Origin of the sequence: Streptosporangium sp. 'caverna', from assembly GCF_003203775.1 — a bacterium.
Taxonomy (GTDB): domain Bacteria; phylum Actinomycetota; class Actinomycetes; order Streptosporangiales; family Streptosporangiaceae; genus Streptosporangium; species Streptosporangium subroseum.
On record NZ_CP029711.1, the window covers coordinates 2,006,873 to 2,063,743 of the forward strand.

51 protein-coding genes (1 of these 51 running past the window's edge) are annotated in these 56,871 nt (G+C 69.3%); 24 read left to right on the forward strand and 27 right to left on the reverse strand.

Annotated features, from left to right (window positions below; genetic code table 11):
• Positions 1-10: 10 nt before the first annotated feature.
• The 4 genes from DKM19_RS08930 to DKM19_RS08945 form a co-directional block, all read right to left on the reverse strand.
• Complete coding sequence (locus DKM19_RS08930; protein ID WP_110695292.1) at positions 11-904, reverse strand: amino acid ABC transporter permease; 894 nt, start codon at positions 902-904, stop codon at positions 11-13.
• Positions 901-1,569, reverse strand: a complete 669-nt coding sequence (locus DKM19_RS08935; protein ID WP_110695293.1) for an amino acid ABC transporter permease — start codon at positions 1,567-1,569, stop codon at positions 901-903. The genes DKM19_RS08930 and DKM19_RS08935 overlap by 4 nt, the downstream gene beginning before the upstream one ends.
• A gap of 74 nt (positions 1,570-1,643) precedes the next feature.
• Complete coding sequence (locus tag DKM19_RS08940; protein WP_369988380.1) at positions 1,644-2,492, reverse strand: glutamate ABC transporter substrate-binding protein; 849 nt, start codon at positions 2,490-2,492, stop codon at positions 1,644-1,646.
• 70 nt (positions 2,493-2,562) lie between these two features.
• Positions 2,563-3,318: an amino acid ABC transporter ATP-binding protein gene (locus DKM19_RS08945; RefSeq protein WP_305000300.1), complete on the reverse strand. Its 756-nt coding sequence runs from the start codon at positions 3,316-3,318 to the stop codon at positions 2,563-2,565.
• Positions 3,319-3,668: 350 nt separating this feature from the next.
• Between DKM19_RS08945 and miaB the strand changes: the two genes are divergently transcribed.
• From miaB to DKM19_RS08990, 9 genes are all read left to right on the forward strand, one after another.
• A complete protein-coding gene (gene miaB / locus DKM19_RS08950; RefSeq protein ID WP_110695295.1) occupies positions 3,669-5,186 on the forward strand; it encodes a tRNA (N6-isopentenyl adenosine(37)-C2)-methylthiotransferase MiaB in 1,518 nt (505 codons plus the stop codon).
• Between the two features lie 301 nt (positions 5,187-5,487).
• Positions 5,488-6,126, forward strand: a complete 639-nt coding sequence (locus DKM19_RS49335) for a hypothetical protein (RefSeq protein WP_162641371.1) — start codon at positions 5,488-5,490, stop codon at positions 6,124-6,126.
• Positions 6,127-6,305: 179 nt separating this feature from the next.
• On the forward strand, positions 6,306-6,974 hold the full coding sequence (locus tag DKM19_RS08960; protein WP_110695297.1) for a class III extradiol dioxygenase subunit B-like domain-containing protein: 669 nt from the start codon (positions 6,306-6,308) through the stop codon (positions 6,972-6,974).
• 170 nt (positions 6,975-7,144) lie between these two features.
• Positions 7,145-7,690 carry a methylated-DNA--[protein]-cysteine S-methyltransferase gene (locus tag DKM19_RS08965; RefSeq protein ID WP_110695298.1) on the forward strand — a complete coding sequence of 182 codons (546 nt, stop codon included), beginning with the start codon at positions 7,145-7,147 and terminating at the stop codon, positions 7,688-7,690.
• Positions 7,691-7,863: 173 nt separating this feature from the next.
• On the forward strand, positions 7,864-8,769 hold the full coding sequence (miaA, locus tag DKM19_RS08970) for a tRNA (adenosine(37)-N6)-dimethylallyltransferase MiaA (protein ID WP_110695299.1): 906 nt from the start codon (positions 7,864-7,866) through the stop codon (positions 8,767-8,769).
• A 275-nt stretch (positions 8,770-9,044) separates the two neighbouring features.
• Positions 9,045-9,851, forward strand: coding sequence for a diaminopimelate epimerase (dapF, locus tag DKM19_RS08975; RefSeq protein ID WP_110695300.1), 807 nt, complete (start codon positions 9,045-9,047; stop codon positions 9,849-9,851).
• Positions 9,852-10,070: 219 nt separating this feature from the next.
• Positions 10,071-12,347 (forward strand): tetratricopeptide repeat protein, encoded by a 2,277-nt coding sequence (locus tag DKM19_RS08980; RefSeq protein WP_110695301.1) that lies wholly within the window; start codon positions 10,071-10,073, stop codon positions 12,345-12,347.
• A 172-nt stretch (positions 12,348-12,519) separates the two neighbouring features.
• Positions 12,520-13,278 carry an SDR family NAD(P)-dependent oxidoreductase gene (locus DKM19_RS08985; RefSeq protein WP_110695302.1) on the forward strand — a complete coding sequence of 253 codons (759 nt, stop codon included), beginning with the start codon at positions 12,520-12,522 and terminating at the stop codon, positions 13,276-13,278.
• Positions 13,279-13,606: 328 nt separating this feature from the next.
• On the forward strand, positions 13,607-14,284 hold the full coding sequence (locus DKM19_RS08990; RefSeq protein ID WP_239514157.1) for an HNH endonuclease family protein: 678 nt from the start codon (positions 13,607-13,609) through the stop codon (positions 14,282-14,284).
• Positions 14,285-14,492: 208 nt separating this feature from the next.
• On the opposite strand, the gene DKM19_RS08995 is transcribed toward DKM19_RS08990, so the two are convergent.
• Genes DKM19_RS08995 through DKM19_RS09005 form a run of 3 tightly spaced genes read right to left on the reverse strand, consistent with a single transcriptional unit; the run spans position 14,493 to position 16,875 of the window.
• Positions 14,493-14,891, reverse strand: coding sequence for a PepSY domain-containing protein (locus DKM19_RS08995; protein WP_239514158.1), 399 nt, complete (start codon positions 14,889-14,891; stop codon positions 14,493-14,495).
• Between the two features lie 53 nt (positions 14,892-14,944).
• Positions 14,945-16,198, reverse strand: a complete 1,254-nt coding sequence (locus DKM19_RS09000; protein WP_110695304.1) for a HAMP domain-containing sensor histidine kinase — start codon at positions 16,196-16,198, stop codon at positions 14,945-14,947.
• A complete protein-coding gene (locus tag DKM19_RS09005; protein ID WP_110695305.1) occupies positions 16,195-16,875 on the reverse strand; it encodes a response regulator transcription factor in 681 nt (226 codons plus the stop codon). Before DKM19_RS09005 ends, DKM19_RS09000 begins: the two co-directional genes overlap by 4 nt.
• 93 nt (positions 16,876-16,968) lie before the next feature.
• Between DKM19_RS09005 and DKM19_RS49340 the strand changes: the two genes are divergently transcribed.
• Complete coding sequence (locus tag DKM19_RS49340; protein WP_162641373.1) at positions 16,969-17,520, forward strand: hypothetical protein; 552 nt, start codon at positions 16,969-16,971, stop codon at positions 17,518-17,520.
• A 105-nt stretch (positions 17,521-17,625) separates the two neighbouring features.
• Positions 17,626-18,783, forward strand: a complete 1,158-nt coding sequence (locus DKM19_RS09015) for a DUF418 domain-containing protein (RefSeq protein ID WP_110695307.1) — start codon at positions 17,626-17,628, stop codon at positions 18,781-18,783.
• An 83-nt stretch (positions 18,784-18,866) separates the two neighbouring features.
• Here the strand turns inward: DKM19_RS09015 and DKM19_RS09020 are convergent, their stop codons facing one another.
• A complete protein-coding gene (locus DKM19_RS09020; protein WP_110695308.1) occupies positions 18,867-19,952 on the reverse strand; it encodes a CU044_5270 family protein in 1,086 nt (361 codons plus the stop codon).
• Positions 19,949-20,539, reverse strand: a complete 591-nt coding sequence (locus tag DKM19_RS09025) for an RNA polymerase sigma factor (RefSeq protein WP_239514159.1) — start codon at positions 20,537-20,539, stop codon at positions 19,949-19,951. Before DKM19_RS09025 ends, DKM19_RS09020 begins: the two co-directional genes overlap by 4 nt.
• A gap of 492 nt (positions 20,540-21,031) precedes the next feature.
• On the opposite strand from DKM19_RS09025, the gene DKM19_RS09030 reads away from it, so the two are divergent.
• Both DKM19_RS09030 and DKM19_RS09035 read left to right on the forward strand, forming a co-directional pair.
• Positions 21,032-21,346: a hypothetical protein gene (locus tag DKM19_RS09030; protein ID WP_162641374.1), complete on the forward strand. Its 315-nt coding sequence runs from the start codon at positions 21,032-21,034 to the stop codon at positions 21,344-21,346.
• A 399-nt stretch (positions 21,347-21,745) separates the two neighbouring features.
• The gene (locus DKM19_RS09035; RefSeq protein WP_239514160.1) at positions 21,746-22,621 is read left to right on the forward strand and encodes an SPFH domain-containing protein; all 876 of its coding nucleotides are present in this window, start codon (positions 21,746-21,748) and stop codon (positions 22,619-22,621) included.
• A gap of 42 nt (positions 22,622-22,663) precedes the next feature.
• Here DKM19_RS09035 and DKM19_RS09040 read toward each other — a convergent pair whose 3' ends face one another.
• The 6 genes from DKM19_RS09040 to aceB all read right to left on the reverse strand — a co-directional run bounded on the left by DKM19_RS09040 (position 22,664) and on the right by aceB (position 30,074).
• Positions 22,664-23,602, reverse strand: coding sequence for an IclR family transcriptional regulator (locus DKM19_RS09040; RefSeq protein WP_239514161.1), 939 nt, complete (start codon positions 23,600-23,602; stop codon positions 22,664-22,666).
• 82 nt (positions 23,603-23,684) lie between these two features.
• Positions 23,685-24,935: a (Fe-S)-binding protein gene (locus tag DKM19_RS09045; RefSeq protein WP_110695311.1), complete on the reverse strand. Its 1,251-nt coding sequence runs from the start codon at positions 24,933-24,935 to the stop codon at positions 23,685-23,687.
• Between the two features lies 1 nt (position 24,936).
• Positions 24,937-26,214: an FAD-binding oxidoreductase gene (locus DKM19_RS09050; RefSeq protein ID WP_110695312.1), complete on the reverse strand. Its 1,278-nt coding sequence runs from the start codon at positions 26,212-26,214 to the stop codon at positions 24,937-24,939.
• Positions 26,214-27,662: an FAD-binding oxidoreductase gene (locus DKM19_RS09055; RefSeq protein ID WP_110705578.1), complete on the reverse strand. Its 1,449-nt coding sequence runs from the start codon at positions 27,660-27,662 to the stop codon at positions 26,214-26,216. The genes DKM19_RS09050 and DKM19_RS09055 overlap by 1 nt, the downstream gene beginning before the upstream one ends.
• A gap of 110 nt (positions 27,663-27,772) precedes the next feature.
• The gene (locus DKM19_RS09060; protein WP_162641376.1) at positions 27,773-28,378 is read right to left on the reverse strand and encodes a DUF1016 N-terminal domain-containing protein; all 606 of its coding nucleotides are present in this window, start codon (positions 28,376-28,378) and stop codon (positions 27,773-27,775) included.
• Positions 28,379-28,487: 109 nt separating this feature from the next.
• Positions 28,488-30,074 (reverse strand): malate synthase A, encoded by a 1,587-nt coding sequence (gene aceB / locus DKM19_RS09065; RefSeq protein WP_110695314.1) that lies wholly within the window; start codon positions 30,072-30,074, stop codon positions 28,488-28,490.
• A 268-nt stretch (positions 30,075-30,342) separates the two neighbouring features.
• On the opposite strand from aceB, the gene DKM19_RS09070 reads away from it, so the two are divergent.
• Together DKM19_RS09070 and hflX are read left to right on the forward strand one after the other, a co-directional pair.
• Complete coding sequence (locus DKM19_RS09070; RefSeq protein ID WP_162641377.1) at positions 30,343-31,038, forward strand: DUF4097 family beta strand repeat-containing protein; 696 nt, start codon at positions 30,343-30,345, stop codon at positions 31,036-31,038.
• A 329-nt stretch (positions 31,039-31,367) separates the two neighbouring features.
• Positions 31,368-32,744 (forward strand): GTPase HflX, encoded by a 1,377-nt coding sequence (gene hflX / locus DKM19_RS09075; RefSeq protein WP_110705579.1) that lies wholly within the window; start codon positions 31,368-31,370, stop codon positions 32,742-32,744.
• A 213-nt stretch (positions 32,745-32,957) separates the two neighbouring features.
• Here hflX and DKM19_RS09080 read toward each other — a convergent pair whose 3' ends face one another.
• Genes DKM19_RS09080 through DKM19_RS09105 form a run of 6 tightly spaced genes read right to left on the reverse strand, consistent with a single transcriptional unit; the run spans position 32,958 to position 38,931 of the window.
• Entirely contained in the window at positions 32,958-34,553 is a 1,596-nt protein-coding gene (locus DKM19_RS09080; RefSeq protein WP_110695316.1) for a SpoIIE family protein phosphatase, read from the reverse strand.
• Positions 34,550-36,280, reverse strand: coding sequence for an ATP-binding protein (locus tag DKM19_RS09085; RefSeq protein WP_239514162.1), 1,731 nt, complete (start codon positions 36,278-36,280; stop codon positions 34,550-34,552). Before DKM19_RS09085 ends, DKM19_RS09080 begins: the two co-directional genes overlap by 4 nt.
• Positions 36,277-37,290: a SpoIIE family protein phosphatase gene (locus DKM19_RS09090; protein WP_110695317.1), complete on the reverse strand. Its 1,014-nt coding sequence runs from the start codon at positions 37,288-37,290 to the stop codon at positions 36,277-36,279. Before DKM19_RS09090 ends, DKM19_RS09085 begins: the two co-directional genes overlap by 4 nt.
• A complete protein-coding gene (locus DKM19_RS09095) occupies positions 37,278-37,631 on the reverse strand; it encodes an anti-sigma regulatory factor (RefSeq protein ID WP_110705581.1) in 354 nt (117 codons plus the stop codon). Before DKM19_RS09095 ends, DKM19_RS09090 begins: the two co-directional genes overlap by 13 nt.
• A 44-nt stretch (positions 37,632-37,675) precedes the next feature.
• Positions 37,676-38,056 (reverse strand): STAS domain-containing protein, encoded by a 381-nt coding sequence (locus DKM19_RS09100; protein ID WP_204358716.1) that lies wholly within the window; start codon positions 38,054-38,056, stop codon positions 37,676-37,678.
• Positions 38,056-38,931 carry an STAS domain-containing protein gene (locus tag DKM19_RS09105; RefSeq protein ID WP_204358717.1) on the reverse strand — a complete coding sequence of 292 codons (876 nt, stop codon included), beginning with the start codon at positions 38,929-38,931 and terminating at the stop codon, positions 38,056-38,058. The genes DKM19_RS09100 and DKM19_RS09105 overlap by 1 nt, the downstream gene beginning before the upstream one ends.
• Before the next feature lie 964 nt (positions 38,932-39,895).
• Here DKM19_RS09105 and hutI point away from each other — a divergent pair.
• The 4 genes from hutI to DKM19_RS09130 all read left to right on the forward strand — a co-directional run bounded on the left by hutI (position 39,896) and on the right by DKM19_RS09130 (position 43,333).
• Positions 39,896-41,104 (forward strand): imidazolonepropionase, encoded by a 1,209-nt coding sequence (gene hutI / locus DKM19_RS09115; RefSeq protein ID WP_089209464.1) that lies wholly within the window; start codon positions 39,896-39,898, stop codon positions 41,102-41,104.
• 199 nt (positions 41,105-41,303) lie between these two features.
• Positions 41,304-42,158, forward strand: coding sequence for a DegV family protein (locus tag DKM19_RS09120; RefSeq protein ID WP_110695319.1), 855 nt, complete (start codon positions 41,304-41,306; stop codon positions 42,156-42,158).
• Between the two features lie 205 nt (positions 42,159-42,363).
• On the forward strand, positions 42,364-42,783 hold the full coding sequence (locus tag DKM19_RS09125; protein WP_110695320.1) for a polynucleotide kinase: 420 nt from the start codon (positions 42,364-42,366) through the stop codon (positions 42,781-42,783).
• 118 nt (positions 42,784-42,901) lie between these two features.
• Complete coding sequence (locus DKM19_RS09130; protein ID WP_110695321.1) at positions 42,902-43,333, forward strand: hypothetical protein; 432 nt, start codon at positions 42,902-42,904, stop codon at positions 43,331-43,333.
• Positions 43,334-43,350: 17 nt separating this feature from the next.
• Here DKM19_RS09130 and DKM19_RS49345 read toward each other — a convergent pair whose 3' ends face one another.
• Entirely contained in the window at positions 43,351-43,851 is a 501-nt protein-coding gene (locus DKM19_RS49345) for a GNAT family N-acetyltransferase (protein ID WP_162641378.1), read from the reverse strand.
• Positions 43,852-44,555: 704 nt separating this feature from the next.
• On the opposite strand from DKM19_RS49345, the gene DKM19_RS09140 reads away from it, so the two are divergent.
• Together DKM19_RS09140 and DKM19_RS09145 are read left to right on the forward strand one after the other, a co-directional pair.
• Positions 44,556-45,131: a ComEA family DNA-binding protein gene (locus DKM19_RS09140; RefSeq protein WP_239514163.1), complete on the forward strand. Its 576-nt coding sequence runs from the start codon at positions 44,556-44,558 to the stop codon at positions 45,129-45,131.
• A gap of 112 nt (positions 45,132-45,243) precedes the next feature.
• Entirely contained in the window at positions 45,244-47,625 is a 2,382-nt protein-coding gene (locus tag DKM19_RS09145; RefSeq protein WP_110695324.1) for a ComEC/Rec2 family competence protein, read from the forward strand.
• Between the two features lie 262 nt (positions 47,626-47,887).
• Here DKM19_RS09145 and DKM19_RS09150 read toward each other — a convergent pair whose 3' ends face one another.
• Complete coding sequence (locus DKM19_RS09150) at positions 47,888-49,405, reverse strand: MFS transporter (protein WP_110695325.1); 1,518 nt, start codon at positions 49,403-49,405, stop codon at positions 47,888-47,890.
• A 430-nt stretch (positions 49,406-49,835) separates the two neighbouring features.
• A complete protein-coding gene (locus tag DKM19_RS50560; RefSeq protein WP_204358718.1) occupies positions 49,836-49,991 on the reverse strand; it encodes a hypothetical protein in 156 nt (51 codons plus the stop codon).
• A 108-nt stretch (positions 49,992-50,099) separates the two neighbouring features.
• Between DKM19_RS50560 and holA the strand changes: the two genes are divergently transcribed.
• Both holA and DKM19_RS09160 read left to right on the forward strand, forming a co-directional pair.
• Positions 50,100-51,071 (forward strand): DNA polymerase III subunit delta, encoded by a 972-nt coding sequence (gene holA / locus DKM19_RS09155; RefSeq protein ID WP_110695326.1) that lies wholly within the window; start codon positions 50,100-50,102, stop codon positions 51,069-51,071.
• A 124-nt stretch (positions 51,072-51,195) separates the two neighbouring features.
• On the forward strand, positions 51,196-51,816 hold the full coding sequence (locus DKM19_RS09160; RefSeq protein ID WP_204358719.1) for a GNAT family N-acetyltransferase: 621 nt from the start codon (positions 51,196-51,198) through the stop codon (positions 51,814-51,816).
• 170 nt (positions 51,817-51,986) lie between these two features.
• Here DKM19_RS09160 and rpsT read toward each other — a convergent pair whose 3' ends face one another.
• Both rpsT and DKM19_RS09170 read right to left on the reverse strand, forming a co-directional pair.
• The gene (rpsT, locus tag DKM19_RS09165) at positions 51,987-52,259 is read right to left on the reverse strand and encodes a 30S ribosomal protein S20 (RefSeq protein ID WP_089209456.1); all 273 of its coding nucleotides are present in this window, start codon (positions 52,257-52,259) and stop codon (positions 51,987-51,989) included.
• Positions 52,260-52,406: 147 nt separating this feature from the next.
• Complete coding sequence (locus DKM19_RS09170) at positions 52,407-53,123, reverse strand: hypothetical protein (protein WP_239514164.1); 717 nt, start codon at positions 53,121-53,123, stop codon at positions 52,407-52,409.
• 359 nt (positions 53,124-53,482) lie between these two features.
• Between DKM19_RS09170 and lepA the strand changes: the two genes are divergently transcribed.
• Complete coding sequence (gene lepA / locus DKM19_RS09175; RefSeq protein WP_110695328.1) at positions 53,483-55,321, forward strand: translation elongation factor 4; 1,839 nt, start codon at positions 53,483-53,485, stop codon at positions 55,319-55,321.
• Positions 55,322-55,605: 284 nt separating this feature from the next.
• Here the strand turns inward: lepA and DKM19_RS09180 are convergent, their stop codons facing one another.
• On the reverse strand, positions 55,606-56,871 hold the 3' portion of the coding sequence (locus DKM19_RS09180; protein WP_204358720.1) for a glycoside hydrolase family 18 protein. Its footprint extends 30 nt past the window's final position; only the last 1,266 of its 1,296 coding nucleotides appear in the window; its start codon lies off the right edge, out of view; its stop codon occupies positions 55,606-55,608.

A 56,871-nucleotide genomic window follows, 5' to 3' on the forward strand; every position in this document is an offset into this window, starting at 1 on the left:
GGAGCAGACCTCAGTCGACCGCTATGGCGGCACCGCCGCCGGCGCCGACGACCGCCCCGGGCGGGACGATGGGCCGGGCCGAGGTCTTCCGGCTGCGGCGGCTGCGCTTCTCCAGCGCGGTGGCCAGGGCGCTGAGCGTCATGTTGAGGCCGACGTAGATGATCCCGATGACGATCGCGGCGGGGATGAGAGACCCGAAGTTGATAGCAGGGATGATCTTGAAGCCCATGTTCAGCAGATCGACGTAGGCGATGATGTAGCCGAGCGCCGTGTCCTTGAGCAGCACGACGAACTGGCTCACGATCGCCGGCATCATCGCCGTGACGGCCTGCGGGAGCAGGACCAGACGCATCACGCCGCCCTTGCGCAGCCCGATCGCGTAGGCCGCCTCCGCCTGCCCCTGGGGCACGGAGCGGATGCCGGCGCGGACGATCTCGGCCAGCACCGAACCGTTGTAGAGCGTCAGACCGGCCACGAGCGCGATCAGGGTGTAGTCGCCGCCCCCGAGCAGGCTGGGCAGGAGATAGAAGATGAAGAAGATCAGCAGCAGGAGCGGGATCGCGCGGAAGATCTCGACGATCGCGCCCGCGGGCACCCGGACCCACTTGTGATCGGAGAGCCTGGCAATGCCGAAGACCACGCCGAAGACGAGCGCGAACACCGCGGCGAGCCCCGCGGCCTTCAGGGTCCCGAGAAGGCCGGGAATGATCTGTTCCACCCAGGTGGAGGGTTCGAGGAACGGCTGCCAGATCCTGCCCTCCCACTGGCCCTTCGCGTCGAACCTGGCATAGACGAAGTAGGCGATCGCCACCAGCGCGACGGTTGCGAGCAGGGTCAGGACGTTGTTGCGCAACCGCGCTCGCGGCCCCGGCGCGTCGAACAGGACACTCGCCTGGGAGCTCATCGGACCACCGCCAGTCGGTTGGCCAGCCAGCCGGTGAAGAAGCCGATCGGCAGGGTCACCACCATGAAGGCGACGATGATCCCCAGGAAGATGGGGATCGAGGCGCCGGTCGTGTCGAAGGTTTCCTTCATTTTGAACGCCGAGTCCGCCAGATAGCCGCCCGCCATCGCGACGGTGGTGTTCTTGATCATGGCGATGATCACGCTGCCCAGCGGGGCGACGACCACACGGAAGGCCTGCGGAAGGATGATCATCCGCAGGGACTGGAAGAAGGTGAGCCCGATCGCGCGGGCCGCCTCTGCCTGTCCCAGCGAGACCGTGTTGATGCCCGAGCGCAGCGCCTCGCAGACGAAACTCGCCGTGTAGGCCGACAGCCCCAGCGTCACCAGCCAGAAGGCGTTGCTGCTCGGCTCGTCGGAGAAGGCCAGGCCGAGGGTGTCGCTGAGACCGAGCGCGGAGAAGGCCAGGACCAGGGTCAGCGGCGTGTTCCGCAGGATGTTGACGTAGGCCGTTCCCGCAGCCCGCAGGACCGGCGTCGGCGAGACCCGCATGGACACCAGAATCGTGCCGAGGATCAGCGACAGGATCGCGCAGACGACGGCGATCTGCACGTTGTGCAGAAAACCTTCCAGCAGGGCTGGCGCGTATTTGATCAGTTCATCCATCGTGCTCCACCAGAGGACGGCAAGCGGCCGGTGCCCGGAAGGCCGGGCCACCGGCCGCTAGGTGAGGGATCGGACTAGGCGCAGGGCTCGAAGGTGGGAGGCGCGGTGGGCAGCGTGAGGCCCTCGGTCGTGCCGAACCACTTGTCCAGCAGCTGCTTGGCAGTGCCGTCCTGGTACATCTTGGTGATCGCCGCGTTGACGGCCTCGCAGGTCTTGGTGTCGCCCTTCTTCAGGCCGACGCCGTACTTCTCGTCGGTGAAGGGGTCGCCGAGGACCTTGAACTTTCCGCCGGACGCGGCTGCCTGGGTGGCGAAACCGGCGAGGATGAGGTCGTCGGTGGTGACGGCGTCGAGGTTGCTGCCGCTCAGCTTGGCGACGCACTCCGAGTAGTTGGCCGCGCCGACGAGCTGGGCGTCGAGGTCGAGCTTGCCGTCCGGCGGCGGGTCGGTGATCCGCTTGTAGGAGTTGGAGCCGGCGGCCTGGCAGATCCGCTTGCCCGCCAGGTCGGTGGCCTTGGTGATGGTGGTGTCGTCGGCGCGGACCATGGTGTCCTGGTGGGCCACGATGTACGGCCCGCCGAACGTCACCTTCGTCTTGCGCTCGTCGGTGATGGAGTAGCTCGCGACGATGAGGTCCACGGTGCCGTTGGCGAGGAAGGGCTCACGGTTGGAGGAGGCGGACTCCTTCCATTCGATCTTGACATCCTCGCCGCCGCCAAGCTGCTTGACGATGTATTTGGCGACGTCGACGTCGAAGCCCTCGGGCTCGGCACCCTTCTTCAGGCCGAGACCCGGCTGGTCCCACTTGGTGCCGACGACAATGGTCTTGGCGCCCTTGACCTTGTCGGCGACGTTGGCGTAGGTCTCGTCGCCGCCACACGCCGCAAGGCCCATGGTGAGCGCGCTCGCGGCTGCAATCGCCACACCAATACGTAGTACTCGCATATTTCCGTTACCTCTTCTTCTCTGGAGGGTGCAGCCGGCTGAGAGAGCTTCAGTGAGTGAGGATCTTGGAAAGAAAGTCCTTGGCCCGATCCGTCTGGGCGTTGGTGAAGAACTCCTCGGGGGTGTTCTCCTCCACGATCTGGCCTTCGGCCATGAACACCACGCGGTTCGCCGCACGGCGGGCGAAGCCCATCTCGTGGGTGACGACCATCATCGTCATCCCCTCCTGGGCGAGGCCGATCATGACGTCGAGGACCTCCTGGACCATCTCCGGGTCCAGCGCGGAGGTCGGCTCGTCGAACAGGATCATCTTGGGATCCATGGCCAGGGCGCGAGCGATGGCCACGCGCTGCTGCTGGCCTCCCGAAAGCTGCGCGGGGTACTTCGACGCCTGGGCGCCGATTCCGACCCGCTCCAGCAGCTCCATGCCCCGCTTTTCGGCCTCGGCCTTGGCGATGCCACGGACCTTGATCGGTCCGAGCGTGACATTCTCAAGGATCGTCTTGTGCGCGAACAGATTGAAGGACTGGAACACCATCCCGACCTCGGACCTGAGTTTGGCCAGGGTCTTGCCCTCCACCGCCAGCGGCTGCCCGTCGAAGGTGATCGTCCCCTGATCGATCGTCTCCAGCCGGTTGATCGTCCGGCACAGGGTCGACTTGCCGCCACCGGAAGGGCCGATGACAACGAGGACCTCCCCCCGGGAGATCGTCAGGTTGATATCGCGAAGGACGTGCAGGCTGCCGAAATGCTTGTTGACATCCTCGAGCACGACCAGAGGAGTCTTGTCCCCGTTCTCCGTCATGAAGTACAACGTAATTCTGTAAGGCCACCTGGGGCTAACCCTGGGATACCGATCGGATCACAGCCTGCTCACATCCCGGCAATTTGGTCCTGACCGATATCCCCGGGGCCGGTCAAGGTGATTGATCCGTCCGTGATGGACAAGGCCGACCGGAGCGGGTTTCGAGACACCTGGTCGCGCCGATTCCCTTTAATACCCTTCTTCGGGAGAAGACCACCGATCTCTCGGGCGAGGCTCCGGAGTTCCGGCGCGGCGAAACCTCTGACGTACGGTGCCTGATCCGTTGCTCCAGGTGTGGGGAGTGCCGGGCCGTACCCGAAGGTCGGCGGAGCGCCTACCCTTGTCTTGAGATGACTGTCACCGTGGAGAGCACCCGCACGTACGAGGTTCGTACCTATGGGTGCCAGATGAACGTGCATGACTCCGAGCGCCTGTCAGGCCTGCTGGAAGACGCCGGATACGTTCCGGCCGCCCAGGGTGAGACGGCCGACGTGGTCGTGTTCAACACCTGTGCCGTGCGGGAGAACGCCGACAACAAGCTCTACGGCAATCTCGGGCACCTGCGTCCCTCGAAGATGAGCAACCCGGACATGCAGATCGCCGTCGGCGGCTGTCTGGCGCAGAAAGACCAGGGGGAGATCGTCCGCAAGGCGCCCTGGGTGGACGTGGTGTTCGGCACCCACAACATCGGCTCGCTGCCGGTGCTGCTGGAGCGGGCGCGCGTCCAGCAGGAGGCCCAGGTCGAGATCAAGGACTTCCTGGAGACCTTCCCGAGCACGCTGCCGACCAAGCGCGAGTCCGCCTACGCCGCGTGGGTGTCGGTCTCGGTCGGATGCAACAACACCTGCACGTTCTGCATCGTGCCGGCGCTGCGCGGCAAGGAGAAGGACCGCCGGCCCGGCGACGTTCTCAACGAGGTGCGGACCCTGGTCGACCAGGGCGTGCTGGAGATCACCCTCCTGGGCCAGAACGTCAACACCTACGGGGTGGAGTTCGGCGACAAGCTCGCCTTCGGCAAGCTGCTGCGGGCCTGCGGCACCATCGAGGGCCTGGAGCGGGTCCGTTTCACCAGCCCTCACCCGGCCGCGTTCACCGACGACGTCATCGCGGCCATGGCCGAGACGCCCAACGTGATGCACCAGCTCCACATGCCGTTGCAGTCCGGCTCCGACCGGGTCCTCAAGGCGATGCGCCGCTCCTACCGGGCCGAGCGCTACCTGGGCATCATCGAGCGGGTCCGCGCGGCCATGCCCGACGCGGCCATCTCCACCGACATCATCGTGGGCTTCCCCGGCGAGACCGAGGAGGATTTCCAGGGCACCCTCGACGTGGTGCGCGAGTCGCGGTTCGCCAACGCCTTCACGTTCCAGTACTCCATCCGTCCGGGCACCCCCGCCGCCACCATGGACGACCAGATCCCCAAGGAGGTCGTGCAGGAGCGTTACGAGCGGCTCGTCGCCCTGCAGACCGAGATCGCCTGGTCGGAGAACAAGAAGCAGGTCGGCCGGACGCTCGAGGTGCTGGTGGCCGAGGGGGAGGGCCGGAAGGACGGGGCGACCCACCGCATGTCCGGTCGTGCCCCCGACAACCGCCTGGTCCACTTCGCACCGAACCTGCGGGACGGTGCCTCCCAGACCGAGATCCCGCGTCCCGGCGACGTGGTGAGCGCCGAGGTCACCTATGCGGCGCCTCACCACCTGGTGGCCGACGGCCCCGCCCTGAAGCTTCGCCGTACGCGTGCGGGCGACGCCTGGGAGGCCAGGCAGGGCGTCTCGGCGACCGCGGGCCCCGGGATCATGCTCGGCATGCCCTCGGTCGGCCGTCCCGCCCCGCTCCCCGAGGCCTCCGGCTGCTCCGTTCCCTCCTGAGCGGTCCACATTTTCCGAGCGATTCGGATCTTGAGTAATCCGGGTGAGGGAGTGGGCCCGGGACGAGATGAGGTCGGGGGGCGCCCGCGTCGAATGTCCCGGTGAAATCGGTGATACGGGTGATCGTCCCCGCTCCTGCCAGGGCGGATGTCCACGAAGATCATGTGGATTTCCCCATGGATGACAACCCGTGATCCGCCCGTGATTGCTGCGCGAGCATTTCCCTGCTGTGGCTAATGTGGTTCAGCACCCTCGGAAGCCGTGGAGGTTTCCCCCCGAGAACCGCAGGGAGTCTGTCCCCATGCACGTCCCTCCATCTCCGGGCCATCCCGGAGAACCCGAAGCATTCACCGCCCCCATCGGACAACCAGAAATCCTCACCGGCCCCACCGATGAGCCCCGTTCACGTCGGAAGAGCCGCAAGAGCGGGAGAAGCGGCCTGGCCATAGCCGCCTTCTCCTTCCTCGGCGCCGTCATCCTGGGCGGAGGCATCGTCTACTTCGTGCTCAGCGGCGCCGATGACACGCCGGCCGGTCCCGGCGCCGTCTCGGTGTCGCAGCCACCCCAGAACTCTTCGGAGGCCCAGCCGAATCCCGAACCGGGCGAGAGCTCGGAGGGGGAGGCCGACGCCCCGCCGGACCAGGAAGGCACCTCACGTGCAGACGCCGGCGCGGATGCCGGTGCGGACACTGGCGTCGGCACCGGCACCGGCACCGGCACCGGCACCGGCACGGGTGCCGGTGCGGACACCGGAGCCAACGCCGGAGAGACGGGCAAGAGCGACTCCGGCCCCAAGTCCACCGCCGATGCGCCCGCGGCCGACAAACCGGTGAAGGAGCCGCAGAGCAACCCCCAACTGGTCACGGACGGGCAGACCGACCCCCGCTCCGACGGCGGCACCGGTTACGTCGCGCCTCAGGGTCCCGTCGCCGGTTACTGATCCCGCCTCGGCCCGTTGACGCCGGGGCACGGGCTTCTCCGTCGTGCCCCGGCGTTCTCGCGCTCTCGGAGTGAGCGGCCACCGCCCTGCCCCGGCGTTCCGTGCTCCGGGGTGAGCGGTCTCTCCCGTGCCCCGATGCTCGCGCTCCCGGGGCGAGCGGCCTCCGTTAGTCTGACGAGGTGCTTGTCGCCGCGGCCGTGTGCCCGCACCCTCCGCTGCTGATCCCCGAGCTGGCCGGCGCCGCCGCCGTGGAGCTCGATGAGCTCCGGGCAGCCTGTGCATCGGCGGTGAGCGCCCTGCGCGCCGCCGAACCCGACGTGATCGTGGTGGTCGGCGGAGCCGACCTGGCCGGGACCTACGGCGCCGATGCCGCGGGGACCCTGGCGCCCTGGGGCGTCGACGTCCGGATCGGCGAGGGCGAGCCCGTCCTGCCCCTCTCCCTGTCGATCGGCCGCTGGCTCCTCGAAAGGGAGCACCTGGCCGCCGCCGAGTTCCACGCGGTCCCCTCCGACGCCACCTCGCAGAACTGCGCCGCGCTCGGCAGGCGGCTGGCGGACATGGCCGGACGCGTGGCGATGCTTGTGATGGCCGACGGCTCCGCCTGCCTCACCGAGAAGTCTCCGGGGTCGCTGGATCCTCGCGCGCTGCCCTTCAACGAGGCGGTCGTCGAGGCACTCGCGTGCGGCGAGGTTCCGGAGCTCGACCCTGCCCGGGCAGCCGAGCTGTGGTTCGCGGGCCGCGCGGCCCTCCAGGTCCTCGCCGGAACCGGAAGCTCCCTCAACGGTGACGTTCTCTACGACGACGCCCCCTACGGGGTCGGCTACTTCGCCGTCCGCTGGACGGAGTGATCCGGACTGCTCGCCGGGGCCCGGCGGCAGTCGCGTGCCGCGGGACAGGAAGAATCCGGATCTACGAGGAGTTCTTCCTCTGAAGAGGTGTTCGCCCGTGGTCACGGCGACGGCTGGAGATCACGCTTGAGGCATCGGAAACGACCCGCTCTCGAAGGGACATATCCCACATGGCAGGAACAGTGGCGTTCGGGAGCGTCCCGACGCGGCAGGGGGACCTGTTCGTCGCCGTCACGGAGGACGGTGTGGCGTGCGTCGGCTGGGGCGACCGGGGCGGCTGGGGCGAGGGCGGCAGGGCCAAGGCCCGCGTGCTGGAAGGGCTCAACCTGCCCGAGGTGGACGATCCCGGCAGGACGGCAGCGGTGCTCGGCGAGCTCGGCGACTACTACGCGGGCAGGCTGCGGGTCTTCAGTGTTCCGGTGGACTGGCGGCTGACCTCGCCCGTGCAGCGCAAGGTGCTGGGCACGCTGTACGAGACGGTCCCCTACGGCAAGGCCGTGACCTACGGCGAGCTGGCCACTCGCAGCCAGACGGGTGTGCCCGCGCGGGCCATCGGATCGATCATGGGCGCCAACCCCATCCCCATCATCGTGCCGTGTCATCGGGTGGTCGCGGAGAACGGGCTCGGCGGGTTCAGCGGGGGCGAGGGCGTGGAGTCCAAGCGGTGGTTGCTGACCATGGAGGGCTACCTGCAGCCGACACTCGACTGGGACTGAACCTCCGCACATCGGATCGACCGTGAACGTCGGATCCGCCGCCCGTCGCGGCCGACCGTGAACGGCGGTCCCGCTGCCGCCCGTCGTGATCGACCTTGAACGTCGCGCGTCGGGATCGGCCCCGGGCGTCGGACCGACCTCCGCACCCCCGGCGAGTTGGCACACTTGTCCCCGTGCGTCAACTACCAGTCATCGCCGTCATCGGACCCACCGCGGCCGGAAAGTCCGACCTCGCCGTGGATCTCGCCCTCCAACTGGGGGGCGAGGTCATCAACGCCGACTCCATGCAGCTCTACCGGGGAATGGACATCGGGACGGCGAAACTGTCGGTGGCGGAGCGGCGCGGGGTTCCGCATCACCTGCTCGACATCTGGGACGTGACCAAGGCCGCGAGCGTGGCCGAGTACCAGGCGCTGGTCCGGCCGTTGATGGACGACATGCTGGCCAAGGAGATCGTGCCCATCCTGGTCGGCGGATCCGGGCTGTACGTACGGGCCGCACTCGACGATCTGGAGTTTCCCGGTACAGACCCGGAGATCCGTGCCCGGCTGGAGGCGGAGCTGGAGCGCGAGGGCCCGGCCGCCCTGTACGAACGGCTCAGGGAACGCGATCCGAAGGCGGCCGAGACGATCCTGCCGAGCAACGGCCGCAAGATCGTCCGTGCGCTGGAGGTCATCGAGTTCTCCGGCCGGCCGTTCTCGGCCACGATGCCGTCCTACGACGCCCTCTACGAGAGCGTGCAACTGGGGGTGGAGGTGCCGAGGGAGGTGCTGGACGCCCGGGTCGAGGCGCGGGTGGAACGCATGTGGGAGGCCGGGCTGGTGGACGAGGTCCGGTGGCTCTCCGCGCAGGGACTCGCCGGAAGCCGTACGGCCAGCCGCGCCCTCGGCTACGCCCAGGTCCTGCGGTTCCTCGACGGCGAGTGGAGCGAGCAGGAGGCCAGAGAGGAGACGATCCGCGCGACGCGCAGGTTCGTCCGCCGCCAGGAGTCGTGGTTCCGCCGCGATCCCCGGGTGATCTGGCTTCCCCAGCAGGCTCCGGATCTCCTCGACCGGGCACTCGCCGCGGTGCGCCGGTGATCCACGCTACGGCGTCGAGAGTCCCGGCCGGCGATCGGTGGTTCCGCCGGCGCCCGGCAGCCCCGGTGAGTCCTGGGCAACCCGGGCAGCCCGACGGCTCTGGTGATCTCGGTGGTTTCGTTGACGTCCGGCAGCCTCGGTGACTCCCGGGAACTCCGGCGGTCCGGCGGCTCCGGCAACCCCGGCGGCTCCGTCGACATCCGGTGGTCGCCGGCGGCTCCCGGGGGCCCCGGTGGCGCGTATGGCGCCGGGAGCAGCGTGGATAGAGTTGAGGGATGCGATTCGTAAAGGGACATGGCACCGAGAACGACTTTGTGATCCTTCCCGACCCCGAAGGTGAGCTGGAGTTGCCCACGACGCTCGTGGCGGCGATGTGCGACCGGCGCGCGGGGATCGGCGCGGACGGCGTGCTGCACGTGGTGCGGACGAAGCACAGTCCGGAGGTGGCCGATCTGGCGGATGACGCCGAGTGGTTCATGGACTATCGCAACGCCGACGGCAGCCTCGGGGAGATGTGCGGGAACGGCACCCGGGTCTTCGCCCGCTACCTGGTCGACATGGGGCTGGCCCTCCCGGGTGAGTTCGGCGTGGCCACCCGCGCGGGGGTCAAGCGTGTACGGCTGGCCGAGACCGGCGACGTGAGCGTGGAGATGGGCCGGCCCCAGGTGCTGGGCCGCAGCCATACGAGCGTGTCCGGCCATGAGTACGAAGGACTCCACGTCGACATGGGAAACCCCCATCTGGCCTGCGTCATCGGTGATCCGGTGACCCAGCTCGACCTGGGCCGCCAGCCCGCGTTCGATCCCGAGAGATTCCCCTCGGGGGTCAACATCGAGCTGCTCAACCCGGTGGGTCCGCGCCGGGTCGTGATGCGGGTATTCGAGCGAGGCTCGGGCGAGACGCGGTCGTGCGGCACCGGCGCGGTCGCCTCGGCCGTGGCGGCGGCACACCAGGCCGGGGAGAGCACCGGCACCTGGGCGGTCGAGGTGCGGGGCGGCACCGTCACCGTCACCCTCGACGAGCACACCAGCCACCTCGCGGGCCCGGCGGTCCTGGTCGCCTCGGGGGAGCTCAATCTGTGAGAGGGGTCCGGCGGCCTGGTTCTCTCCACCGGACAGTCGGTACCGTACCAAACACTGTGTGTCACCGTTGCGCGTTCCCTTCACAAGGCGGAGCCCGGGGTTCGCACGCGGAGAAAACCGATGAAATGGACTCGGCTGAACCGGTCGAATTGCTCATCCGGCCCGGATAGCCGAGTAGTCGTTTGGGGCATGCTCGCCGACCTGGCAGACTGACGTCTCATGGACGTGGACATCTGGGCCTGGGTTGGCGACACCCAGCGGCAACTGCACGAAGCAGGAAACACCGGTCTGGCTATGGCGATCGGAGATGTGCCCGCGCAGGCGCTGGAGGGCCGATACTCACAGCTCGACGTGCTCGCGCCCGCCATCGCACAGCAGGCGGAGAACCTCGAACTGCCTTGGCTTGAGTTCTACGCCCGCTACTGGCACCTGATCGGCCGCATCGGCGATCGTGCTCAGGGAGCGGTGGCGATCGCCGACGCGGAGACGCTGGTCGAGTTCGCGAAGCGCGACGATGTCCGTGAATGCCCGGCGGCGCCCGGCGCCGTCGTGGCGCTGACCGTCGCCCAGACGAACGCCGACGGCGCCGGCTACGCGGCCGAGCGGCTCGCGCTCCTCGCCGCGGTCGACATCGAGCCCGAGGCGCTGGCCTTTTCCGCGATCGCCGAGCAGTACGTCGCGGCGCTGGTGGACGCGGGCCGCGTCAACGAGGCCGTCATCCACGCCGAGGCGGCAGTGGCGGAGCTGGGCGGCGCGGGCCGTGAGGCGAGCTGGGAGCTGGGGGCCGCCTCGGCCCGCGCGCTGCTCGCCGCCGGTCGCGCGGAGGACGCGCTCGTCGCGCTCGACGCCGCGGCCGGATTCAAGCCCGACGACCCGGTGGCCAAGGAGCACAGGGAGGGCGTGCTCCGTGCGCTCGTGCTCGCGACCCTGGGCAGGGTGCAGGAGTCCGTCGACGCCCTGCCCGACCTCGACGTGGTCGGCGATCACCCGCGCGACTGGGTCGAGTGGGCGCACGCCATCCGCCGGCTCACGGGGGCCGCGCAGATCACCAACACCTGGCAGCTCGGCCGGGTGCTCAAGCAGTGGATCGACTACTTCGCCATGATGGGCGGCTACCGCGCGCGGGTCGAGCTCGCGCTCGTCGCCGGCCACCTGGCCATCGCCCGCCAGGGTGCCTGGCAGGCCCGGCTGCTGGCCGACATCGCCGAGTCGGCGGCCGGTGAGCTCAGGGAGCCCGGCGACATCGCCGAGCGGATCGCGGCCCTGCGCACCGCCGCGGACGAGGTCGAGCTGCCCAAGGCTCCCGGCCCCCAGGCCGAGCTGGTCGGCTACTTCGACGCCTCCGACGGGTTCAACGCCGACCCCGAGCGGTGGGTGGAATGGCTGACCCCCGTGTCCGGCAAGGACCTGGAGGCCACCCGCAGGCACACCACCACGCTGGGCTTCCTCGGTTATCCGGCCAAGGGCGCCGACATCTACTGGACCATGCTGGTCGAGTCCGGCACCATCGAGACCGCCGACCCGCAGGACGCCTCCTACCTCACGGGCCTGCTGATCGAGGCCCGCCAGGACGAGCGCCTGGAGCAGATGGCCGAGCGGCTCCCCGACGCCCAGCGTCACCTGGCCCTCGGGCGCCTGCACCGCGCGCGGGAGCGCTGGGAGCAGGCCGCGGCCGAGGGTGAGGCGGCGGTCGCCGCCGGTGCGGGCATCGAGGCGCGCCGTCTGTGGTCCGCGGCGGTGCAGCAGACCGACGACAACGCCAAGGGCGCCACCATCCTGCGTGAGGTCCTCGACTCCGCGGAGATCGAGGGCGAGGACATCTGGCGGATGATCACGATGGCGACGGCCGCCGAGGACTGGGAGACCGTCCGCCTGGGCGCCGCCAAGGTCGGCATGCCGCTGAAGTCCACCGAGGGGCCGATCGAGGAGGAGATGGGCCTGGTGCGCCTCATCCTCCCCGCCCCCGACGGCACCCAGCGTCAGGTCATCAGCCTGCGCACCGGTCCCGCCACGGCACGGCTGGCCATTCCGCAGCCTCCCGGCATGGACTACAACGCGGGCGACCTGGTCGTCTTCGAACCGCAGCTGCTGGAGCCGATCCCGGAGAGCGCCGAGGAGCAGGAGAACTTCGTCCCGCCCTTCGCCGCGGTCAGCATGCTCCGCCCCGGCGGCTACACCAGCTGGTTCTTCGACGGCGCCGCTCCCAGCGAGTCCGACTGGACCGAGTTCAACGAGGTCCTGGCCGAGCGCGGCTGGCCGATGTGGGTCTACAGCGACGACAACTACACCGTGACCCACCCGACCTCGGGCGAGCCGCTGCCCGGCGTGTTCGGCTGGATCGCGGTTCCGCCGGACGCCAGCCCGGTCGAGGTGGACGCGCTCCTGGACGACGCCACCGAGCGCTGGGTGCACCCGCTGGCCTGGCTCGAGCTCGCCAAGGCCGTCGACGTCGAGGTGGAGCGGCACGAGCGCATCACCAAGGAGTACGGCCTGTAGGCCTTGGCCGCGGGGCTCGCCGCATCCCGTAGAACCGGTCCGAGGTTCGCGCGGAGCCCGGACGCCACCTGAGAACACGACACCGCCCGTGGGGGAACACCCCCGCGGGCGGTGTTCTCTCTCAGCTCTAGAATTTGCTTCGGTATGTGTCGCCGGGCAAAGGAGAAGCTGGATGCTGGACCGATTCCGGTTGGACGGCAAGGTCGCGATCGTCACCGGAGCCTCCTCGGGGCTCGGCGTCGCGTTCGCGAGGGGCCTGGCCGAGGCGGGCGCGGACATCGTGATCGGTGCACGCCGTAAGGACCGTCTGGAGGAGACGAAGGCACTGGTCGAGGAGACCGGCAGGCGGTGCGTGGCGGTCGTCACCGACGTCACCAGGCCCGAGGACTGCCAGGCGCTGGTCGAGGCGGCGGTCGCCGAGCTGGGCGCGGTGGACATCCTGATCAACAACGCGGGTGTCGGTACGGCGGTGCCCGCGCTCAAGGAGACTCCCGAGCAGTTCCGCCAGGTCGTCGAGATCAACCTGTACGGCACCTACTGGATGGCGCAGGCCTGCGCCAGGGTCATGAGGCCGGGCTCATCGATCATCAATGTCGGCAGCGTCCTGGGTGAGACCACCGCCGGCCTGCCCCAGGCCGCCTACAGCGCTTCCAAGGCGGGTGTCCTCGGGCTCACCCGTGACCTGGCCCAGCAGTGGACGGGGCGGCGCGGCATCCGCGTCAACTGCGTCGAGCCGGGCTTCTTCGCCTCGGAGATGACCGAGGAGTACGCCGAGGGCTATCTGGCCCGGCAGCTCGAGAACCGGGTGCTGATGAAGCGGCCCGGCGATCCGGCCGAGCTTGTGGCGGTGGCGATATTCCTCGCCTCCGACGCCGCGTCCTACGTGACGGGAGCGGTGATCCCGGTGGACGGCGGCATTCTGATCACCTGAGCTGTGTGGGTGACCGTTCCCGGGCGGTCGGGTGAGGTCGTCGCTCCCGTTCTCGGGAGCGACGACGGGGCGCGCGCCGTCGCCCTCCGGGAGCGGGTGTCATGCGGAAAAATTTGTCGCACCGCAGGTAATCGCCCATGAGCAGACACCCTGCCCCTGAATAGGGTGTCTGACGTGGTGATATGCCCCGCATGACATCGTGAGACTGATTCGCGGCGTCGCAGTTCGCTCATTCCCCGAAAGACTGGGTGAGGCTTTTACGATTAAGAGCGATCTCTAGGGTAATTTGCCACCTCAGAGACAGTAATTATGTGTGAAGGGTGGCAGGGTGCGGGCTGCGCTGGGACGAGGTGTGGCCGTCGCGACGATCACGTTCGCATTGGCGGGCTGTGGTCTCACCGAGGGAGGGTTCAGCGAGCAGCCTCCCGGTAACGGAGCCGGCGGGAAGTCCGCCGCGGCGGCACTCAGAGAGCTGAACGCATTGCCGGTCAAGGGGCGGGCCCCGATGACCGGGTACGACCGGGCCGAGTTCGGGCCCGCGTGGAGCGACGTCGATCGCAACGGCTGCGACACCCGTAACGACATTCTCAAGCGAGACCTGACGGACGAGACCTTCAAGAAGGGCGACGAGGACTGCACCGTGCTGAGCGGAGTTCTCCACGATCCGTACAGCGGCAAGACCATTGACTTCAAGCGCGGTCAGTCGTCCAGCATGGCGGTGCAGATCGACCACGTGATCGCGCTCGCCGACGCCTGGCAGAAGGGCGCCCAGCAGTGGCCGGAGAGCAAGCGCAAGGAACTGGCCAACGACCCGCTGAACCTGCTGGCCGTGGACGGGCCGCTGAACAGTCAGAAGGGCGCCGGCGACGCGGCGACCTGGCTGCCGCCGCGCCGCGCCTACTGGTGCACCTATGTCGAGCGCCAGATCGAAGTGAAGGCCAAGTACGAGCTGTGGGTGACGTCCGGAGAGAGGGACGCCATGCAGAAAGTGCTCAAGGCCTGCTGATTGAGAGCGCCCTGCAGGGAGCGCTCAGGAGTTGCCGACCGAGGACTCCCCGCAGAAAGTGCTCAAGGCCTGCCGCGCGAGCACTCCCCGCAGGGAGCGTTCAAGGTCTGCTGATTGAGAGCGTCCTGCAGGGAGTCCCCAGGGGTTGCTGCGCGAGGACGCCCTGCAGGGAACGCTCAAGGGCTACGGATCGGCCCTCTTCCGCCGATCAGCCGTGGTGGCCGCTGTCGTCGTGGCCCCCGCTGTGACGGCCCCCGCCGTGGTGGCCGCTGTCGTCGCGGCCGCTCTTGAACTTGATGATCTTTCCGGTCTTCGTCGAGACGTAGACCTCGTACTCCCGTCCGCCCTTGCGCAGTTCGAACTTCCAGGTGCGGTAGCCGTGCTCCACCTCGCGCTCGGCCTTGGTCACGCGCGCGCCGGGGACGCGCTTCTTGGCGATCTGCAGGGCCCTGCTGTAGGAGATGGTCGCCGCGCCGGCCGGTGCGGCGGCGGCCGTGGCCGTGACGGTCCCGGCGGCGGACGTGATGGTGGCCGTCTGCTGCGCGGCGAGGGCGATGCCGCCCGAGCCGGCCAGAAGGGCGGCGGTTCCGAGGGTCGCGATGGTCATTCTGGTGATTTGTTTCATGGGTCCAGGTTCGTCGCGATCACGATAGGGGCGCGCTAAGCCTCCGCTAAGAACAGGATCACGCTTGCGCCGCCCTCCGGGGAGCTTCGCAGAGACAGGGAGCCGCCCGACGACTCCGCCGTGCGGCGGGCGATGTCGAGGCCGAGCCCGGTCGATCCGGCCCCGCTCTCCCCGCGTTCCAGGGAGGTGTGCGTGGCGAAGCCCGGCCCGGCGTCGGCGACGGTCAGCAGAGCGCCGCCGGGCGCGGGTTCCAGCCGTACGGTGAACGGGACCCCTTCGGGCGTGTGCGCGAACACGTTGCCGAGCAGCGCGTCCACGCACGCGGCGAGCTCGTCGGCGGCCACCGCGACGAGGAGCGGGCCGGATGCCAGATGGAGCGCGAAGTGCCGCGACTGGTCCTCGGCGAGCACCGACCAGAACGCGACCCGGGCCTCGGTCACCGCCACCGCGTCACACTCGGCCCGGTCCCGCGCCCGCTGCCTGGCCTCGGTGATGACCGAGGTGACGGCCCGTTCCAGGGCGTCCACCCGGGCCTCGATCCTGGCGGCCCCCTCCGGGTCTCCGAGGGACTCGGTCTCCAGCCGCAGGGCGGTCAGCGGGGTGCGCAGCCGGTGGGACAGGTCGGCCACGTTCTCCCGTTCCTCGGCGAGCAGGCCGGTGATGCGTCCGGCGAGGTGGTTCAGGGCGAGACCCACCGCGTGGACCTCGGGCGGACCACCGGGCACGGTCCTGGCGGACAGATCGCCGGAGGCGAGCCGGTGCGACACCCCCGCCAGTGACGCGATCGGCCTGATCACCGCGCGGGCGAGCCGGTCGCCGACCAGGATGCCCAGCCCGACCAGGACCAGGCCGAGCGCCGCCAGCCCGGCCCACACCTGTGCCACGCCCCTGGCCAGTTCCGCGTCGCTCAGGAACACCCGGACCACGGCGGTGCCTCCCGGAGCTCCCTGGACCGCGACCAGGATCTCCCGCCCGCCGGCGACCGCGGCGGTGACGCTGTGGCCGCGGGACGCCAGTTCGACGGCGGTGGATCGGGGGGCAGCCGCGCCGATCACCTGGCCGTCGGGAAGGAAGACCGTGACCGGGTGCGTGGCACGTTCGGCGGTGAGCCGCAGGATCTCGGTGTCCACCGTGCCGACCGCCACCGCCACCGAGTCGGCCTCACCGCCCGCCTCGCTCACCGCCCCGCTCTCGGCCACCGTGCGGACCAGCAGCGCGAGCGGGACCAGCAGGGCGATGAGAACGAGGGAGGTGGTCGCCGCGACCAGAAGGGCCAGCCAGCGCCTCATGCCGGAGCGGCCAGTCTGATGCCGACGCCCCGTACGGTCTGCAGGTAGCGGGGGTCGGAGGAGGTCTCACCCAGCTTGCGGCGGAGCCAGGAGAGGTGGACGTCCACGGTCTTGTCGGCTCCGCCGTACGGGATCTGCCAGACATGGGTGAGCAGCTCGCGTTTGGTGATCACCTCGCCCGGCCGGGCGGCCAGGTAGTGAAGCAGGTCGAACTCCTTCGGACTGAGATCCAGCGGCACGCCGTCCAGGGTCGCCTCCCGGGTACGGGGGTCCACCCGCAGGCCGCCGACGGTGACCGAGCTGTCGGCGCGGCTCTCGCCCGCCCGCCGGAGCACGGCCCGGATCCGGGCGTCGAGCTGGGTCGAGCTGAACGGTTTGACGATGTAGTCGTCGGCCCCCGCGTCCAGCAACGTGACCATCTCCGCCTCGCCGTCCCGCGCGGTCGCCACGATCACCGGGATCCGGCTCACCGCACGGAGCATGCGCAGCAGGTCGAGGCCGTCCATGTCGGGCAGGCCCAGGTCGAGCACGATGAGGTCGGGACGTTCCTCGACGGCCAGCCGCAGACCGTCGAGAGCGGCGGAGGCGGAGGACACGGCATGGCCGCGATCACGCAGGCCTCGCGTCAGCGAGGTACGGATCGCGGCGTCATCCTCGATAAGCAGCACATTGGACATTTGCCGCCACGTTAGTACCGTCTTGACCCGCGCCAAAAGTGCGTTAGCTGCGCCTTAACCCTGTCTTATCGTTTGCGGTGGGAAAGTGGACACGTGCGCAGGCGTCTTCCCCTTGTCGTGGCAGGTTGGCTGATCACCGGATTTCTCGCGACCGGAGCGGGAGTGGCGGTGATCGGCCTGCTCGGCGAGCCACTGACGGGCTCCGCCCTCCGCCCGCTCTCCTCAGCCGAGATCGACGAGGCGCTCGCCGGCACCACGCCGCAGGCCGTCGCCGGGCCTGCGGCCGATCCCGCATCCACCCCCACCTCCCCGGCGCCGTCTACTCCCGCGTCTTCGGCCTCGGATCCGTTCTCCGCGTCCCCGGATCCGTCCCCGTCCTCTTCCTCTTCCTCTTCCGCGTCCGCCGCGCCGGTAACCGGCAGAAGCGGAGTGATCGACACTGCGGGCGGGAGCGTGATCGCCCGGTGCGAGGACGGCCTGGTCACGCTCCGGGCGTGGAGCCCGGCGCAGGGCTTCCACGTGGAAAAGGTCGAACGGGGACCGGCGGACAGGGCCCGTGTCGAGTTCGAGTCGGACGAGACGAAGGCCAAGGTCGAGGTGCGCTGCTCGGCCGACGGATCGCCGGTCCACCGGATCCACGACTGACCCGCTGGAGTATCGGGAGGAAATGGCCGGAAGTACGGTCTGGGCCGCCGTGAACCCTACTTTCGATCGATTCGGCCTCGGAACGGTGACCGCAGAATCAGACCCATGCCGCATGAAACGCTCCCCCCGACACCGGAGGCCACGGGACAGGGGCACTCCACAACACCGGAGGCCACGGGGCGGGGACAGTCCTCGGCGTCGGAAGGCATAGGCCCGGGGCCGTCCTCGGCGCCGGAAGACAGGGGATCGGGTCAGTCCACGACGACCTCCTCCGGCCGGCCGCGTGTCGCCGCACTCGACGTGCTCCGCGGGTTCGCCCTGTGCGGGATTCTGCTGGCCAACGTCAAGCCGATCGCCCACATGGTCCACACCCTGCAGACCACACAGGCCGTGGTGGTGGCGGGCCCCGACGACGCCTGGCTGGGGCTCTTCGTCGACCAGCGCTTCTTCCCGATCTTCTCCCTGCTGTTCGGCGTCGGGTTCTCGCTGCTGCTGGACTCCGCGGGGCGTCGCGTCCCGCGCCCGCGGGTGCTCCTGCTGCGCCGGCTTCTGGTGCTGCTCGCCCTGGGCCTGGCCCACATGTTCCTGCTGTGGCGGGGCGACATCCTGACCGTCTATGCCGTCGTCGGCCTGCTGGTGCTGCTGCCCTCGACCTGGCTGCCGCGCTGGGCCGTCGCGGGGCTCGCCGCCGTTCTCATCGCGACGCCGCTGATCCTCGGCAGCAACGGTGTGTCACTGGTGCCCGGGCTGTTCCTGCTGGGCTCGGCGCTGACCCGGTACGGCGTGATCGACCGGATCGAGCGCTCCGTCCGCGTCCCGGCGGCACTGGGCCTGGTCTTCGCGGCGGGGGCGGTGCCCGCCGTGTGGTTGCAGATCGAGTCGGGGGCCGCCGGCGCGGACGATTTCGGCTCCTGGTTCGGCCTCGCCGGGTTGCTGATGGCAGGTGCGTACGTGTGCGCCCTGCTGCTCCTACTCAGAACGCCGCTCCGGCCGGTGCTCCAGGGGGTTTTCGCACCGCTGGGCCGGATGGCGCTGACCAACTACCTGTCCGCCACGATCCTCGTCCTGGTGGCCGCCCGCCTCGTCGGCAGCTCGCCGGACGGCTGGTCCGGGGCAACTGTTCTCCTGATCGCCGCGGCCATTCTCGTCCCCCAGTGGCTGGTGTCCACGCTCTGGCTGCGCCGCTACCGCCAGGGCCCCCTGGAATGGCTCTGGCGGTGGGCCACCTGGGCCCACCGCCCACCCCTGCGCCATATCCCCTGATCGGCGCCACCCTGGAGTGATCAGCAGCGGTGAGGGACACCGCGGCCCCTGCGCCGACCGGCCCGGTCGGCGCACTCGGGTGATCAGCCGCAGCTGCTGGTGGTCCCGTCCTTGTCCTTGAACGCGGGGGCCTCGTCGGCCACGGTGACCGAGAGCTGGGCGGTCGAGGCGACCAGGCTGCCCACGGGAGACTTGGCGACGCTCTCGTCCACCACGATCCCGCGCTCGCCGAGCAGCTCGTAGGTCTTCGGATCGAAGATCAGATCCTGCCGGACCCCGTCCAGGCCGGCCCGGCCCACGCCGATGCCCTTGCGTCCCGCCGCGTCCTCGGCGGTCTCGATGACGTCGACCCCGGGGATCGTGCCCACGGCCTTGAACAGCGCGGCCCGCTGCGCCGGGGGCATGTAGGTCTCCCTGAGCATGTCGCCCGCCGCGGTGAAGGCCGCCCCGTCCTTGGAGCTGCCGCCGCGGTCGCCGGTGTAGAGGTGGGCGCGCATCCCGTCGGCGTCGGAGGGAAGGTTCTTCAGGCTCGCGTAGTCGGTTCGCATGTAGTCGGGGATCTTTGTCCCGCAGGTGGGCAGCGGAAGTTCCGCCGTGCCGGTGTCCTCGTAGGCCTGCTCGGGGATGGGCCAGCCCGGATACGCCTTGGGCTCCAGGTATTGGATCGTCAGCGCGCCGTCCCTGGTGCCGTCCGCCGACTGCCAGATGACCCGCTTGGTCCGGTAGAGGTAGCGGGTCTGCTCGCTGTTCTCACCCGTCTCGCCGACGACGGCTCCGCCGCCGAAGGAGCCGTACATCGTCTGCGACTCGACCTTGATGAACTGGTCGTTCCGCGGGGTGAGGTCGGTCCTGGAGGCGGCTTTCGCGGCCCTGTCGAGCACCTCGCTCGCCGACATGTTGACGATCTTCGGCATCGTCACCACGGCTTCCTCGGCCTTTCCCGAGGTCCCGGTGCCCGGGGACTGCGCGAGCGTGACCGCGGTCGCGCCGACCGCCACCGCGAGCGCTCCGGCCAGCACCATCGAGTACGGCCTGCGCCAGATCGCCTTCACCGTCTTCGGTCTCGCGGCCGCGACCAGCCCCCGCCGGGCCGCGGCCTTCGCCTCCTGCTCGTACGGAGGCGCGTCAGGGCGGATGTCGGCCATCAGCCGGATCTCATCGTGGTTCATGCGTGCGACTCCAGGGAACGGCGGATCTTGGTCCGGGTGCGGGAGAGCCGGGATCGTACGGTCCCGATCGGAATGCCGAGTGCCTGCGCGGCTTCCTCGTAGGTCAGGTCGGCCCAGGCGACCAGCAGGAGCAGGTCCCGCTCGGCGGAGCCGAGCCTGGCGAGCGCGGCGGCCAGAGCGGGCCGGAGCCGGGCGGCGGTGAGGCGTTCGGCGCTGCGATCCTCGAACTCGGCCGCCCGTTCCGGGGCCTGCCGGGCGAGCGCCTTGAGCCTGCGGGTCTCGGCCCTGCGGTGGCCGGAGATCAGCTTGGAGGCGATGCCGTACAGCCAGGGTCTGGCGTCGCTCCGGGTGAGGTCGTACCGGGCCCTCTTGCGGAAGGCCACGAGGAACGTCTCGGCCGTCACGTCGTCGGCCGTGGTGACGTCGTTCAGCCGTCGTGCCGCATATCGGTGAATCTCATCCGCGTGGCGGTCGAAGAGCCCGGCGAACCTGTCGGGGTCCGCCAGCGACTCCTTGACCAGGGCGGCGTCATCGGAGGGCGGGGGCAGTGTGGGCGTCTCCGCCCGGTGGGGGAGAGCCGACGTCACCACCCGTTTCGTCCAGTCATCGAGAGGGGTCCTTTCGCGGGGCGCGTCCGCGCCCTCATCCCCTACTCCGCCGCTCGCCCCCATCCGGTTCCGCCCGCTTCCATGAAATTTCAGGCTTTCGCGGGGGGCGTCTACGACAAGTGTTCCATCGACCCGGAAACCATCGGGTCGAACGGGCCGGTTCCCGAGACCGGCATGCTTTTCGCCGATGCCCGGTCGCCGCCTGGCGGGGCGAATCCTGCGAGATGTTCACCTTTGACGGTCATCAGCCGGGAGAAACCTGGCCGATCAGCCGGAGAGCGGCGTGTCTACTGGCAACGGCACTCCATGGTGTGATGGCTTGGTGACATACAGCGAATTTTGCTGGTCGACACCATCGCGATCGCCTCCGCACCCTCATGTGCCGGAGTGGTTGGCATTCAGAGCCGGGACACGTGCCGCCAACCCTCGCCACAACGGTGCGGAGCCTCATCCAACAAGAAGGAATTCCGCATGTCTTCCCGCACCTGTCGCACCGCCTTGGCGCTGGCCACCGCGGCCACCGCAATCGCCGTCCCACTCACCTTCACCCTTACCGCCCATGCCGCCTCGCCTCCTCAGTCGTACCGGTGCCTGGAGGGACCGCGCGTCGGCAGCGTCACCATCAACGGGGCTGTCAGTCCCTCGACCGTAGGAAGCGGTTGCACCACCGTTTTCGGGGACGATGGCGTGATGTTCTTCGCGAACAACCCGGAACCGTTCCTCTGCAAGGGCGTCATCTCGATCGATGGCACGGCCGCGGGCGAGAACTGCCAAACGCCGGACTGATCGTCACGTGTGGGCGGGCTCCCTCGCGGTGCCACCCCCGCACAATGATTGTTTCCCGGCTGCCGGATCCGGCAGACCAAGGATCAGCTGTCCGGATCCGGTAGACCGGGGATCAGCCGAGTCTGCCCGTTGGAGATCGCCGAGGGCACGAGATGGGTGACGCCCCCCGGCTGAGAAATGCCCGTCCTGACCTCCTGCCTGACATGAGCGCCGGAGACGTCTCCCGTCGCATCGATCGCGCTTCACAGTCCCACCTGCCACGGCAAGCCCCGTGCGCCGATTTTCCCCGCTGCCCGCAGCCCTGCGGTACTAGGATCCGCATTCGGTAAAGCGGCGCAAAAGGGAGAGTCAATGAACGCCCAAAAGGCTGGCGGCAGACGGTGGCTGTTAAAGGCTTTCGTGTTGGCGATCGTCGCGGTGGTGGTGTCCGGCTTCGTTCTCAGCGGGTGCACGCGAGTGAGCACCCAGCCCGACGAGGTGGTGCTGCATTACGCGGGCGGTGTCTTCGAGGCCATCAAGTTCGATGAATGCATCAATCCCTCCAGCGGTGCCACGCTGCTCGGCCCGGGTGACACGGCGTATTCCTATCCGTTCGGCCAGCGGACCTTTGACTTCTCCGGATTGGGCGACGCCGAGGCCAAGCCCCTGTCCGTCGTCTCGAAGGACAACGTCGAAATGACGGTGTCCGGGGTGGCGACGTTCACGCTGAACACCGACTGCAAGACGTTGCAGCAGTTCCACGAGAAAATCGGCCTGAAGTATCACGCCTACTACGAGGGCGGCGAGTCCGAGGGCTGGCGGCAGATGCTCAACATCTACATGCGGGTGCCGCTGGACCGCGCGATGGACGCCGCGTCGCAGGAGTTCGAATGGCGCGGGCTGTTCAACGACCCGAACGTGAAGCAGGCCTGGGAGGCGAGGGTCGGCGTGCTGGCCCGGCAGTTCATCAAGGCGGCGGCCGGGGCCGACTACTTCTGCAACCAGAACTACGCGGGCGTCGGCGAGTGCGCGGACATCTCGCTGACCATCCAGAAGCCCGAGCCGCCGGAGGCCCTGGTCAGCGCGCTCGCCTCCGAGCAGGCCGCGAAGGCGGAGAACGCGGCCCAGCTCCAGCGCAACGCCAAGGTCCGCACCGAGATCGAATCCATCAAGGACCTCGTCAAGGTCCTCGGCCCCTCGGGCGCCGTGCTCTGGCAGGCCATTCAGAAGGGGCAGGTCTCCGTGGTGCCGGTTCCCCAGGGCAGCAACCTCAACATCACCCCGCCGAAGCCCTGAGCGACGGCCACTCGGCCCGCTCACCCCTTCGTTCGTCGCGCTTCACGCACCGCCGTCCGCGGGGCCGGGACCCAGCTCGGCCCCGAAGTCGTGTGCGATCTTCCGCATGCCCTCGGCGAGGTGCTCCCGGTCGAGTGCGTTGATCCGCTCGGCCGGGCCGGACACCGACAGCGCGGCGACCGTCCGCGCCCCGTCGCGCACCCCCACGGCCAGGCAGTGCACGCCGAGCTCCTCCTCGCCCAGGTCCATGGCGTACCCCCGCTCGCGCACCCGCCGCAGCTCGGCGAGCATGCCGGGCAGGTCGGTGATCGTGTTGGCGGTCCGCCGGGGCATGCCGGTCCGCCTGATCAGGGAGGTCACCTCGGCGTCGGCGCGGTCGGCCATCAGGACCTTGCCCACCGCCGTGCTGTGCGGCAGCACCCGCCTGCCCACCTCGGCGAACATCCGCAGCCGTCGCGGCGAGGGCACCTGGGCGACGTAGACGATGAAGTCACCCTCCAGCACCGCCATGTTGGCCGTCTCGCCGGACAGCTCGACCATCCTCGTCAGGTACGGCTGCGCCCAGACGCCGACCATGCGCTCGGCCACCCCGCCGAGCCGTACCAGCGCACCGCCCAGCGCGTAACGGCGGTCCGACTCCTGGCGCACGTAGCCCCGCACGAGCAGCGTGCGCAGCAGCCGGTGGATCGTTCCGTACGGCAGGCCGGTCCTGGCCGCGATCTCCGACAGTCCGGCCTCGCCGTCCTGCATCGCCAGTGCCTCCAGCACGTCCAGCGCGCGGTCGACCGACTGCACCGTGCCGATGGGGCTCGCTCCGTTCGGGCGCGCGGCAACCGGCAGCGGGCCGTCTTCTCCGTGCCGCCCGTCCTGCCCCGCCCTTCTGTCCGCCTGTTCTCCGGTTCCTCGCTCGTCGGCCGGTTCGCCGGGGCGCACTCCCACAACCATTCGTGCCTCGGGCCTCTCGCGGGGTTCGTGGGTCATCAAATGCACCTCCTTGAGCTGATGACCGGGCTGGTCAACGCGGGGCCGTCGGTGCGCGGTGCGTCACCTTGAGCCCTGCCCTTCAGGCCGGGGTCGTTGACACGCGTCCGAGTCCTCTGAGGGAGGCGTCCAGGACCTGGGCGGTGTGCGCCACGGGGATCTCCTGGGCGCCCCGGCGGCGGATGGCCGAGGTGATCTGCATGGTGCAGCCGGGGTTGGCCGAGACCAGCAGGTCGGCACCCGTGGCCAGCACCCGTTCGGCCTTGCGGTCACCGAGGTCTCGGGCGGCCTCGGGCTGGAACAGGTTGTAGGTTCCCGCCGAGCCGCAGCAGATGGCCGACTCGGAGATCTCCTTCAGCTCCAGACCGGGGATGGCGGTGAGCAGCTCACGGGGCTGGGACCGTATCCCCTGCGCGTGGGCCAGGTGGCAGGCGTCGTGGTAGGCCACGGTGAGCGGCAGCGGATGCCGCTCGGCCACCGGGCCGAGCTCGACGAGATACTCCGCCAGGTCGACGGTCCGGATCGCCTGCGCCCTCCGGGCCCATTCGCCTTCGAGGATCTCGGCGTAGTCCTTCATGGTCGAGCCGCATCCCGCCGCGTTGACCACGATCGTGTCCACGCCGGCCCGCTCGAAGGTGGCGATCGTCCGTCTGGCGAACCGTTTTGCCTGCTCCTCCTGGCCGGAGTGCAGCGACAGCGCCCCGCAGCAGCCCTGCGACGGCGGGATCACCACGTCGCAGCCCTCCATCGCGAGCACCCGGACCGTGGCCTCGTTGACCTGCGGGAAGAACTCTCCCTGCACGCATCCGGTGAGCATCCCGACCGTGGCCCTGCGCGAACCCCTCGCCTCGACCTTGTGCGGCAGCCGCACCCTCGCCGAGACCGGGGGCGCGAGGTCGGCCATCGCGGCCAGGGACGGGTTGATCCGCTCCAGCCTGGGGATGATCTTGCGACGGATCCCCCCGCTGAGCCGCAGCGGCAGCCGCATCGCCCGCAGTCGCCGGGGATAGGGGAACAGCTGGAAGACCACCGCCCGCAGCGCCCGGTCGTCAGGCTTCCTGACGTGCTCGCGCTCGACCTCGGCCCGGGTCTGCTCGATCAGCCGGTCGTAGCGCACCCCGGACGGGCAGGCCGTCACACACGCCATGCATCCCAGGCACGCGTCGAAGTGCCCGGCCATCTCCGGGGTCATCGGGGTGCCCTCGACGTGCTGCTTCATCAGGTGGATCCGGCCGCGCGGGGAGTCCATCTCCTCGCCCCACAGCACGTATGTCGGGCACGACGGCAGGCAGAACCCGCAGTGCACGCAGTCGTTGATCAGCTCGAGGTCCACGTCAGATCCCTCCCACGAACCGGCCGGGGGAGAATCTCCGGCCGGGGTCGAACCGCTCCTTGACCCGCCGCATCAGCGGCAGCGCGCTCGCCGGGCCCCAGCGGTCGACCCGGAGCGTGAGCTCCCGCGGCGCGGCGAGCACGGTCAGCCTGCCGCCGAGGTGGCCGAGGTCGTCGCGCAGGCCCGACACGAACTCCGCGAACGCCGGTTCGCCGACGTCGGAGGGCAGGGCGATCATCAGGACCGTCGAGGCGACCGACCCGCGCACGCGTGCGGGCAGCTCGCGGGCGGTGATCGCCCGCAGCGCGGTGTGTGCGAGGGCGGGCGGGATCCGCAGTTCGAGAAGCACGTCCTCGCCGGGCGGCGCCGTCCACCAGCCGGGGGGCTCGCCGGCGATCCGCGCGATCCCGTGTTCGCCCATCAGCGTCTGTACGGCGAGGGCCCGGCCCTGGGCCGCCGTCCCCTCGACCAGGGCGGCCACGGTGGCCTCGCCCCGGGCGTCGGGCCAGTCCAGCTCGATGGCGCTCGGCTCGGCCTGGGACGCCGCGAGCTCGGCGACGAGCGCCTCCAGCCCATCGGGGGAGTCGCTCCCACCCGCCCCTCCGGATGCCGCAGGCCCGGACACGGGCAGTTCCGCGGTGATCCAGCGACGGTCCACCGGGACGGGGTGGAGGCGGAAGGTGGCCTCGGTGATGATGCCGAGCGTGCCGTACGAGCCGCTGAAGAGCTTGCCCAGGTCGTAGCCCGCGACGTTCTTGACGACTTTGCCGCCGGACCGGGCGACCGTGCCGTCCGCCAGCACGACGGTGATGCCGATCAGCAGGTCACGGGGCACGCCGTACCGGAACCTGCGGGGGCCGGCGGTGGCGGTGGCGATCGTGCCGCCGACCGTGGCGCCGTCGAGCGGGACGTCGAGGGCGAGCTCCTGGCCCCTGCCCCCGAGGGTCTCGGCGAGGGTGTCCATGGTCACGCCCGCCTGGGTGCGGACGATCAGGTCGCCGGTGGCGTGTTCCAGCACCTCGTTCAGGCAGCAGGTGTCGATCAGCAGGTCACAGCGCTCGGGCGGGCTGCCCCAGTGCAGTTTGGTGCCGCCGCCGACCGGGACCACGGCGAGATCGTGTTCGGCCGAGACCCGCATCAGCGCGGCGACCTCCTCGGTGGTCTCGGGCAGTGCCACCCAGCGAGGGGGGACGCCGGCCACGGCGTCGCCGGGATCCGCCTCCCGGATCGTCACGCCCGTCTTGTTCAGGGCCTCCGCCTCGTGCCGCAGTGCCTTCATCAGAAGTGTTCCGCCTGTCCTGACTCGACCAGCGGGTGCACGCCCTTGCGGACCCCGGGGACCTCACCGCACAGCCGCGGGGTGGGGAAGATCTTGCCGGGGTTCGACAGGCCCCGGGGGTCGAAGGCGCAGCGCACCAGCTGCATGGTGTCGAGATCCTCGTCGGAGAACATTCTCGACATGTATCGGGACTTGTCCACGCCGACGCCGTGCTCGCCGGTGATCGACCCGCCGTGCTCGATGCAGAGGTCGAGGATCTTCCCCGAGACGATCTCGGCCCTCTCGCCCGCGCCGGGCTCCGCGTCGTCGAACAGCACCAGGGGATGCAGGTTGCCGTCCCCGGCGTGGAAGACGTTGGCCACCCGGATGCCGTGCTCCCGCGACAGCCGGTCGATGCTCGCCAGAACCTCGGGCAGCGTGGTCCTGGGCACGACGCCGTCCTGCACGATGTAGGCGGGGCTGATCCGGCCCACCGCGGCGAAGGCCGACTTGCGGCCCCTCCAGATCGCGGCCCGCTCCGCCGGGTCGTCGGCGATCCGCAGCTCGAACGCGCCGCTCTCCTCGCAGATCCGCGTCACCTCGCCGAACTGGTGCGCGACCTCCTCGGCGGGACCGTCCAGCTCCACGATGAGCACCGCACCGGCGCCGATGGGATAGGCGCAGGCCACGGCCGCCTCGGCCGCCTCGATGGCCAGGGCGTCCATCATCTCGATCGCGGCCGGCACGATGCCGCCGCCGATGACGGCCGACACCGCCTGCCCGCCCTGCTCGATGTCCTTGAACGCCGCGAGCAGGGTCGTCACGGTCTCCGGCGCCCGCGTCAGCCGTACGGTGACCTTGGTGGCGATGCCGAGCGTGCCCTCCGAGCCGATGAAGGCGCCCAGCAGGTCGTAGCCGGGATCGCCGTCCGACAGCTCGACGATGTCGCCGTCGGGGGTGACGATCTCCAGGGCGAGCACGTGGTTGACCGTGAAGCCGTACTTCAGGCAGTGCGCACCGCCGGAGTTCTCCGCCACGTTGCCGCCGATGGTGCACACCTGCTGGCTGGACGGGTCGGGCGCGTAGTAGTAGCCCAGGCCGCGGACGGCCTCGGTGATCGCCAGGTTGGTGACGCCGGGCTCCACCACGGCCCGCCGGTTCGCCACGTCGACGGAGAGGATCCGCCGCATCTTCGAGGTGACGATCAGCACGCCGTCGGCCCGCGGCAGTGCCCCGCCCGACAGCCCCGTCCCCGCGCCGCGAGCCACGAACGGCAGGCCGTACTCGTTGCAGACCCTCACCACGGCCGCGATCTGCTCGGCGGTCTCCGGCAGTACGACGATGCCGGGCATCACGCGGTGATGGGTCAGTCCGTCGCATTCGTAGGTGCGCAGCCGTACGGGATCGGTGATCACCGCCCCGTGGCCGAGGAGCTCCTCGAACCTGCGGGCCGGCTCTTGCAGCGTCATCGTCGACATCGTTCCTCCTCCGGCGTGCGCGGGACCTTGGCAGCGCCCGTGCCCTCGTTACCCATGCCTATTGGTCGATCGAGGACATTGCTCTCTTATCGCATTCTCGCTCAGTACGGAACAACGGCGCCCCTCTCCTGCCGAGCGGTCTCTTCCGGCAGACCGGGGGAGTGGGGGTCTCTGATCATTCGATAGGCGGACCGGCGGTCCGCCTGCGGCGCCGCCCGGAGGACGTCGTGCGCGCGATGACCGGCGCGCAGGTGGAACCGTCCCTTGATCATCGTGATCAGGACGCCCCGGGTCCACCCCTCGTCCGCCGCCTTGCACGCGTAGAACTCCCTCGTCGTCCTGTCGCCGGGCATGTCCAGCAGGACGACGTGGTGGCCCCAGGGGAGCGACCGCCCGGTCGCCGGGACGCATTCGGGCCAGGCCGCCGCGAAGGCCCTCATGTAGAGGAGGTTGGTCCGTGAGTAGGCGCCGGCCTCGGGAAACGCGGCCCGGAGATCGGCGGACAGCCGGACGACCACCGCGGCCCAGTCGTCGTCCGGCTGCCGGTCGAGGATGTGACGGCCGATCCGCCAGTACTGGCGGATCAGCTCGGCGTCGGCGGCGAGCACGGCCCGCGCGCGACTGCCGGTGATCTCACGTGTGACGGCGTCGAGCAGGTCTCCGTAGCCGGCGGGGTCGCCGTCCGTGCCGTTCCTGTGATCGCTCATGCACGGAAAATAGCGATCCTCGCCCGGGTGCGCATCAGGCCCGAACGGGGTGGCAGGGTGGGGAATCCCCCTCTCGGGAGGAGGATTCCCCATCACCGGATCGGTCATGTCACGGCATACGGGCATAGGCGGGGAGGGTGAGGAACTCCACGAAGTCGTCGTCCAGGGCGACTTCCTTGAACAGGCCGGTGGCCTGGGAGTAAAGAGTCTCGTCGTAGCCGGGTTCGGCCTTGATCTTGGCGAGTTCCTCGTCGATGATGCGCTCGACGAGCTCCTTGGTGACCACGGCGCCGGTGTCGGCGAGTTTGATGTCGTTGTGGATCCACTGCCAGATCTGCGAACGGGAGATCTCGGCGGTGGCGGCGTCCTCCATCAGGTTGTGGATCGCCACCGCGCCCAGCCCGCCCATCCAGGCGGCCAGGTAGCGCAGCGCCACGTCCACGTTGTTGCGCAGGCCCGTCTCGGTGATGTCGCCGGGGGTCTCGGAGACCGCCAGCAGCTCCGAGGCGGAGACGGAGACGTCCTCACGCAGGCGGTCGAGCTGGTTCGGCCGGTCCCCGAGGACGCCGTCGAAGACGTCGCGGCAGATCGGCACCAGGTCGGGGTGGGCCACCCAGGAGCCGTCGAAGCCGTCGCCGGACTCGCGGGTCTTGTCGGCGGTCACCTTCTCCAGGGCGACCTTGTTGACCTCGGGGTCGCGCCGGGAGGGGATGAACGCGGCCATGCCGCCGATCGCGTGGGAGCCGCGCTTGTGGCAGGTGCGGACCAGGAGCTCGGTGTAGGCGCGCATGAACGGGGCGGTCATGGTCACCGCGTTGCGCTCGGGAAGCAGGAACTCCCGGCCCCGGGTGCGGAACTTCTTGATCACACTGAACAGGTAGTCCCAGCGTCCCGCGTTGAGGCCCGCGGAGTGGTCGCGGAGCTCGTAGAGGATCTCCTCCATCTCGAAGGCCGCGGGGTAGGTCTCGATGAGGACGGTCGCCCGGATCGTGCCCTGGGGGATGCCGAGCAGGTCCTGAGCCTTGACGAAGACGTCGTTCCAGAGGCGGGCCTCCAGGTGCGACTCCAGCTTCGGCAGGTAGAAGTAGGGGCCCTTGCCCTTGGCGATCTGCCTCTGCGCCGAGTGGAAGAAGTAGAGGCCGAAGTCGACGAGCGAGCCGGAGAGCGGGACGCCGCCGAGCGTCAGGTGCTTCTCCTCCAGGTGCCATCCGCGCGGGCGCACCACGACGGTGGCGAGCTCGTCGTCGGGCCTGAGCGCGTAGCTCTTGCCGCCGGCCTCGAAGTCGATGGTCCGATCCAGGGCGTCCCGCAGGTTGAGCTGGCCGCTGACGGTGTTGTCCCAGGTGGGGGCGTTGGCATCCTCGAAGTCGGCGAGCCAGACCTTGGCCCCCGAGTTCAGGGCGTTGATCGTCATCTTCCGGTCCACCGGGCCGGTGATCTCCACGCGGCGGTCGACCAGTCCGGGGGCGGGCGGGGCGACACGCCACTCGGACTCGCGCACGTGCCTGGTCTCGGGCAGGAAGTCGAGGGTGCCCCCGGCCGACAGCTCCGCCTGGCGGGTCTGACGGGCCTCCATCAGCTCCAGGCGTCGCGCGCCGAACTCGTGCTGGAGGGTGGCCAGGAAGGCCAGCGCCTCCGGCGTGAGGATCTCGTCGAACCGGTCCTGCAGGGGGCCGCTGATCTCAACGCCGTCCATGAGCCCTCTTTCCGTATAGTGGAAAAACTCTTCTGAATTGTGGAATCAACGCTACGTTACGATCACTTCTCGGTCAAAAGCGGGGGGGACCCCTCAGGAGCGCCTCAGGGCAGAACGGGGGAGCCCTCAGGGCGGTCTCAGGGCAGCGCGAGGGGCTTCCCTGATGAGGCGGGCGGGCATGCTCGGCCACAGTGGGATCACCCCCCTCCGCCGAGGGATCGGTACGGAGAAGGAAGCGGAGAGCTTCCCGAAACTGAGGACTGAGCTCATGAAGAAGACCATGCTCGCCGCTGGAGCGCTCCTGGGCTCGGCGCTCGTGCTTTCCGGCTGCCGGCTCGATGTCAACGCCTTCGGTGACGAGGAGCAGGCCGTCTCCTCCTACGACGTCAGCGGTACGGTGACCGCCCTGAACGTCTCCACCGGCTCCGGGGAGATCGTGATCAACGAGTCGAAGCGGTCCGGCGTCCACGTGACCGAGACGATCCACTGGCGCGGGGACAAGCCCACGACCGAGCACCCCCTCGACGCCGACAAGCTCACCCTGCGTTACAAGTGCCCGGAGCCGGACGGGAACTGCTCGGTGGACTACAAGGTCGAGATCCCGCAGGGCGTCACGGCCAAGCTGGACGCCGGCTCGGGCACCATCACACTGCGCGGGCTGACCGGGGGAGTGAGCGCCTCCACCGGATCCGGGGACATCGAGGCCAACTCCCTGGGCGCCAAGCGGTTCGTCGCCGACACGGGCTCCGGCCACATCAAGGCGAAATTCACCGTCATGCCCGACAACGTCGACCTCGAGACCGGCTCGGGCGACGTCACCGCATGGCTGCCGCAGGGCGCCTACAACGTGACCACCAGGAGCGGATCCGGCGACCAGACCGTCGAGGTCACCAGGGACCCCTCCGCGCCCCGGACCGTCTCGGTGCAGACCGGCTCCGGCGACGCCGAGGTCCTGCTCCCCTGAGCCGCGGGTGACGCCGAATCCCCGCCTGCCGAGCCGGTCCGGCGACGCCGAGGTCCCGCTTCCCTCAGCCGGTCCCGCGACGCCGAGATCCTGCCTTTCCGAGGCGGTCCGGCGGCTCCTCCCCGGTCCGGACAACGGATAACCAGGTGATGCCGGGAGGTTCGCATGGCACCATCAGAGGGAAGAGACCCGGGGTGTTCGAGCGTTGACTCCTGTGAGTGAACACATCCGAACCACTCGCATACGAACAAAGCCTGAAGGAGAACGACATAGACACTCGTGAGCCGCTGGACATTGATCGGTTCGACGATCTGCTGGAGAACGGCGGGATGGATCTGGCCGAGCGCCAGGCCCTACGCCGGGTGGCGGGGCTCTCCACGGAGCTCCAAGACGTCACCGAGGTCGAATACCGCCAGCTGCGGCTTGAGCGGGTCGTCCTCGTCGGCGTCTGGACCTCGGGTACGGCGATCGACGCCGAAAACTCCCTCCTGGAGCTCAAGCTTCTCGCCGAGACCGCGGGTTCGGAGGTGCTGGAAGGTCTGGTCCAGCGCCGTCAGAAGCCCGACACGGCGACCTACATCGGTTCGGGCAAGGCTCAGGAGCTCGCCGACATCGTCGCCGCCACCGGCGCCGACACCGTGGTGTGCGACGGCGAGCTGAGCCCCGGCCAGCTTCGCCAGCTTGAGGAGATCGTCCAGGTCAAGGTCATCGACCGGACCATGCTGATCCTCGACATCTTCGCCCAGCACGCCAAGAGCCGCGAGGGCAAGGCGCAGGTGGAGCTCGCACAGCTCAACTACCTGCTGCCGCGCCTGCGTGGCTGGGGTGGCAACCTGTCCCGTCAGGTCGGCGGACGCGCCGCGGGCGGCGTCGGCATGGGCGGTCGTGGTCCCGGTGAGACCAAGATCGAGCTGGACCGCCGCCGGATCCGCGAGCGGATGGCCAAGCTGCGCCGTCAGATCGGCGAGATGACCACCTCGCGCGAGACCAAGAGGTCGCGGAGGCTGGAGCGCGAGGTTCCGGCCGTGGCCATCGCCGGTTACACCAACGCGGGCAAGTCCTCGCTGCTGAACCGGCTGACCGGTGCCGGCGTGCTGGTCGAGGACTCGCTGTTCGCCACGCTGGACCCGACCGTCCGCAGGGCGCACACCCCCGACGGCCGCCTGTTCACGCTGGCCGACACCGTTGGGTTCGTCCGGCATCTGCCGCACCAGCTCGTCGAGGCGTTCCGTTCCACGCTGGAGGAGGTCGGCGACGCCGATCTGATCCTGCACGTGGTCGACGGCGCGCACCCCGACCCGGAGTCGCAGCTCGCCGCGGTGCGCGAGGTGCTCTCCGACATCGAGGGCGCGCGTGACATCCCGGAGCTCGTGGTCATCAACAAGGCCGACGCCGCCGACCCGGTGGTGCTGGCCCAGCTGACCGCCCGCGAGAAGCACACCGTCGTGGTCTCGGCCCGCACCGGCGCCGGGATGGACGAGCTGATGGCCATCATCGAGCGCGAGCTGCCCCGCTTCGACCAGGAGATCAGGCTGCTGGTGCCGTACCAGCGCGGTGATCTGATCTCCCGGGCCCACAAGGAGGGCGAGGTCCTCGACGTGGAGCACACGGAAGAGGGCACGATCCTGCACGCCAGGGTTCTGCCCAGCCTCTTCGCCGAGCTGGAGAAGACCTCCAAGCCCGTCGAGACCGTCGAAGCGGTCTGATCCGTTCCGCACACCGCCGCCCGCCTGTGCCGCGCCTCTCCTCGGAGGCCGGCACGGCGGGTGTCTCATGTCCGGCCCGTGCCGCGCACCGCTTCAAAGGCCGGACGGGTGCCCCGCTGTTCGGCTGTGCCGCGCGTCGTTTCAGGGGCCGGACGGGTGTTCCGTGCCGGGCCTGTGCCGCGCACCGCTTCAGGGCCGGACGAGTGTGCCGTTTCAGGGGCCGGTGAGGGGGGCGGTCTCGCGGCGGAACATCACCAGCGCCACGTCGTCCTCCCGGGCCCCGAACCGCCGGATCAACCGGTCGCAGAAGAGCTCCAGGTCGTCCCCCGTGCTCTCCGCCAGGTGCCGTACGATCTCCAGGCTCTCGTCGAGCAGCTTGTCGCGATCCTCGATGAGCCCGTCGGTGAACAGCAGTACGGAGCCCTCCTCCGGCAGGGTCAGCCGGTCGACCCGGTAGGTCTCCTGCGCCACGCCCAGCAGGAGGTTTCCCAGCCGGTGATAACCGGCCTCGCCGCCGTGGATGAGCAGCAGCGGGATGTGGCCCGCGTTGGCGACCTCCATCTCCCCCGTCGACGGGTCGATGATGAGCAGGCACACGGTGGCGGTCATGCGAGGGTGATAACGCCGCAGCACCTCGTTCAGCAGGGCCATCAACGCGCCCAGGTCCTCCGTGCCGATGACGGAGGCGCGCAACGCGTGGCGGAGTTCCGCCATGACGGTCGCGGCCCGCAGGGAGTGACCCTGGACGTCGCCGATGGCGATGAGCACCCGCTCGCCCATCCGCAGAACCTCGTAGAAGTCGCCGCCGACCTCGATGTTGTCGACGGCGGGCTGGTACCGCCAGCTGATCGTGAGACCCGGGGTCTCGGGGAGCTGCGCGGGCAGCAGGCTCCGCTGCAGGGTGAGGGCGATCGCGTGTTCCTCGGCGTACGCGCGCAGGGCGTCGACGGCCAGCGCCAGGGCCTGACCGAGCTGGCGCAGGGTGTTGGACTCATCGGCGTCGAGCGGTGGGACCGCCTCCACTCCGAGGCAGGCGGGTGGCCTGCCGAGTTTGGTGCGGCAAAGCATGGCCGAGACGTCGCCGTGGATGTCCGTGTCGGGCATCAGCTTCGTCCAGTCGGCGGCCGGCACCGTGAAGACCTGGGTCCCCGCGGAGCTGCCCAGAGACATCGCGCTCAGGGAGAGCAGCGCGTTCGTCGCCGCGGGCTTGGAGACGGCGCTGTTCGTCGGCGGCTTGGCGGAGAACCGGCGAATTCGGCCGTCGGGTGGGAGCGCGAGCGTTCCCGCGGGCCGGCCGAGGATCCTGCAGGCGCCCTCGACGGCGATGGCGAGGAGCTCGTCGAACGTCTCGGCGGAGTTCATCGAGAGGGTGACCTCGGTGAGCGCGGCCAGCCGCTCGGCCATCCGCTCCGCCCGTTGCCGCGCCCGGTAGTAGCGCAGCGTGGCCTCGATCGTCGCGGCGAACTCGTCGGGCTCGACCGGCTCCGCCAGATAGGCGTCGGCCCCGCGTTCGAGTCCGTGGGCCCGGTCGGCGGGAGTGATCGCCGCCCCGGAGATCTGGATCACCGGTATCGAGGCCGTCGCCTTATCCGCCTTGATCTGCTCGCACACCTCGTAGCCGCTGATGTCGGGTAACCGCACGTCGAGGATGACCAGATCCGGATGGAGTTCCCTGACCTTGGCGAGCGCTTCCAGGCCCCCGGTGGCCTGCACGACCTGATGTCCCGACCGGCGCACCCAGCTCGAGAGGATGTAGAGCTTGGTCGGTGTGTCGTCCACGACCAGCACGGTCGCCGCGCGCTCTTTCATCTCGGCGCTCCGGGGCGTTTCGCCCGTTCTTCGGCGGGCTGTCCCTCATCGCCGCGTTCCAGGGCGTTCCGCATGCTCTCCAGGAGGTTGTCCCTGCGCAGCCCGTGCTTGGAGATCATCGCACGGGCCTCCTGCGGATACTGACGTGAGGTGGCGACGGTCACGACGATCACCGGAACCTCCCGCAACCGCTCGTCGTCGGCCATCCGCGTCATCAGGGCCACGCCGTCGAGCCGGGGCATCATCAGGTCCACCAGGGCCAGATCCGGTGGGTTCGCCGCCATCATCTCCAGCGCCACCAACCCGTCGGGGGCCTCGTCGATGTGGGCGGCGAACCCGGTGAGCATCCGCCGGACGGTGGCGCGGAACTCGTCGTCGTCGTCGGCGAGGAGCACCCGGCCGACCACGGGAGCCCCGTCGTGGCGATGCGGCAGCCGCAGGGTGACCGTGGTCCCGGCGTCGACGCCGGTGGTACTGGCCAGCTGCAGCGTGCCGCCGAGCGCCTCGGCCAGGCGGCGGGCGTACGGCAGGCCGAGCCCCGTGCCCCGCGCCCGTCCCTGGATCGGCCCTGGCACCTGGAAAAACTCCTCGAAGACACGTTCCACGTGCTCCTCGGGGATGCCGATCCCGCTGTCCTTCACCTCGAAGACCATCTCGTGGGTGGTGTCGTCGAGGTTCACCGTCAACCTGACCTCGCCCTCCTCCGTGAACTTCAGCCCGTTGGAGAGCAGGTTGCGCAGGATCCGGGTGAGCATCACCTCGTCCACGAACATCTCCGGCGCCGCGTCCGCCACCTCCACCGTGAGCGCCACCTCGTCGTTGCCGGACGTGGGGCGCAGCGTCATGCGCAACCGCTCGGCCAGCGCGACCAGGTCCACTTCGGACGACTGCGGATCGATGCGTCCCGACTCGGCCTTGGCCATGTCGAGCAGCTCGCTCACCAGTGACAGGAGCGTCTCCGCCGAGGAGCCGATGAGCTGTAGCTGGTGGAGCTGCTCCTTGGCCAGAGGCTCCCCGCCGGGACCCACCAGGAGGCGGACCAGCCCGATGACCGAGTTGAGCGGGGTCCGGAGCTCGTGGCTGACCGTGGCCCAGAACCTGTTCTTGGCGTCGCTCGCCTCCCGGAGCTGCCCGGACTTCTCGTCCAGCTCCGCATAGAGCGCCACGACGCCGCGGTTGGTCTCCTCCAGCTCCTCCGACAGCTGGTTGTACAGCGCCAGCACGCCCTGGTTGGTCTCCTGCAGCTCGGTGTTGAGATGCAGGACCTCCTCCAGGGTCTCGGCGAGCTCGCGGTTCTGCTGGCGCAGCTCGTCGAGGGCGGTCGTGGGCGCCAGCCTGGCGAGCTTGGTGCGGATTTCCTCTCCCGACGGCCTTGGCTGGCCGGACGGGAGTCGTTTGAGCATGCTTATCCTGCCCTGGGCGGGATCGAGCTCGATCAGGTCGACGAGACGCCCCGCCAGCGTCACGCCGTCCGAGGGACGGAAGTCGGTCTTCGCGGAGAACTCGATCGTGATGAGCAGACCGTTCTGATCCAGCAGGAAGACGACCGACGCGTCGATGCCCTCGCCGAGGACCTCTCGTCCGATCTCGCTCAGCGCCGTGGCCACCCGGATCTGGTCCTGGGCCTCCAGCCCGACCGTCTCCGCCACCTCCCGGCCCAGCCTGCGCATGACGAACACGTCCTGGTCGTCCTGGACCCGGAGACGGATCAGCTCTTCCGCGGTCACGGGTCCGGCCTCACCGCGATCACGCTGGCGTCGTCCCTGCGCGTGCCCGCGTCGCGCAGCAACGTGGCGGCGACGACGGAGGGGACGCGGGTGACAAGTCCGGGATAGGAGGTGATGTCCCAGCGCTCGGAGAGCCCGTCGGAGTGGAACACGACCACGCTGTGCGGCGGCACGGTGTATTCGTACTGGCGCAGGGTCCTGGCCTGGTAGCCGGCGATGCCCGGAACCGAGATCATCCCCTGGCGGCCCTCCTGGTGGACGATCCACGCGGAGATGTTGCCGACACCGGCGAAGCTCACCGTGCCCGCCTGCCCGTCGATCCGGGCCACGCCGACCGCACCGCCCCTGGTCTGGCCGAGACCGTCGTGAATGCGTTCGAGGACGGTGACCGGGGAGCGACCGTCCGCGTGCTCAAGGAACAGCCGCACCGCCTCCCGCGAGGCGTGGGCCGCCGCGGTGCCGTGGCCGAGCCCGTCGCAGAGCATCACCGTCGTCGTGGCGCCGTTCTCGATGATCGCGAAGGCGTCGCCGCAGACGATCTCCTCACCGATCGGGCGGGTCACGCCGCTCGCCCGCGACGCGGGTCGCGGAGCGTTCTGGGCGATGAAGTACATGCCGAGCACCGTGCCCCGGCCGGGCAGGGAGTGGACCTCGTATCCGCTGGCCATCCGCGCGATGCCGCCGAGGCCGATGCCGAGCGTGCCCGCGGTGGAGTAGCCGTCGCGCAGGGCACGGGAGACATCGTGCATCCCCGGCCCCCGGTCGATCGCGATGACCTCGATCGCCGAGTCCAGCTCGGGGTGCAGCCGGATCAGCATGACCCCCTCGACAGCGTGTTTGACCAGGTTCGACGCGGCCTCGCTGACGGCGACGGCCACCCGCCCGGCGTCCTCCTCGCCGAACCCCCGGAGCTCGGCGAGCTCGACGGCGGAGCGGCGGAGAGAGCCGATCGCACTGGCGTCCTCGGTCCTTATCCAGACGTCGTTCTGAGAGCGGATCACCGACCCCATTTCGTCACCGTGATCAGCGTCCCCTCTCCTGGGGCGGACCGCAGGTCGAACTCGTCGACCAGGCGGCGGGAGCCGCTGAGGCCGAGGCCGAGGCCGCCGCCGGTGGTCCACCCGTCGGTGAGGGCCTGCGGGATGTCGGGAATGCCGGGCCCGTCATCGCTGAAGGTCAGACGCAGGCCCCGCCGTACACCCTTCTGCACGATCTCGATCCGTACCTGCCCGCCCCCGGCGTAGACCAGCGCGTTGCGGGCCAGCTCGCTGGCCGCGGTCACCACCTTGGTCTGGTCGACGAGGGAGAGCCCCATCTCCACGGCGGCGGTCCTGACGTGCTGGCGCACCATGACCACGTCGCTGTTGCTGTTCACGGGCAGCTCGTCAACCGTCGTCACCGCGTGGCCGAGGCGATCTGGACGGTCTCGATGTGGTTCAACAGGGCGACGCCCTTCTCAAGATTGAGCGCGGTGCGCACCCCGCCGAGCGAGAGGCCTAGCTCCACAAGGGTGATCGCCACCGCCGGTCGCATGCCGACGACGACCGTCTCGGCGTCGAGCATCCGGGAGATCCCCGCGATGGTGGCCAGCATGCGGCCGATGAAGGAGTCGACGATCTCCACGGCGCTGATGTCGATGATCACTCCTCGGGCTCCGGTCGCGACCACCTGCTCCGACAGATCCTCCTGGAGCGCGAGCACGCTCTGGTCCTGGAGGTCGATCTGGATGGAGACGATGAGGATGTCCCCGAGCTTGAGGATGGGCACACGGTCCATCAGTCCTCCACCGTCCGTACGGCGATGCGGGATCCTCCGCGCTTGGTGAACTCGACGCCGCTCGCACGCAGTGTGTGGGCGAGCGCGTCGGCGAGCGTGGCCTTGGTCACGATGTCGCCGAACTCGATGCCCAGGGTGACGATGGTGTGGGCGATCTGCGGGCGGATGCCGGAGATCACGCACTCCGCGCCCATCAGCCGCGCCGCCACCACGGTCTTGAGCAGGTGCTGGGCGACCTGGGTGTCCACGGCGGGCACGCCGGTGATGTCGATGACCGCGTGCTCCGAACCGGTGTCGACCAGGATCTGCAACAGTTTCTCCATCACCACCTGCGTTCTGGCCGAGTCGAGCGTGCCGACCAGGGGGACCGCGACGATGCCGTCCCAGAGCTTGACCACCGGGGTGGAGAGCTCCAGGAGCTGCTCGGCCTGGTCGAGGATGACCTTCTCCCTGGCCGTCGCGTAGCTCTCCACGGTGAAGAGCCCCAGATCGTCAATGACCCGGGAGAACCAGATGAAACCTCTCAGCGCCTCGGGGGAGGCGTCCTCCTCGACGCTCTCGTAGAGGGCCTCCTTCAACCCGAACACCACGATGGCGGTCTCGGTCGAGGTGAACCCCTGGCGGGCGCGGGTCCGCGAGAGCTCGGCGAGCAGACCACGCAGATCGCTCAGATCGCCGGAGTCGCCGAACGACTGGCGAAGCGCCTGGTAGAGCTCGCGCAGCTGGCCCGCCAGACTGCTGCGGTCCACCTGGCCGCCGGAGGCGGAACCGGCTATCTCGAGCCAGCGTTTGAAGACACGGTCCTCGTTCTCCTGGAGAAGCTCTTCGATGCGACGCCGACCGGCGTCCGCGGGGATGGACAAGATGACTCCCATACGTGCTGCCTGTGGATGGCTAGCACGAAAGATTACATGAAACGCCCTGCTTAGGGCCTGTTTGGGGGTTCGGCGGGGTCTGTTTCGGTCGGAGATCGAACAGGCCGAAACGCAAGAGCGGGCCGATCGATCCCGCTGCTCACTTCGAGAATCTTTCCAGTGATATGGCTCCGGCGGGAGAGGTCGGGAACAATGGAACCGTCGCCACCTTCACGGTCCGGGCGCGGACACCACGTCGACGCCCGCCCGGGTCACCGCGTCGGCGTCGGCCGCGTCAGTATCCGCCGGTATCACATCCATGTCGATGCCGCGCCCGAGCGGATGTCGCGGCCCGCACCGCCGGCCCGGCTCGCGCCGATGATCGCGGCAACCTGATCGACGACGCAGAATCGGCTCGGGGTCACCGTTCGATCGCCCTGATTAACAACTTAGACTGATCGCGGGTCGCTGTTCAATGGGTTGGCTTGCGCTGAAAGAGCTTCATGGGCTGAACTGTAGGAGCGCCGAAACCGTACAAAAGCCACTAAAACGACAGTGGTCGACCAAGGTTTGGATTGCTAACATAAGGCAAATCTAACGAGATGCTATGACGCAAGTTGCTCCGGCGACTACTGTTACAGGCGAGGAAGAAGTAGTCTGAGCTGTGAAAAGCCGCTCAGGGGCTTGATATGACCGGGGAACCGTAGGTCAGAAGTGGTTGCGGTGAGGTGGCGTTCTTCCTCATTAGCCTGTACAACGAGCTGACTTGTGAAATAACGTAACTGAACTGAAATCGCCCGATCATGATCTCGGCGATACTGTCGCCGCACAACAGATACGCGGATGAGAGCAGGAGACCCCCGATGTCGTCCGTACTCAGAGCGGGCCTGATGGGCACGACGCCCGGCAGTGTCTGGGTCGGCTCCTCCCGCCCGGCAGTGGTCCCCTCCCAAGTATCTTTCCCTGCACACAAGGCGGTGATGCGATGACGGTCCGCCTTCTGACCAACATTGGCCGGCTCTGGACCGGCAATGACGTGTTCAGCAACGCGGCGATCCTCGTTCACAACGATCGAATCGCCTGGGTCGGCCGCGCGGCCGACCTGCCGCAGAGCGTGCCCGGCGTGGTGGACGACATCGTCGATGTCGACCACGTCGAGAACCTGGGCGGCGCGCTGGTCACACCTGGTCTGATCGACGCCCACACACATCCGGTCTACGCGGGCAACCGCTACGCCGAGATGGCCATGCGCTCCAGCGGCTCCACCCCCTCCGCCATCACCGCGGCCGGCGGCGGCATCGGCTCCACCGTCACGGTGACCCGCGGCACCGACCCCTGGACCCTCTGCAACGGCGTGCGCGAGCGACTGCACGACTGGCTGCTCAGCGGCACCACCACCGTCGAGGCCAAGACCGGCTACCACCTCACCCGCGACGGCGAGCTGGCCGACGTACGGCTCCTGCGCGAGCTCGAGAAAGAGCCGATGATGCCGCGGGTGCACGTGACCTTCATGGCCGCGCACGTCGTCCCGCCGGAATACTTCGGCCGTCAGCGCGACTACATCGAAGCCGTCGGAGCCTGGTGCGCCGACGCCGCCGCGGCCGGCGCCGACAGCGTCGACGTCTACTGCGACGAGGGCCACTTCACCACCGAGGAAGCCCGCTGGGTCCTCGGCTCCGGCCGTAACGTCGGCCTGCTGCCCCGCGTGCACGCCGGCGCCTACAGCCGTCGCGGCGCCGTCCAACTCGCCGCCGAACTCGGCTGCGCCTCCGCCGACCTCCTCCACCACACCACCGACGAGGACATCGCGATCCTGGCCCGCTACGGCGTCCCCGCCGTGGTCTGCCCGGGCACCGCGCTCCAGCGTGGCAGCCTGCCACCCGTCCGCCGCATGCTCGCCCAGGGTGTCACCGTGGCACTCGGCAGCGACCACAACCCCGGCCACTGCGGGATCACCTCGATGTCCCTGGTCATCAGCCTCGCGGTGGCGGCCTTCGGCATGAGCGTCGGCGACGCGCTCCGCGCCGCGACGCTCGGCGGAGCCACCGCCCTCGGCGCTCCCGACCGTGGTGTCCTCGCTCCCGGCCGCCTGGCCGACATCGTCCAGTGGGACGCCGACCACGAAGGCGCCTTCGCCTGGGCCTTCGGTCTCAAGCCCCGCCGAGTCTGGCGCGGCGGCACCCCCGTCCAGTAACACCGCGATCCCCACCCGGCGGCGCCATCCGTACGCGACAGCGATGGCACCGCCGTCCGGTGCCGGCACGAGCACCGGCGCGCCGTCGCAGATCCGGACCGGCGCGTCCGGCGGCCACGGGATCGCGAGGCCGTACGGAGAACGACTCCGCGGTGACTTTTGTATCCCTCAGGTGATCTCCCCTGGATAGCCTCTGGATATGTCACCACCGGTCACCGTCGTCACAGACTCCACGGCGTATCTCCCACGGGAGGAGGTCTCCCGCCTGGGGATCGTCGTGGTGCCGCTCCAGGTGGTCGTGGACGGCCAGGCGCTCGACGACGTGGTGCAGATCGACAGCGCGGAGATGAACGACGCGCTCAGGAGACGGGTTCCGGTGACGACCTCCAGACCCGCCCCCCAGCGTTTCGCGGACGCCTACGAGGAGGCGGCGGCCCGGGGCGCGGCCGGCGTCGTCTCCATCCATCTGTCGGGGGAGATGTCGGGCACCGTCCAGGCGGCCCGCGCCGGAGCCGAGAACTCGCCGGTCCCGGTCGACGTCATCGACAGCAGGTCGATCGCGATGGGCCTCGGGTTCCCCGTCCTCGCCGCCGCGGAGGCGGCGGCCCGTGGCGCCTCCCCGGCCGAGGTGGCGGACGCCGCCCGCCGCTGCATGGAATCGGTGCGCAGCTTCTTCTACGTCGACACCCTGGAGCATCTCCGCCGGGGAGGCCGCATCGGCGCGGCGGCGACCCTGCTCGGATCCGCCCTGATGATCAAACCGCTCCTGCACATCTCCGACGGTGTGATCGTCCCTCTAGAAAAGGTCCGCACCGCGAGCCGGGCCATCGCCCGCCTCGAAGACCTCGCGGTCCAGGCCGCGGGCACGGCTTCGGTGGAGGTCGCCGTCCAGCACCTCGACGCCCTGCCCCGCGCGGAGGCCCTGGCCGCACGGCTGCCCCGGCGCATCCCCACCCTCGTCAAGGTCACCGTGGTCGAGGTCGGTGCGGCCGTCGGCGCCCACGTGGGCCCCGGCATGCTCGGACTGACCCTCTCCTTCCCGTCTTCCCGGTAGAGAACCTGCACCCGGGTTGAGGCGGGTGCGGCGGCGGGGCTGCCGCTGCTCGCCGGCCCGTCGCCGTGCTGCTGCGGTCCACCGATCCGCGCCCGTGCATCAACACCTAATCTGGGCTACCCGGTCTCATCGTCGCTCTCCGCGGAGAGCGACAGGATCACGCGCGAGCGAATTCGCGGGTGCCACGACGGTTCGGAGGGTGGTCATGAGCGAAGCCTTGTGGATTGTGGACATCGACGGCACGCTCGCCCTGCGAGGAGACCGGGGCCCCTACGACTGGGAGCGGGTGGGGGAGGACCTCCCGAACCCGCCGGTCGTCACGATCGTCAGGGCGCTCATCTCCGCCGGCCATCCGATCGCGTACGTGTCGGGCCGGATCGAGCGAACCCGGCGTCGCACCGAACGCTGGTTGCGAACCCACGTCGGGCACTTCGACTCCGCGGAGGGGCTGTGGCTGAGGCCGAACGGCGATCGCCGGCCCGACACCGTCTGGAAGGCCGAGGTCTACCGGGAGCACTTCGCCGGCAGGGAGGTCGCCGGAGTCATCGAGGACCGGGTTGGCGTCGTGAGGATGTGGCGTTCCCTCGGACTCACCGTGCTCCAGGTAGCGGACGGAAACCACTGATCAGGGCCGAGCTCCGGCGATGGTGCTCGCCCGGCGCGGTCGAGGGATATTCGGTGGCATCGTCCTTGCGGCCGGTCGTATCGTGCGGGCTTGGGATCGGCGAGACAGAGCGGGCGGTATGAAGACAAGGCTGCGGATGTTGCGTGTCGGTGACCGTGGATGCGCGTGGACGGCCAGGATCTGCCATGTGAAGGGCGAGGTCGACTGCCATCGGAGCATCCGCCTGCGGGTGTGGGGGGCAGGGAAGAACAGCCGGGCGCTGCAGGTGGACCTGGTGTCGAAGTTCTGGCCCGGACCGTGGGGAGCGTGCGCGACCGACAACGCCTACCCGACGTCGAAGGATGTGCGGGAGGTCGTTGACTACGCGCTGGAGCATGGTTGGGAGCCGGACGCGGTCGGCGGGACGTTCTCCCTGACCGAGAGCGAGCACGCCATGGCGTTCGAGCTCACCGACTTCCTGATCACCGATCGGATGCGGGACCCGGACGCGCCGGATCCAAGCGCGCGGGTGATCCATGCGTATGAGCAACGAGGTGGTTCCGCCGCCTGAACCACAGAGCCGGTGGCTCAGCGCGTCCTGCGGTAGTGGGTCATCGGCCCGAGCAGGCCGGGCACCACCTCGAACGGGGTCATGCCCAGCCGCTCGACGACCGCGACCGACGCGGCGTTGCCCGCGTCGACCTCGGCCAGCACCTCGGGCAGCCCGAGCAGGCCCAGGGCGTGCTCCACCACGGCGCGGGCGGCCTCGGTCGCATATCCCCTGCCCCACGCGCCGGACTCCAAGCTGTAGAGGACCTCGAGTCCGAGATCCTCCAGCGGCCGTAGCCCGGCCGTGCCGACCAGGTCGGTCCCGCCCGCCTCCCGGATCACCCAGAGACCGTACCCGGCCGCGGCGAAGCTTCTCAGGCTGTCCTCGACGGACTCGGCGATCTCCGCGGGAGACAGCACCGCCCCGTCGAACAGGAACTTCCGCACCTCCGGCGCGGTCCAGTGAGCCAGCAGCACGGCGTGGTCCTGTACGGTCACCGGGCGCAGGACCAGGCGTTCCGTCGTCAGAAGGTGGTTCACGGCCGCAAGATTACCGACCCTGTTTTTCGCGGCCGTCAGACTACCGCCCCTGTCTTTCGCGGCCGTCAGACTACCGACCAGCTTGCCGACCCCGCCCGGCTCCGTTTCCTGGCGGCGTTCACCGGAACCGTCTTGGCTACGCGCCCCGGCGGCACTCGTCGGGCAGACGGCCCCGGCGTGGGCGCCGACTCGACGGACTCGATGGACGACATACGCGGCCGGGTCGTGAACGTGACCGAGCCGGTGGTGCGGCCTGTCCACAGTTCCGCGGTCCGGCCGGTGGTTATCCACAGAGTCGAATTCGGTCGGGATTCGTTTTACGGCGCCGCCGTAGCGTCCTGGGCGTGCGGACCACCGGTGAGACCTCCGAGCGATTCCGAGCCGAGTCGCGGCTGCGGATGCTGACGGGGGCCGACGCCCCCGATGACGGGGCCGGCTCATCCGGGCCGCTCCGCGTAAGCTCGTCCCGGCTGGAGGACTCGGCCCGTCCTGACGATCGCGGCGATTCGACCGGTTCGGCCCGCTTCTCCGGTACGAATGGTTCTGCTCGCTTTGACGATTGGGCGGGGCCGGAGGATCCGGCTCACCGTGACGGACCCTCCGCCCGTATGCGCTCCGCGCCGATTCCACCCTCCTTTCACGCCCTCCGTAAGGTCGTCGCCGCACAGGGGCCCGCGCTCGGCCCCGGCGGTCCCGGATTGCGGATGCTCCTTCTCATCGCCCTGATCGCGGCCGTCGTGGGAGGCGTATACGCCTGGCAGTCCCAGCCGAAGCCCGAGCCGCTGCCTCCGCCCGCGCCGCTCTCCGGGTCACCCCTCTCGACACCCGTCTCCGCCTCACGCCCACAACCCACGCCCGCCGTCGAGCTGACCGTTCACGTGACCGGCAAGGTTCGCCGCCCTGGAGTGGTCACGCTGCCCGGTGGTTCTCGAGTCACCGACGCGGTCCAGGCCGCAGGGGGCGTTCGCAAGGGGGCCGCCCTGGGGCCTCTCAACCTCGCACGCAAGATCATCGACGGCGAACAGATCGTCGTCGGGTCACCCGGCCCGGGCGTCGTGGCGGCGCCCGCCCCGGTCGACCCCGCCACGGCTGTCATCGACCTCAACACCGCCACTCCCGAACAGCTCGAACAGCTGCCGGGCGTCGGCGAGGTGCTCGCTCGCCGCATCGTCGAATACCGCGACAAAAACGGCGGCTTCCGCAATGTCGAGCAGCTCCGGGAGGTCAGCGGCATCGGAGATCGAAAGTACGCCGAGATGAGGGAGAAGGTCCGCGTATGACCCAGTGCTCATGTCGATGGCGGGCCCGATCTGAGTCGGTGCGTCCGCCTTCACCCCGAACACGGATGCGGGCCCGGGCTGCATCCTCGTCTCATCAGCGTGGGCCGGGGCCATGACGCGGTTCAGCGCGTCTGCCGTGGTCCATGACGGTGATGTCGCGGAGAAGGGCTGGCGCGCACACACCCTTCACCTGGTGCTGCCGGCTCTTGCCTCATGGGCCACCGCCCTCACCTTGCTGGACTGCTCCACCTCGGCCGGTGCGGTGGCGGCCGTGGTGGCGCTCGCGGGCATGCTCGTCGTGGTCGTCATGGTTCCCGCCGAGGGAATCGCGGGCTGGCGGAACGTCGTGGTGGCGGTGCTGGGATGCGTGGCCGCCGTCGCCGGGACGACGGCCTTCCGGGTGCACGCGGTCAGCACGGGACCGGTGGCCGAGCTGGTGGAGCAGCGGGCCTCGACGGTGATGGAAGCAGTGGTGACCGACGATCCCCGGGCGTTGCCGCAGCACGGCGGGCTGTTTCGGCGGGAGGGCTTTGTGGTCTCCGCTCGGGTCGAATCGATCGGGGCGGGGGCGGACAGGGTGGCGTTGCGGGCTCCGGTGGTGCTGTTCGCCTCGGGAGGGGAGTGGCGTTCACTGCTGCCCAGCCAGCGAATCGCGGTCACCGGGCGGTTCGCCCCGCCCAACCCCGGCGAGCTGCTCGCCGGGATAGTGCTGGTCCGGGGGCCACCGCGAGTTCTGAGCGGGCCCTCGTGGATGCAGGGAGTGGCCGAGGCGCTCCGGTCAGGCTTGAGGGAAGCGGCCGGAGTGCTGCCAACGGCCCAGCGCGGTCTGTTGCCGGGCCTGGTGGTCGGTGACGTGTCGCGCATGGACGAGCAGGTCAGAGCCGACTTCAAGGAAGCCGGGCTCAGCCACCTCACCGCGGTTTCCGGAGCGAATCTGGCGATCGTGGCCGGAGCCGCGGTCGCGCTGGCCAGGACGGCGGGGCTCCCTCTCGCGGCCAGGGCGGTGCTGGCCGCGCTGGCCATGCTCGCCTTCGCGGTGGTCGCCCGCCCATCGCCCAGCGTGCTCCGCGCCCTTCTTATGGGCGGCGTCGCAGCCGTGGCGCTCGGCACGGGCCGTGTGCGTGACGGTGTCGCGGCCCTGTCGGCGACCGTCCTGGGGCTGATCTTCTTCGACCCGGCCCTCGCCCGGTCCTACGGTTTCGCCCTGTCGGTCTGCGCCACCGCGGGCATCCTGGTTCTCGCTCCCCGCTGGCGGGATCGGCTTTCGAGGCGAATGCCGCGATGGGCCGCCGAGGCGACCGCCGTGGCGGCGGCGGCCCAGGCCGCCGTCACCCCGGTGCTGGTCCTCATGTCGGGACAGCTCACGCCGGTGGCGATCCCGGCCAACCTGCTGGCGGGTCCCGCCGTCGCACCCGCCACCCTGCTGGGCGTCGTCGCGGCGCTGGTCGCACCGGTGCACATGGGGACCGCTCAGCTGCTGGTCCGCCCGGCGGGTCTGGCCACCGGATGGATCATCGGGGTGGCGGAGCACGCAGCCGGACTCCCGCTGGCCGTGATCCCATGGCCGGGTGGTGTCACCGGGCTGATCGCGCTGGCCGTCGCCGCCCCGGTCGCGGTGCTGGCGCTGCGACATCGGCGGCCGCGCTGGATCCTCCTGGCCGTGGCGGGAGGAGCGATCGCAGCGGTAGCCGTGACCGCGCCGATCGTGACCCGCTGGCCGCCCCGAGACTGGTTGCTGGTGATGTGCGACGTCGGCCAGGGAGACGCGCTGCTGGTCGCGGCGGGGCCCGGCCGGGCCGTGGTGGTGGATGCGGGGCCCGACCCGGTGCTGATGGATCGGTGCCTGCGTTCGATGGGTGTCAGAGAGGTGCCGCTGGTCATCCTGACCCATCCGCACGCCGACCATATCGGTGGGCTGGACGGGGTTTTCCGGGGGCGGGAGGTGGGGGCGGTGGTCGTGACCCCACAGAGGGTCGGGGATCGCGAGAGCGCCAGGCTGAGCAGTGATCTGGCCCGTCACCGAGTCGTCGAGTGGGCGGCCCGACCGGATGCGGGATGGCGGTTGGGCCCCTCCGAGCTCACGATCATCGGCCCGCCGGCCGAGACGTCCCCGCAGGGGGCGGGAGAGGGGGCGGACGTCAACAACGCCAGCGTCGTGGTGCACGTGCGCTGGGCGGCCGGGGCGGCGCTACTCAGTGGTGATGTTGAGACCGAGGCCCAGGCAGAGCTGCTGCGGCGGGGCCTGCCCCCTGCCGAGATTTTCAAGGTCCCTCATCACGGATCCGGTCGATACGATCCCGCTTTCTTCGCGGCGTCCGGTGCCCGTGCGGCTCTGATCAGCGTCGGAGCGGACAACGACTACGGCCATCCGGCCCCGTCGACCCTGGCCCAGCTGCACCGGCTCGGTGCGCGAATTTATCGGACGGACCTGTCGGGCGACCTCGCCGTGGTGGCCCGCGACGGAGCCCTGTCCGTCGTCTCCCGCGGTCACTAGCCCGGCTCATCCCATGGGCACGGGATGAGCCGATATCGGTGGCGATCAAGCGGCGGAAGACTGGCCAGGTCCGCAAAAGGCGCCGCTTGACGACGGATGCGGGTAGCAGTCAACGATCGAGATGCGGGTAGCAGTCAACGATCAAGAAGCTCAGCAGCGTTGACGGGTTCGAGGAGCACCCTTCCGGGGCGTGAAGACAGACAGGGCCAGGTCGTCGAGCGTTCGCCGGACCACGTCCGGGCCGGGTTTCGCCGAGGTCCTCTCAGCGGAGCCGGGTGGCGATGAGGATCGCGAGGACGGCGAAGATGATCCCGCCGATCAGGCCGACGGCGTTGATTCCGCTGGCGAAGGCGTCGTGCGCCGCGTGGACCAGGCCGGTGGCGTCTACGCCGGGCAGGTCCGCGGCGGTGGCGGTGGCGCCGGCGACGCTTTCGCGGGCGTTCTGCGCTGCTTCGGCGGCCATGCCGGCGGGGATGGCGTCGGCCATGCGGTGCCGGTAGATCGCGGCTCCGACGGTGCCCAGGATGGCCAGGCCCAGGGTTCCGCCGAAGTAGTTGCTGGTCTCCGACATCGCGGCCGCCGCTCCGGCCCTTTCCGGCGGGGCCGATCCGACGACGATGCCGGTGCCCAGGGCGAACAGCGGGCCGGTCCCCAGGGCGAGGACGGTGATGGCGATCACTGTGAGGCCCAGTCCGTTGGTGCTGTCGAGCCGGGTGAGCAGTGCGGCGCCGACGGCGGAGAGCGCAAGTCCCGAGGCGATGGCCGTCGGGGGCGCCACCGATCGGGCGATGACGGGGGTCAGCGTGACGCCGAGGGCGACGGCGAGTCCCATGGGCGCGAACCACAGTGCGGACTCGGCCGGTGAATATCCGAGCACCGTCTGCAGATACTGGGTGACCAGCAGTCCCGTTCCGGCCATGGCGACTCCGGCGAGTGCCAGGGTCGTCAACACGAGGCTGAGGGAGCGTTGGGAGAGCAGGCGCAGGTCCAGCAGCGGATCGTCCAGTCGTAGTTGCCGGCGCACGAAAACCACCCCGCACACCGCTCCCACGACGAGTGCGGCGATGGGCATGACCGTGGTCGTGGTGTCGGCGACGAGGCGCTTGATGCCGTAGGTGATCGGCAGGATCGCGGCCAGGGACAGGGCGACGCTGGTGAGATCCAGCCGCCCGGCGTCACGATTGCGATGTTCGGGCAGCAGCACCGGACCCACGAGAACCAACACGCCCATGAGCGGTACGGCCAGCAGGAACACCGAGCCCCACCAGAAGTGCTCAAGGAGCAGCCCGCCGAGGACCGGGCCGAGAGCGGCACCGGCGAACTGGCAGGTCGCCCACACCGCGATGGCCACGCCTCGCTGCGTGTCGTCTCGGAACATGTTGACGATCAACGCCAGGGTGGAGGGCATCAGCGTGGCGCCGGCGATCCCGAGCAGCGTCCGCGTCGCGATCAGCATTTCAGGACTGGTGGAGTAGGCGGCCGGCAAAGAGAGGAGGGCGAACGCGCCCCCACCGATCAGCAGGAGTTTGCGGCGGCCGATTCGGTCGCCGAGCGTTCCCATCGTGATGACGAGTCCGGCGACCATGAACCCGTAGATGTCAGTGATCCACAGCTGCTGGACGCCGCCGGCCCCCAGATCCACGCTGAGATGGGGGAGGGCCAGGAAGAGCACGTTGATTTCCAGGGCCACCAGCAGGGTCGGCAAGACCAGTACGGCCAGCCCCAGCCACTCTCTCCGCCCGGCTCGCAGACCGGTATCCGTTGACGTCGTGTCATGCATGGCGCTCCCTTTCCTCGTCCACGGGGGACCGATGCGATGCCGTACGGGCACCGCTCGCAGGAAAGTCGGAGCGGGTGGTGGGTTCTCGACATCGGCCACGACGTCAAGACGTTGTTGGCCGGAGCCGCTTCAGGGCACGCGTGCCGATCCGTTGTCAGGACGGTCGTGAGCCGCGTGGATCCCGTGCGCGTGGTTCGAGGGGGAGCGGATCGCCTCGGCTGCGGCGGCACATACGGGGATCACGGCGTGATCGGTCTGGTGCTGCGGCCTTCGCCTCGCGGTCCGCGCCTCGGCCAGGGGTCGGTCACCGTGCGGCCAAGGGGTGCGGAGTCGCGGTTGTGATAGCTGTCCCAGATGTCGCGGACAGGCTCGCCCGACGCGCCGTTTTCGTAAGAAGGATCGGCAGACGGTCATGGCGCGGGCATGGGACCTAGCGCGAGGCCTTGGCCGGGCGGCGGAACTCGGTGTTCACGTCGGCGGCGTAGACCGAGCGGCTGCAAGGAGCGCAGCGATACATGATGGGACCCTCGTCGAGGGTCGTTCCGCAGCGCGGGCAGGCGTGGCGGCAGGTAGTGGACTTCGTCATTGTTTTCACCTCCTGTGTGGTTATAAGACTGCCTCCTCTCGCCTGCATTCCGATTGCGAACGACTTGACGGTTGGGATCCGGTCGCCGACACGTGGCATGCTCTCGACATGGCGGCAATCGATCCAGCACCCGTGATCCTGATCCTCGGCGATGAGGAGTTGCTCGCCGACCGCGCGGTGAGCGAGGTGATCGCGGCGGTCAAGGCGGCGGACCCGACCGCCGAGGTGCACGACCTGCCCGGTTCGAAGCTGGAGCGCGGAGAGCTCACCCGGATGACGTCGCCTTCGTTGTTCGGCGACAGGTCGGTGGTGGCCATCCGCTCGGCCCAGGACCTCGTCAAGGACGTCATCGCCGAGGTTCTCGCCTATGCCGCGCATCCGGGAGAGGAGACCGTGCTGGTTCTCGTCCATCCGGGAGGGGTCAAGGGGAAGGCCCTGGTCGACGGGGTGAAGAAGGCCGGCGCTCAGGTGGTCACCGTCACCAAGCTGACCAAACCGGCCGAACGGCTCGCGTTCGTCAAGGCCGAGGTGAAGCGGGCCGGGCGGACCATCGGCGGTGACGCCGCCGCGGCGCTGCTCGATGCCGTGGGAAATGATCTGCGAGAGCTCGCCGCCGCCTGTAGCCAGCTCGCCTTCGACACTCCGGGTAAGACGATCGACGAGGCCGCGGTGGCCCGTTATCACCGGGGCCGGGCCGAGGTCAGCGGGTTCACCGTGGCCGACTCGGCCGTGGAGGGCCGGCTGAGCGAGGCCCTGGAGCAGCTGCGCTGGGCGCTGGGCACGGGAACGGCTCCGGTCCTGCTGGTGAGCGCGCTTGCCGGGGGGTTGCGGTCGTTGGCGAAGGTGGGCGACGCCCCGCGCAATCTGCGGGGCGGTCAGCTCGCCAGTCACCTCGGCATGCCGCCCTGGAAGATCGACCGGGTCCAGCGGCAGCTGAACGGATGGGGTCCAGACGGTCTCGCCCGTGCGATCCAGGCCGCCGCCGTCGCCGACGAACAGGTCAAGGGCGGCGGTGCCGATCCGGCCTACGCACTGGAACACATGATCCAGACCGTCGTCGCCAACCGTAACGGTCGTTGAGGTCTGGATCTGAGACCGGGACCGTCACCGGAAACCGACGGTGAACGCGTACGAGTCGGCGGACGGGCTGCGCGGCCTGAAAAATGCGTGGTGTGGGTGAGTGGTACCGCCTACGCTCGCAGTCGTGACAGCGGACCAGGCGCCCGGCGCTTCAGGAACCCACCCCGGCGGCGCGGAGTTGCTGATCCGGTGGGAGACGGACAGCGACCATCAGGACGTGCGCGAGCTTCATGAGCGTGCCTTCGGAGACGGTCAGCGGGTTCCCGATCTCGCGGACGCGCTCCGCGCCGCAGACGCGCCCCTGCCGCCGATGTCCTTCGTCGCCACGCTCGGCGACCGGGTCGTCGGTCACGTCCTGCTGAGCGCGAGCCGGCTCGACGCCCCGGCCAGGATCGTGGATGTTCTCGTTCTCTCGCCCTTGGGCGTGCTCCCGGAGTTCCAGCGCAGGGGTATCGGCAGCCGGCTTGTCGGGCACGCCCTGGCCGCGGCCGATCGGCGGGGAGTGCCGTTGCTCTTCCTCGAAGGCTCGCCGCACTACTACGGCAGGCGCGGCTTCGAGCGTGCCGACGCGGTGGGTTTCCGCTCGCCGTCGCTGCGTATCCCGGCTCCCGGGTTCCAGGTCGCCCGGCTGTCCGCCCATGAGCCGTGGATGACCGGCACTCTCGTTTACTCCGAGATTTTCTGGGCCCTGGACTGCGTCGGCCTGCGCGATCCCGATGCCGGAGCCTCCACGCCCGTCAAGTGATCACGCGCGTGTTCCTCCGGTTCCGAAGCGCCGGATGACGGACAGCGGCTCAAGGGTCTCCGCGGCATGGAGAACCGGGCCGCGGCCTCCGCGAGGAGGTTCGCCGGCCGTCGTGGAATGCCGAAACGCCGCACCCCTGGTGGGGATGCGGCGTCCGCGGGAACTCGGTGTTACTTGGCGGCCGACAGTTCGGCGACGCGCTGGGCGATCGCCGACTTGCGGTTGGCAGCCTGGTTTTTGTGGATGACGCCCTTGCTGGCAGCCTTGTCCAGCTGGCGAGAGGCGACGCGCATCAGCACAACGGCCTCGTCGGCGTTGCCCTGCTCGGCGGCCTCGCGGAACTTACGGACAGCCGTCTTGAGAGACGACTTGACAGCCTTGTTACGCAGCCGGGCCTTCTCGTTCTGCCGGTTGCGCTTGATCTGGGACTTGATGTTCGCCACGAAGAAGCCTCGGTGAATGTCGTCGGATGGGGCGCGCGGGCAGAGAGGGCGCGCCACACGCAGTTGATTAGGCTACCAACATCACAGGTCGTCGCTCAAATCGACAACCTGGACAGAGGGATGCCTGATCAGTTTACCGTGTGGTCGTCATGGGTGTGACCAGAATCGGTCGTACTCCTTCCAATCTTCCTCGGTGGCGGCGAAGTCGACGTAGAGCGCCAGCCCGAACCGCTCGCGTGGCACGCCGTGGGCGGTCAGTGCGAGTCGCGCGCCCTGGGCCGCGCCCTCGACGCTCTCGGCCTCGTCGAGCCACGAGAGACCGTGGTCGTGGTAGGCGGGGGCACCGATCAGAAGGGTCTTCTCGTCGGAGACGAGCTCCAGCGCCATCGTGGCCTGCCGTACGACGTAACCGCCGTAGGTCCCCTTGAAGGGGAGATAGGTGTCGTAGGTCATGATCGCCACCTGGTCGGTGAGGGCCGCGACCTGGCGGAAGTAGTCGGGTGACCAATATTTGTCGCGGCCGACGACGGCGCGGAGGATCGGACGGGTGAGGGGGAACGGCTCGATCTGCGGGGTCGAGGTGGAGAGCAGGTGGTTGCCGATGATCGCGCGGGTCTTGGTCAGCAGGTCGAGGAACTCGGTGTCGCCGCTGCCGATCGGTTCGAAGTTGTAGTGCACGCCGTCGAAGCCGAGCGCCATGATCGTGCGCACTCCGTCCAGGACCCGCTGCCTGGTGGCCGGGTCGTCGAGGTCCAGGGTGCCGTCGACCTTCTGGCCGAGCCAGGGTGACACCCGGACCTTCGGCAGCTCGGCGCGCCACCACTTCAGGAAGTTCGCGGCGTTGGGATAGAGGGCGGGAGGCAACGTCCCATCGGAGTTAAATGGTCCTGAATGTACGTATACGTCACTAATCCCCGTCTTTCGAAGTCGCGTAGCCAGCTTCTTCACATCGTCGGCGGTCTTGCGGCCGTCAACCCATGCGTGGCCGAGCCACAGGGCATCGTGGCCCGTCGTCTTCGCCCATGAAGCGGGTGTCCCGGTAAACTGGATTGAGAGGATGGCCACGGCCACCCCTGGCAACGCAAGGAGCAAGGCCGCCACCGTCACGAGAAACCGCAGGCCGCGCCGTGCTCTGGTCCGGGCAATCACCCGGACATGTCACCATGGAAGACGGCTGGTATGCCAGTCGTCGATCGTCATCAATCCCGTCGAAACGGACACCGGTGCGCATTCAGCCTGGCCAGACCGATCCCGCGGTGATCCGCAACTTCTGCATCATTGCGCATATCGACCACGGCAAGTCCACGCTCGCCGACCGTATGCTGCAGATCACCGGCGTCGTCGACGACCGTTCCATGCGCGCCCAGTACCTCGATCGGATGGACATCGAGCGCGAGCGCGGCATCACCATCAAGTCGCAGGCGGTCCGGCTGCCCTGGAAGGTCGACGAGACCGACTACGTGCTCAACATGATCGACACCCCGGGGCACGTCGACTTCACCTACGAGGTGTCCCGGTCCCTCCAGGCATGCGAGGGCGCGATCCTGCTGGTCGACGCGGCCCAGGGGATCGAGGCGCAGACGCTGGCCAACCTCTACCTGGCCATGAACAACGACATGACGATCATCCCGGTGCTCAACAAGATCGACCTGCCCGCCGCCCAGCCGGAGAAGTACGCGGCGGAGATCGTCCATCTCCTGGGTTGCGAGCCGGAGGACGTGCTGAAGGTCTCCGGCAAGACCGGCATCGGGGTCAGGGAGCTTCTGGACCACGTCGTCAAGAACGTTCCGGCTCCGGTCGGCGCCGCCGACGCCCCCGCCCGCGCGCTGATCTTCGACTCCGTCTACGACTCCTACCGTGGCGTGATCACCTACGTCCGGGTCATCGACGGGCACCTGGGCAAGCGCGAGCGCATCATGATGATGTCCAGCGGCGTGAACCACGAGACCCTGGAGATCGGGGTCATCTCGCCCGAGCCGAAGATCGCGGACAAGGGTCTGGGCGTCGGCGAGGTCGGTTATCTGATCACCGGCGTGAAGGACGTCCGTCAGTCACGGGTAGGTGACACGGTCACCTCCGGCACGAGGCCGGCCGATGAGGCGCTCGCCGGTTACGACCATCCCAAGCCGATGGTGTTCTCGGGCCTCTACCCGATCGACGGTGACGACTACCCCGAGCTCCGCGAGGCCCTGGACAAGCTCCAGCTCAACGACGCCGCCCTGGTCTACGAGCCGGAGACCTCGGCGGCCCTCGGGTTCGGCTTCCGCTGCGGCTTCCTCGGCCTGCTCCACATGGAGATCGTCCGTGAGCGGCTGGAGCGCGAGTTCAACCTCTCGCTCATCTCCACCGCGCCCAACGTGATCTACCGAGTGATCATGGAGGACGGCAAGGAGATCGTCGTCACCAACCCCTCGGAGTTCCCCTCGGGCAAGGTCGACAAGGTCTTCGAGCCGATGGTGAGGACAACCGTCCTGATCCCGTCGGAGTTCATCGGCACGATCATGGAGCTCTGCCAGAACCGCCGCGGCACCCTGATGGGCATGGACTACCTGTCGGAGGACCGCGTCGAGATCCGCTACGCCATGCCGCTCGGCGAGATCATCTTTGACTTCTTCGACCAGCTCAAGTCCCGCACGCGCGGCTACGCCTCGCTGGACTACGAGCCCACGGGCGAGCTGGAGGCCGACCTGGTCAAGGTCGACATCCTGCTCCAGGGCGAGGCCGTGGACGCCTTCAGCGCCATCGTCCACCGTGAGAAGTCCTACGCCTACGGCGTCGAGATGGCCAAGAAGCTCCGCGAGCTGATCCCCAGGCAGCAGTTCGAGGTGCCGATCCAGGCCGCCATCGGCGCCCGCGTCATCGCCCGTGAGAACATCCGCGCCATCCGCAAGGACGTCCTCGCCAAGTGCTACGGCGGTGACATCTCGCGGAAGCGCAAGCTGCTGGAGAAGCAGAAGGAGGGCAAGAAGCGGATGAAGATGGTCGGCCGGGTGGAGGTCCCCCAGGAGGCCTTCGTCGCCGCGCTGTCCACCGAGTCCTCCGTCGACAAGTCCAAGAAGTAGGCGGCCGGCGCCTTCAAGAAGGTCGGGCCTCCTCGAAGGCCCGCGGGCTCAAAAAAGCGAGCAGGGGCGGTACGGCGGGAGCGAACCCGCTGTGCCGCCCCGCTGCGTCCGCGCCTCGGCTCACGTGCCGCAGGCAGAACCCGTCCCCGTGAGGCGGGGACGAGACCGGAGTCCGGGGGATCCCGTCGGGCGTGGATCCGCGGGGTGACGGAGAAAGAACGTGCGGGCGGGGCCGCAGGTCGACCCAGGACCTGCGGCCCCGCCCGGTTGTGGGAGGCCAGGGGTCAGCGCAGGATGCTGTAGAGCGCCGAGGTGAGCGAGGCCTTGGTGTCGTCCTGGTCGATGGACCACATCATGGAGCCGCCGAGACCCTTCAGGCGGATGTAGGCCGCCTTCTGGAGCACGGTGGCGGGGTCGTCGTAGGACCAGAACTCATTGCCGTCGTAGATGGACACGGTGCCGGTCAGCAGGTCGCGGTAGCGCTTGCCGGGCTTGTTCACCAGGTCCTTGTAGTCGTTGGTTCCGGGGGCCCAGACACCCGGTGCGGGGCCGGTGGCGGTGCCGTACAGGCCGTTACGGCCACCGGTGACGCCGGTCCAGCCCTGGCCGTAGGCCGGGATGCCGACCACGATCTTCTTGGCCGGGGCGCCGCGGTTCAGATAGTCGCGGACGGTCTGGTCCACGCTGTACTTCACCGGGTTGGGGTCGCGCCGGTCGGTGAGAAGGTTGCCGTTGTGACCGGTGATGGTCTCCCACGGGCCGTGCAGGTCATAGCCCTGGACGGTGGCGAAGGTGAGCTGCTTGAAGACGTCGCGGACCTCGAAGCCCGCGTCGATCTTCGCCGCGGCGGCGGGCAGGAAGGCGGTCAGCTCGGTCTGCCGGTTGAACTCGTTCATCTGGCGGCGCAGCTCGGTGACGAACAGGGTGAAGTTCCGCTTGTCCTCGGGCCGGATGACGTTGCCGACCTCGCCGGAGGAGCCGGGCCACTCCCAGTCGAGGTCGATGCCGTCGAAGACGCCCGCGCCGGTACCGGGTGCGGTGCCGGGCAGGTTGCCCTTGAGCCACAGGTCCACGCAGGAGGAGGCCAGTCTGGCGCGCCCCGCGGGGGTCAGCACCGCGTCGGAGAAGTATTTCGAGCCGGTCCAGCCGCCGAGGGAGATCAGGGCCTTGAGACCGGGGTGCTTGGCCTTGAGCTTCTTCAGCTGGTTGAGGTTGCCGTTCAGCGCCTGCCCCGCGGCGTCGGCGACGCCGTCGACGCTCTGCTCGGCGGTCAAGGGGCGCTGCCAGTCCGCCCAGGCGTCGGCCGAGTAACAGTCGCCGTCGCCGTTGACGAACCCGAAGGCGTAGTTGACATGGGTCAGCTTGGCGGCCGCGCCGTTGACGTCCATGTCCTTGACGTTGTAATTGCGGCCGTAGACGCCCCACTGGATGAAGTAGGCGACCCGCTTGAAGCGATCATCGTGGTTCTGGCTGCTCTGGGTGTGATTTTTGGCTTCGGCCTGGGCCGGGATCGGTACGGCCATCGCCGCGAGACCTGCGGCGAGAGTGGC

What these genes read in the sequence shown, in the direction of transcription:
- DKM19_RS08945 (WP_305000300.1), bottom strand. Translation starts at nt 3,318, where the DNA reads ATGACGGAGAACGGGGACAAGACTCCTCTGGTCGTGCTCGAGGATGTC.
- DKM19_RS08985 (WP_110695302.1), top strand. Translation starts at nt 12,520, where the DNA reads ATGCTGGACCGATTCCGGTTGGACGGCAAGGTCGCGATCGTCACCGGA.
- DKM19_RS09000 (WP_110695304.1), bottom strand. Translation starts at nt 16,198, where the DNA reads ATGAGGCGCTGGCTGGCCCTTCTGGTCGCGGCGACCACCTCCCTCGTT.
- DKM19_RS09080 (WP_110695316.1), bottom strand. Translation starts at nt 34,553, where the DNA reads ATGAAAGAGCGCGCGGCGACCGTGCTGGTCGTGGACGACACACCGACC.
- DKM19_RS08995 (WP_239514158.1), bottom strand. Translation starts at nt 14,891, where the DNA reads ATGACCATCGCGACCCTCGGAACCGCCGCCCTTCTGGCCGGCTCGGGC.
- DKM19_RS09105 (WP_204358717.1), bottom strand. Translation starts at nt 38,931, where the DNA reads ATGGGAGTCATCTTGTCCATCCCCGCGGACGCCGGTCGGCGTCGCATC.
- DKM19_RS09100 (WP_204358716.1), bottom strand. Translation starts at nt 38,056, where the DNA reads ATGGACCGTGTGCCCATCCTCAAGCTCGGGGACATCCTCATCGTCTCC.
- DKM19_RS09050 (WP_110695312.1), bottom strand. Translation starts at nt 26,214, where the DNA reads ATGAAGGCACTGCGGCACGAGGCGGAGGCCCTGAACAAGACGGGCGTG.
- DKM19_RS09150 (WP_110695325.1), bottom strand. Translation starts at nt 49,405, where the DNA reads ATGCATGACACGACGTCAACGGATACCGGTCTGCGAGCCGGGCGGAGA.
- miaB (WP_110695295.1), top strand. Translation starts at nt 3,669, where the DNA reads ATGACTGTCACCGTGGAGAGCACCCGCACGTACGAGGTTCGTACCTAT.
- hflX (WP_110705579.1), top strand. Translation starts at nt 31,368, where the DNA reads ATGGATCTGGCCGAGCGCCAGGCCCTACGCCGGGTGGCGGGGCTCTCC.
- DKM19_RS09125 (WP_110695320.1), top strand. Translation starts at nt 42,364, where the DNA reads ATGAGCGAAGCCTTGTGGATTGTGGACATCGACGGCACGCTCGCCCTG.
- DKM19_RS09005 (WP_110695305.1), bottom strand. Translation starts at nt 16,875, where the DNA reads ATGTCCAATGTGCTGCTTATCGAGGATGACGCCGCGATCCGTACCTCG.
- DKM19_RS09040 (WP_239514161.1), bottom strand. Translation starts at nt 23,602, where the DNA reads ATGACCCACGAACCCCGCGAGAGGCCCGAGGCACGAATGGTTGTGGGA.
- DKM19_RS09060 (WP_162641376.1), bottom strand. Translation starts at nt 28,378, where the DNA reads ATGAGCGATCACAGGAACGGCACGGACGGCGACCCCGCCGGCTACGGA.
- DKM19_RS08980 (WP_110695301.1), top strand. Translation starts at nt 10,071, where the DNA reads ATGGACGTGGACATCTGGGCCTGGGTTGGCGACACCCAGCGGCAACTG.
- dapF (WP_110695300.1), top strand. Translation starts at nt 9,045, where the DNA reads ATGCGATTCGTAAAGGGACATGGCACCGAGAACGACTTTGTGATCCTT.
- DKM19_RS09090 (WP_110695317.1), bottom strand. Translation starts at nt 37,290, where the DNA reads ATGGGGTCGGTGATCCGCTCTCAGAACGACGTCTGGATAAGGACCGAG.
- DKM19_RS09015 (WP_110695307.1), top strand. Translation starts at nt 17,626, where the DNA reads ATGCCGCATGAAACGCTCCCCCCGACACCGGAGGCCACGGGACAGGGG.
- DKM19_RS50560 (WP_204358718.1), bottom strand. Translation starts at nt 49,991, where the DNA reads ATGACGAAGTCCACTACCTGCCGCCACGCCTGCCCGCGCTGCGGAACG.
- DKM19_RS09020 (WP_110695308.1), bottom strand. Translation starts at nt 19,952, where the DNA reads ATGAACCACGATGAGATCCGGCTGATGGCCGACATCCGCCCTGACGCG.
- DKM19_RS09130 (WP_110695321.1), top strand. Translation starts at nt 42,902, where the DNA reads ATGAAGACAAGGCTGCGGATGTTGCGTGTCGGTGACCGTGGATGCGCG.
- DKM19_RS09030 (WP_162641374.1), top strand. Translation starts at nt 21,032, where the DNA reads ATGTCTTCCCGCACCTGTCGCACCGCCTTGGCGCTGGCCACCGCGGCC.
- DKM19_RS08965 (WP_110695298.1), top strand. Translation starts at nt 7,145, where the DNA reads ATGGCAGGAACAGTGGCGTTCGGGAGCGTCCCGACGCGGCAGGGGGAC.
- holA (WP_110695326.1), top strand. Translation starts at nt 50,100, where the DNA reads ATGGCGGCAATCGATCCAGCACCCGTGATCCTGATCCTCGGCGATGAG.
- DKM19_RS09055 (WP_110705578.1), bottom strand. Translation starts at nt 27,662, where the DNA reads ATGACGCTGCAAGAGCCGGCCCGCAGGTTCGAGGAGCTCCTCGGCCAC.
- DKM19_RS09070 (WP_162641377.1), top strand. Translation starts at nt 30,343, where the DNA reads ATGAAGAAGACCATGCTCGCCGCTGGAGCGCTCCTGGGCTCGGCGCTC.
- hutI (WP_089209464.1), top strand. Translation starts at nt 39,896, where the DNA reads ATGACGGTCCGCCTTCTGACCAACATTGGCCGGCTCTGGACCGGCAAT.
- DKM19_RS49335 (WP_162641371.1), top strand. Translation starts at nt 5,488, where the DNA reads ATGCACGTCCCTCCATCTCCGGGCCATCCCGGAGAACCCGAAGCATTC.
- DKM19_RS09145 (WP_110695324.1), top strand. Translation starts at nt 45,244, where the DNA reads ATGACGCGGTTCAGCGCGTCTGCCGTGGTCCATGACGGTGATGTCGCG.
- DKM19_RS09140 (WP_239514163.1), top strand. Translation starts at nt 44,556, where the DNA reads ATGCTCCTTCTCATCGCCCTGATCGCGGCCGTCGTGGGAGGCGTATAC.
- aceB (WP_110695314.1), bottom strand. Translation starts at nt 30,074, where the DNA reads ATGGACGGCGTTGAGATCAGCGGCCCCCTGCAGGACCGGTTCGACGAG.
- DKM19_RS09120 (WP_110695319.1), top strand. Translation starts at nt 41,304, where the DNA reads ATGTCACCACCGGTCACCGTCGTCACAGACTCCACGGCGTATCTCCCA.
- DKM19_RS08930 (WP_110695292.1), bottom strand. Translation starts at nt 904, where the DNA reads ATGAGCTCCCAGGCGAGTGTCCTGTTCGACGCGCCGGGGCCGCGAGCG.
- DKM19_RS08935 (WP_110695293.1), bottom strand. Translation starts at nt 1,569, where the DNA reads ATGGATGAACTGATCAAATACGCGCCAGCCCTGCTGGAAGGTTTTCTG.
- DKM19_RS09095 (WP_110705581.1), bottom strand. Translation starts at nt 37,631, where the DNA reads ATGGTGCGCCAGCACGTCAGGACCGCCGCCGTGGAGATGGGGCTCTCC.